This window comes from Aquidulcibacter sp. (assembly GCF_044346625.1).
Classification (GTDB): domain Bacteria; phylum Pseudomonadota; class Alphaproteobacteria; order Caulobacterales; family Aquidulcibacteraceae; genus Aquidulcibacter.
This window is the reverse complement of the sequence record NZ_JBIIYV010000020.1, coordinates 1-45,619: the sequence shown is the minus strand read 5'-3', so window position 1 is coordinate 45,619 and position 45,619 is coordinate 1. Positions and strand designations below refer to the sequence as shown.

Here is a 45,619-nt window from a genome sequence, read left to right as displayed (position 1 = left end):
TCAACGTCGACAACGGCGCCGATCACTTGGGCGATTTTGCCTTTAACATGGATGCTCATCTGATTTGCCCTTCGTAGTCTCTTGCTGCGCGATCTGTGCGTGGCTTAAACCGCCTGCGCACCCGCGATAATTTCTGTCAATTCGGTGGTAATCATAGCCTGACGCTTGCGGTTCATCTGCAAAGTCAGTTTCTTGATCAGGTCGCCTGCGTTGCGTGTCGCATTGTCCATAGCACCCATTTGGGCCCCATAGAAACCAGCAGCATTTTCCAGCAAAGCGCCCAAAATCTGGCTGTCGAGATAGCGTGGCAGCAAGGCTTCAAGAATCGCTTCTTCGCCGGGTTCATAGGTATAGACGCCACCGCCAGTATCAGACGTTGCAACGCCTTCAGGTGCCACAACGGGGATCAATTGTTGGGCTGTTGCAATTTGGCTGATGACCGACTTAAAGCGCGAGAACACCAGATGCGCGACGTCAAACTCACCGGCGTCGAACATCTCAACCAATTTGTGGCTGACTTGTGCGCTTTGAGCCGCACCCAAGGTGCGTACGCCGGCGAATTCAATATGGCCAACCGACAAAGACGAATAGACCCGCTTTAGTTGATCGCGACCCTTCTTGCCCACGGTCAAAATTTTGACCGTTTTGCCCTGCGCTTGCAGGCTGACAATCAGTTCACGCGACTTCTTGACGATATTTGTGTTGAACCCGCCACACAGGCCGCGCTCAGAGGTGGCAACCACCACCAAATGGACTTGGTCATTGCCAGAGCCACGCAGAAGCTTGGGAGCCGCATCAGAGCCCTGCACGGACGTGGCCAGATTGGCCACGGTCCCGGCGACTTTTTCACTATAGGGGCGCGCCGCTTCGGCTGCTTCTTGCGCACGCTTCAGCTTTGCCGCCGCCACCATTTGCATGGCTTTGGTGATCTTCTGCGTCGACTTCACCGAAGCGATACGCGTGCGAAAGTCCTTTAAGCTGGCCATGGATTATTTCCCTCAGCCCCGCTCTTAAGCAAACGTCTTGGCGAAATCATCAAGCGCTTCTTTGATGCGCGCTTCGATATTGTCGGCCTTGATGTCCAGCTTGGTTTTGATCGCGTCAGACAGCTCTTTGTACTTCCCGCGCAATGCAGCCTTCAATTCGGCTTCATAGCGCTTGATGTCGCTGACTGGGACGCTGTCCAAATAGCCCTTGGTACCGGCATAGATCAGGACAACCTGATCTTCAACGGCCACTGGCGCGAACTGGTCTTGCTTCAACATTTCGGTCAGGCGGGCACCGCGAGCCAGCAAGCGCTGGGTCGACGCATCGAGGTCCGAACCGAACTTCGCAAAGGCGGCCATTTCGCGATACTGGGCCAATTCACCCTTAATCGGACCGGCCACTTGCTTCATCGCCTTAACCTGAGCGGATGAACCCACGCGAGACACCGACAGACCGACGTTCACAGCTGGGCGCACGCCTTGGTAGAACAAGTCGGTTTCCAAGAAGATCTGACCATCGGTGATCGAAATCACGTTGGTTGGAATGTAAGCCGACACGTCGTTAGCTTGGGTTTCGATGATTGGCAGAGCCGTCAACGAACCAGAACCATTGTCTTCGTTCAGCTTTGCAGCGCGCTCAAGCAAGCGCGAATGCAGATAGAACACGTCACCTGGATAGGCTTCACGACCTGGTGGACGACGCAGCAACAAAGACATTTGGCGGTAAGCCACAGCTTGCTTGGACAAATCGTCATAGATCATCAAAGCGTGCATGCCGTTGTCGCGGAAATACTCACCCATGGTGCAGGCCGAGAACGGTGCCAAGAACTGCAGTGGCGCAGGCTCAGAAGCAGTTGCGGCCACGATGATCGAATATTTCATTGCGCCGGCTTCTTCGAGTGTTTTCACCAACTGCGCAACGGTCGAACGCTTTTGGCCGATAACCACGTACACGCAGTAAAGCTTTTGGCTTTCTGGCGCGTTATTGTCATGGGCTTCGCGCTGATACAGGATCGCGTCGATGGCGATGGCGGTCTTACCGGTTTGACGGTCGCCGATGATTAATTCGCGTTGGCCGCGACCGATTGGGATCAGCGCGTCAATCGACTTAATCCCGGTCTGCATGGGTTCATGCACCGACTTACGAGGGATAATGCCGGGGGCTTTGACGTCCACCTGCTTACGCTCGGCTTCGATATCGACCAGAGGGCCTTTGCCGTCGATGGGCTCACCCAACGGGTTCAGCACGCGACCGAGCAAACCTTTGCCGACGGGCACAGACACGATTTCGCCGAGACGCTTTACAGTGTCGCCTTCTTTGATCCCACGGTCTTCCCCAAAGATCACGACGCCGACATTGTCGCGCTCTAGGTTCAAGGCCATGCCTTTGATCCCGCCTGGGAACTCAACCATTTCGCCCGCTTGGACGCTGTCGAGGCCATAGACCCGGGCGATACCGTCACCAACGGACAACACGGTGCCGACGTCAGCAACAGCTGCCTCAGCGCCGAAGTTTTTGATTTGATCCTTAAGGATCGCGGAAATTTCTGCGGCGCGGATGTCCATGCCTCAGGCCCCCTTCATCGCAATTTTGAGTGCGTCGAGTTTAGATTTGACAGAATCGTCGAACAGCCTGGAACCAACCTTGACGACGAGGCCGCCAAGAAGTTCAGGCTTTAGCGTGGTTTCTACATCAACCGGTGCTTTGAAGGCCCGGCCGAGTGCTTCAGTCAGGCTCTTGAGTTGTTCTTCGCTCAAGGGCTCTGCAGTCGAGACTTCGGCCAGAACGGCGCCACGTGCCTGAGCTGCGAGAGCTAGGAATGCCGCCAGCATGCCGCCCAAGTCCGCCGATCGACGGTTTTGGGCTGCAAGGCCGAGAAAGTTTTGCGTGATGGCGTTTGCCTTCATCTTTTTGGCGATGGCACCAAGCGCTGCGGCCTTTTGTTCCACTGGGAACAGCGGGCTGGTCAAGGCACCGCGCAAGTCCGCGCTGGTCTGCCAAGCGGCCAAGAGCGCCTTGGCGTCTTGCTCCACAGCAGCGACCTTCTTGGATTCAGTCGCCAGGTCGAACAGCGCCGCGCCATAGCGCTGGGCTGCTTCACTGATGGCGCTGCGATTTGATCCACTCAAAGGGTCTACTCACGTGCATAACAGGCCCCGCGCTTTGACTGCGGCAGACGGTGCCTGTTGGATTAATGAAAGCAAAAACAGATCGTTCTCAGTTGGGAAACAAGAACCTCGTCTCGCGTGACGGGGGCTCTAGCATGGGCCTCTCGCGACCGCAACATGAGGGCCGCACACACAGTGCAGGAAGTTACAATTGCAGCGGCCTTTGCGCGGTCGCGTCAACAGGTAAGATGGCCCCCTAAATCCCCTCACCATCCTGACCCTCGCGCTCATTCTTTCGTTTGGCCACAATGTTGAGCGCCTCAACCATGACGGAAAAGGCAATTGCCGCATAGAGATAGGCGCGTTCAATATGTTGGCCGAAGCCGTCGGCAACCAAAACCATACCGACAATCAACAAGAAAGCGAGTGCGAGCATCTTTGTCGTCTCGTACTTATCGATAAAGGCAGAGACGGTTTCGCTGGCAAACATCATCACGGCAATGGCGATCACAACTGCTGTTACCATGATGGAGAGATTGTTGGACATGCCAATCGCGGTGACAATCGAATCAATCGCGAAGATGACGTCAATCACGGCAATTTGAGCGACAACGACCATGAGCTTGGACGACTTAGTCTTCGGGCCGGCGTGTTCTTCCACACTTTTAGAACGCACGATGTCATCGATTTCGATCGTGGCTTTATACAGGAGATAGCCCCCCCCAGCGATCAAGATCAGGTCGCGGGCGGAGAAATCATGCCCCAGCACAGCAAAAAGTGGCTTCGTCAGGCCAGCCAACCAAACCAGCATCGATAAAAGAATGATGCGAAGGATGAGGGCGAGGGCCAAGCCCATGCGGCGCGCCGAGGCTTGTTGCTCCTTTGGAAGTTTTGATGCGGCAATCGAGATGAAAATGACATTGTCGATCCCGAGAACGATCTCCAACAGGGTTAATGTCGCGAGTGAGGCCCAGCCATCCGCCGTCGCCATCCATGCAAACCAATCCGCCAACTCTTTGTCTCCTCGCGAGGCGGCACTGCCCCGCTCGATTGCTTTGGTTGCCTGCCTTGTCGGGGCCGGTCAAGCGGCTAGACGGCACCAGACTCACAAAAATGTTACCGACTGCAGGGCGTCAGGGCGTGAAGGCATTCGTTAACCACGTTTGTTTATCAAGATTGAGGAAATTGCGTTGTAGGTTGCGTCATACCGACGTTATCCCATCAGCGCCTTAGGCACGCAGGAGCTTGAAATGCCGCTGAAACTATCCCTGAAGCCGAATGAGAAGATCGTGCTGAATGGTGCCGTTGTTCAAAACGGAGATCGTCGAACCACACTTTTGCTGCAAAACAAGGCGTCGGTCCTGCGCGAGAAAGATATCATGCAATTGGAAGAGGCGAACACGCCTGTCCGCCGCATCTATCTGCCGATCATGCTGATGTATTTGCAGGGTCAGGAATCGCCTGACCAATACAACGAGTTTGCGCTGCGAATGACGGAGTTCATGAGCGTCGTTCGTGTTCCCGCTATCTTGGAAGAATGCGTGAACGTTTCGCGCGAAGTGATGACGGGTGAATATTACAAGGCATTGTCCAGATGCCGGAAGCTCATGGATTACGAAGCCGAACGGCTGACTGTGGAGGGGACTGAGCATGTCGCTCAAAGCGTATCAGAAGGCGCAGCAACGAGTCGAAACGCCGCGTGAAATAGAATACCGGCTTTTCGGCCAAGTCACCCGCGCGCTGTTGGATATCCAAGAACTGCCGCGTCATGAGATTGCCCGCCGGATGGACGCGCTGGATTGGAACCGGCGTGTCTGGTCGTTTATGGCGGCTGATTGCGCTAATCCCGACAATGCGCTGCCAGAGAATTTGCGCGCCTCGATCATCTCGCTCAGCCTATGGGTGGGCCGCTATTCCAGTGAAGTGATGCAGAAAGGCGAGGATGTTGAGCCTTTGATCGACATCAATCGCACCATCATGCAGGGCTTGGCCAGTCAGATTGAGCTTCAAAAAGAAGCGCTACAGGCTTCCGAGGCCGGCTGAACGCGGATAGCCGCGCCCGATCAGCGTTGATTGATGTGGAGCGCGGCCAAAGTCACTGAACGAATCAAAAGGTCGCTGGAGCGCGACATGCGGGCAAGGCTGATGCCGCCCTCTAAGCTCGCTAACGCAAGGCAAGCCTTGTCATGGGCCGCTTCTGTGCCACCCAAGGCCGTTTCGAACCGCGCAAGCCAACGCTTCTGAGCGTCACAAATGGCTTGGGTCAGCGCGCTTTCCCCAGGGCTGGCGGCCAAGAGCCCCAAGAGCGGTGTTTGTGTGTAGTCGCTCCGGCGCAACCAAATCACACATTCATGCGCCAGTTCAAGCAGGACCGCACCAGCGCGCTTATTCTTGGCAAATTCGGCAGCGAGCCGCGCATCCACCTCGTCTGCAATGAAGCCGACAGCCCCAATCGCCAGTTCTTCTTTGCCGCCGGGGAAGTGATGGTAAAGCGAGCCCTTGGGCAGGTCTGTTGCGTCGAGAATGTCAGATATGGCGACGCCGTGATAGCCCTTGGCTTGAAACAGCGAGAGCGCGGCAGCAACCAAGCGTTCTTTAGAACCCATTGGGGTGGCTGGCGGTGCTAGGGGTGTCTCAGTGTCGCGAATTGTCATGTCTAAGTTTCTGAAATGAGGACTTTAAAGGTGGCGCTTGCCCGGGCAATGAGTGTGTCGTCAGCATAAATCAACGCATCGATAAGACCTGTTCGTCGTGAAGTGGTGACCACACGGGGCAAAATAGAAATCCATTGTCCAATCTGGGCTATTTCAACATAGTCGACATGAAGGGCAGTTGTTACAATGCCTGAAACAGCTTGCGGCTTTCCTTCCTTGGCCCCGTCGTTTTTCAGACGCGCCATGCCGAGCGATAGGCCCATAGCATTATCCGCTAGCGCAGCAATAACACCCCCATGCAACAGACCGCGACCGTTACAATGGCACGTATCAAGAATAAAGCCTAATTCATAAACGCCTTGTTCGGTTCGGGCATAAAGCGGCTGCCAAGGATCCGTAACGGGGCTTTTGCGGGTGTGAGGGGTAAACCCTGAAGGAATATCTGACATAAGCACTTGATAATGAAAATAGACCGTATGGTCTAGTGAGGCGCTGGATTGAAAGGAACGCGCCTATTTGGCCTTTTTCTCTTTCTTCTTTTTCTTCTTTTTTTCTTTTTTCTTTTTGCTCGTTGCTTTGGTTTCATCAAGTTCTGCTGTCGGCATGGCCAAGCGCGTCAGAAATTCGACGAATCCCGCCCGCTTGCTAGCAGGAAGACGGGCCAGAACAGCGGCATCTACGTCGGCAAGCTTTGGCATAGCCTCTTCATACATTGCACGGCCGGTCGGAGTCAGGGTCACTGAATTGGCCCGGCTATCTGTCAACGACTTCGTCCGCTGCGTAAGCCCCTTGGCTTCCATCCGCGCGACCATTTCCGCAAGCGTGGATCGGTCAATGCCTGTGCGACCCACCAACTCGCTCTGCGAGACGCCATCATGTTCGGCCAAAACTGCTAGAACTGCAAATTGGCGCTGTGTCAGGCCATTAGCCCCTAGTGCAGCGGCATGCAGATCAGCTGCAGCCTGTTGTGCCCGATGCAGTAAATGGCTGGGTGACGCATTCAGTGCGAAAGATATGGCGGCAGTGCTTTGCGGCACCGGGGGGTCGCCTGAACCGGCGACTGGTTGCACGGGCGACGCTTCTTGATCTTGAACACTCATCTCGCTACTCGCCTGCTTGCCCCAACAATGGGTGCATTTCACTCCGTCGGCGTCCTATCATTGATTTTTGACGGCTGCGCGACACCTCTTTAGCTATACACGATCCTTTCAAGGAATAAGTCACCCGATGCCAGCCAATTTCTCGTTACAAATCCCAGCCGGAGAAGATCGTACGCGGCAAGTCTGCGATACGTGTGGCTTCATCAATTATGTGAATCCGAAGATTGTCGCCGGGGTTGTGGTCGATGATGGGCAAGGCCGCATTCTCTTGTGTCGGCGGGCGATTGAGCCGCGCTATGGCTTCTGGACGGTGCCCGCAGGCTTTATGGAAGAGCGGGAAACCACGGCCCAAGGGGCAGCACGGGAAGTTTGGGAGGAGGCCCGTGCCAAAGTCGCAATCAACGCGCTTCTGGGTATTTATGAAGTACCTCGCATTAGCCAGGTCCACTTTATGTATCGCGGCACGCTCAGTGAAGACGGTTTTGCGGCGGGACCAGAAAGCCTTGAAGTGGCGTGGTTTGCCTTTGAAGATATTCCCTGGGACCAATTGGCCTTCCCAACCGGCGTCTGGGCGCTCAAGGATTGGGCCAAAGTGCAGGATCAGGCCGCTTTTGTCCCATTTTCAAACCCGCCGGGCAGTGAGCATATGACCCATCCACGCCAGCCCGCGGGTGACTAAGCGCGCTCGCTTAGATCAGATAGAGCCCCAGATAAAGAAAAGGCCCGACCCTGGCAGGACGCTTAAAGGCAGCTCCAGACAGGTCGGGCCCTATTGGACTATTGAGTGGCAGGGTCAGGGCAATACAAACAGATCGACAGACCCCAACCTAACCCGTTTAGTTCAATGCATCTTTCAACGCTTTGGAAGCTTGGAACTTTGCAACAGTTGCCGCTTTGATTTCGACGGTCTCGCCAGTCGAAGGATTGCGGCCTTGGCGTGCATCACGCTTTGAAACTTTAAACTTGCCGAGGGGGGCCAAGGTGACTTCTTCGCCAGCCTTCAGGCTCTTAACAATCGCTGCAGTCAGCGCGTCAATCGCAGTGTTGGCTTTGTCCTTTGTGATGTCAGCAGCTTCTGCGACGGCGTCGATCAAATCTTTTTTGCTCATTGTCGTTTCCTTAGTCATTGGCTGCAGCACCAGAGGCGGATCGCGGCAGCGTTGCGCACCCGTCCGTAACCAGAGGGATGCAATGGCCGCAAGCAATGGCGCTTCGGGTCCAAAGGTCAAGGCCATCTTGAGGTGCGAAACCCCAGATTCTGCTGAGAATCATGGGGTTTCGCTGACAATTATCGGTGATCAGGCCGCGCAAGCACGGAATCCCGCCTCAATTTCTGCCCGAACAAGTGGGTCGGCGAGGTTCCGTCCGATCAAGACGAATCGGCTTTCAGGAACCGAATCAGCAGGCCACGGCCCCTGATAATCCCCCTCCAGCATCATATGGACACCATGAATGATGTAGCGTCGCGGGTCATCGCCCATCTGAAGGACGCCCTTGAGACGCAAGATGTCGAGGCCGCGACTGCCAACGAGCTCGGACAGCCACGCATCAAACAATTCCTCGGACAAGGGTGCGCTCACGCGCATCGCAATCGAGTCAATTCCCTCGTAATGGCTATGCGCGTGCTCATGTGCGTGATCTTTGTGGTCGTGCCCGTGATCATGCGCGTGATCATGCCCGTGATCTTTGTGGTCGTGATGGTGATGTTTGGGCAAAAAGTGCGGATCTAGGTCCATCGCCCTGTCCAGCGAAAAGGCTCCGAGATCGAGAATGGCGTCTAGGTCCACGAGCGAGCGCGAAGTTTTAACCACCTTAGCCCCGCGATTGAGCCGTTGGATGATCGCTTGGGCGGTCTCAAGTTGTTCAGGACTGGCAGCATCAATTTTATTCAGGACAATGACGTCGGCAAAAGCAATTTGCTCAACCGCTTCGTGACTGTGGTCGATCTGGCCTGCGATATGGACGGCGTCGACCACGCTTACCACGGCATCGAGGTAGGCGCGGTTCTTAATCTCATCATCGGCAAAGAAGGTTTGAGCAACAGGGGCCGGGTCCGCAAGACCGGTTGTCTCAATGATTACCCCGTCAAAGGTCTGCCCACGACGGAATAAGGCCCCGAGAATCCGGATGAGGTCACCGCGCACTGAACAACAGACACATCCATTGTTCAGTTCAAAGATTTCTTCGTCCACGTCGACGATCAAGTCATGGTCAATACCGATCTCACCAAACTCGTTGACGATCACGGCGTAACGCTTCCCGTGCGGCGCGGTTAGAATGTGGTTCAAGAGAGTCGTCTTACCGGCTCCTAAATATCCAGTCAGCACGGTAACAGGGACCTTGGCTGTCGAATCACTTTGCATGTCTTGGTTCGCCTTACGTATCGCTTTTGGCTCAGGATAGGGCGTTTATAGCCAGAAACGTGTGTGTAGTCTCGGGTAACGCACTTAAAAAGACTTCCGAGGTAGACAGCAAGTTTTTGATAACCTAATCAGCCGCCGAAAGATCGCTATAAAGTGACATTCCGGCGAGGGCACCATCTGTTTTAAACAAGTGAACAATACTTGTGCCTATGGAAGTCTGAATAATGCTGAACCAATACATTACTTCTATTTTAGGGCCTGCAACTTGCATTGAGTCAAATCATGCGTCTCAATTTGGGGCAAGGGTGGAATAGATGAACAATATTACCGCTGGGTTTAGTGCCGATCTTGCAGCGGGCAATTTGTACAGGCCCGTGCCTGTCAAAGACCTTTCGGATTCCGCCCATAGCGTGCCTAAGCGCCTGTTTGATGCCGCCTGTTCACTGGTCGGATTAGTCTTTCTTGCTCCCCTTTTGATTGCGATCTCTTTTGTGATCAAATTGACAAGTCCTGGCCCCGTATTGTTCGCGCAGCTTCGCACGGGCTTGGGCGGGAGGACCTTTGTGATTTACAAATTTCGCACTATGTCCACACTCGAAAATGGTGACCGTGTTGTCCAGGCCTGCCGCCACGACACCCGTATCACGTGGGTTGGCTCGTTCCTACGTCGATCCAGTTTGGATGAATTGCCGCAATTGTGGAATGTCTTGATTGGCGACATGTCGATTGTTGGTCCACGCCCACATGCGGTTGCCCATGATCATTATTACGGAGCGCTTCTGCCGGACTATCGCGACCGGTTTCGCGCAAAGCCCGGGATTACCGGCCTCGCGCAGTGCAATGGCGCGCGCGGCCCAACAGAAACCCTCGACAAAATGAGCCGGCGCATCCGTTTGGACCTCGCCTATATTGAGCGCTGGTCGCTGGCGATGGAAGCCCGAATTCTTGTTAAGACGGCCAAGGTTATCCTCGCCGGAGACGAGTGCGCCTTTTAAGGCAGTATAATCTCCAATTGCACCTGCAAAGGGTCTCGCCAGAACGTTTCGCTGCACTATGATAGAGACATGTTCATAGGAGACTTGGCTTGATTTCGCGTCGCACCCTACTTGCAGCCAGCTTGGCTTCACCCTTGGCCTTATCAGCCTGCGGCGCAGAAAAGCCCGCAGAGAAAGCTGGCCGTGTGCGCATACGTTTTGCCACAGACTGGCGGGCGCAAGCCGAACAGGGCGGCTTTTATCAAGCTGTTGCGAAAGGGTTCTATGCGGACAAAGGCCTAGACGTCTCCCTGATCCAAGGCGGTCCAAGTGTGAATGTCCCGCAATTATTGGCGGCAAATGCCATCGAAATGGGTTTGGGTTCCAACGCGCCCATTGTGCTCAGCATGGTCCAAGCTGACGCAAAGGCGAAGGCGGTCATGGCGTCGTTTCAAAAAGACCCACAAGTCCTGATCACCCACCCGCGCGCGGACATAAAGTCACTGGCGGACATGAAGGGCAAACCTATCCTGTTGGCAGATGCGTCGATTAATGCTTTCTGGCCATGGCTGAAAGCCAAATATGGCTTCACTGACGATCAAGTCCGCAAATACACCTTTAACTCGGCGCCGTTTTTGGCTGATCCTAGTTCGATCCAACAAGGCTATGTAACCAGCGAGCCTTACACCTTGAAGACCCAAGGCAAAATTGACCCCCAAGTCTATTTGCTCGCGGATTCTGGCTACCCCGGCTATGCCGCTATGACGTTGGTGTCAGACGCCTTTATCGCGGCCCATCCTGAGGCGGTAAAAGGCTTCGTTGAAGCGACCATTGCTGGCTGGAAAGACTATCTTCGTGGTGATCCTGCCCCCGGCGATGCCCTGATTACCAAGGATAATCCCGACATGTCAGCCGACCTGTTGAGCCAAGCGCGCGAAAAGCTGTTGTCTTATGGCATTGTTGAGACCCCAGACGGGGAGATTGGCACCATGAGCCTCGACCGCTGGAAAAGCTTCTTCGACATCATGACGGCTGCAGGTGTTTATCCCGCTGATCTGAAGTGGGCGTTGGGCATTGATCTCAGCTTTTTGCCACAGAAGTCCTGATGCCAGCTGAGACCCCCATCCGCTTAAGCGCGCGGCAGGCTTGCGTGCGGTTTGGTGCCTTAGAGGCGCTGGGCCCGATCGACTTGAGTGTTCGAGCCGGTGAATGTGTGGTGCTGTTAGGACCGTCAGGATGTGGGAAAAGTACGCTGCTGGCAGCGCTCGCGGGCTTGCAGGCGGTAGCAAGCGGGGCCGTACAGGCCGACGCTACCGGCGGCTCGGATATCCCAGGCGTTGTCTTTCAAGAGCCTAATTTAATGAATTGGGCGACGGCGCAGGACAATGTCGCCCTCCCGCTGGCACTGGCCGGTGTTGGGAAGGTTGAGCGGCTAGGCCGCGCACAAAAAGCCTTGAAGCAGGTTGGCTTAACTTCTTTCTCGGCAGCTTATCCGAGGACGCTCTCTGGCGGCATGCGAATGCGGGTGGCATTGGCGCGCGCTTTGGTCAACGAACCGTCGGCCTTGCTACTTGACGAACCCTTTGCGGCCATTGATGAATTGGGGCGGCGCGCGCTGGATGATTTGGTTTTAGAAGCCAAGCGGGACCAGCATTTGGCCGTCCTCTTTGTGACGCATTCCGTTGATGAGGCGGTTTATCTGGCTGATCGTATTTTGGTGTTAAGCCCAAGGCCCGGGCGCATTATGGCTGAAATCGCTGTTCCAGATGTTCCGCGCGATCCAGCCTTCTTAACCTCACCCACTTTTGCAGACGCTGCAGCAGCTGCAAGGCGCGTGTTGAGCGCGCAATTAGTGGCCGCATGAACCGGATCGACATTGCCCCCATTTTGGCAGGCTTGGTTATGCTCGCCCTATGGGAATGGCTGACCCGCTTCTTCCAAGTCCCGACGGTTATCCTACCTCCGCCCAGCGCGATTGGTGCTGCTTTGGTAGAGCGCGGACCCCTTTTGCTGCCCGCCGCCGGTGTCACCATGGGATTGGCACTTACGGCTTTAGCCATCTCCATAGGACTTGGGACCTTGATTGCCCTTGTCTTTGCCCGCGTGCCATTGCTGGAGCGCAGCTTAGGCCCTTATGCTTTGGTGCTGCAAGCAACGCCTATAGTTGCTATTGCGCCCTTGGTGATCATTTGGACCGGTATTGAAAACCCCCGCCGGGCCATTTTGATCCTCGCCGTCATCGTGGCTTTATGCCCGGTGCTAACTTCTGCTTTGGCAGGCCTAAAGGCGGTGGACCCCGGTCTGGACCGTTTGTTCCGCCTCCACAAAGCCAGCAGCACACAACGCTTCTTGCGGCTGGAATTGCCGACGGCCGCGCCTTTTTTACTGGCCGGGATCAAGACGGCGGCTGGCTTGTCGCTGGTCGGCGTCGTCGTGGCCGAATTTGTCGCCGGAACCGGCGCGACGGGTGGCCTGTCGTGGCGCTTGGTTGAAGCTGGCAATCGACTGGAGACGGCGACCATGTTTGCCGCGCTCTTCCTGTTGGCTTTGATGGGCCTTGCGCTAAACGCGGTGCTCGCCCTGATTGAGAAGCAAATCCGCGCTTAAGCTCCTTGACGCGCTTCGTGGTCCAAAAAGCAATCGGCAAGGCCTTCGACATAGGTCGGGAACGCTAGCTTCCAGCCTAGTTCCTCTTTCGCGCGCGCATTCGAAACCCGTTTGCACTCGCTATAAAAGCGCTTGCCCATGTCCGAAAGGCCAGCCGCCTCAAACGGCACCAATGGCGGCGGCTCTCGCCCGAGCAGCCTGCAAGCTTCAACAATCACCTCGCCAGAAGCACAGGGGTGGTCGTCGCAGATATTGTAAATGCGGCCGGGACTTGGGTTGGCGACGCTGGCAGTCAGCGCTGTGACAATGTCTGTGCGATGAGCACGGGAAAAGACTTGGCCGGGCTTATCGATCCGCCGCGCCGTGCCCGACAAGACCTGTTCCAATGCGCTGCGGCCAGGGCCATAAATGCCGGGCAGGCGAAAAACATGGGCTGGGCTGGGTAAGGCGCGCCACGCAGCCTCTGCTTCTGCCCGTCGTTTGGCTTCGATGGACAAGGGCGTCGGCGCTTCGTCTTCAAAGGCCCAACCACCGGCCCGGTCGCCATAAACCCCGGTGGTGGACAAATAGCCGATCCAGACAGCCGCTTTTGGTTCCCAAACTGAGGATAAAGCTAAAAGGGCAGGGTCCCCATCGGGTACAGGTGGGATAGAAGCTAGGATGTGGGTCGCAGTTTGGGCGGCCTCAATCAGTCCGGCGTTTGCGGTTCCGTCAAACAGGATGGGAACAATGCCAGACTTGCGTAATTCTTCGGCGCTGGCAGCACTTCGGCACGTGCCTTGCACCAAGGCCCCTTGTTCGGCCATGGTTAGAGCGAATGCAGTACCGACATAGCCGCAGCCCAAGACTAAAACGCGCATCTGTTCAAATCCTTTGCCTCAGTTTTGCCTTTTAGCCGCATCAAAAGAACCCGATGAGCTCTTCTGTGACCCTTCGATCCGCCCTATTTACGACCCTGATCCCGATTACGCTATCGGTCTTTCTTTTGGGGACTTCAGTCCAAGCTGGAACGGATCCGCGCGATGCCGCGCGCCTGCAAGCTTGTATGGCCAAGGCAGAGACCAAGCCGGAAGAAGCTTTAGAAGACGGATATGTCTGGCGCAGCCAAGGCGGCGCTACATTCGCGGAACAATGTATCGCCATCGCCCGCATTGAAGCAGGCGACATTGGCGGTGGGGCAGAGCGCCTCACCGCCTTAGCTTCCGCCCCGGATGCGGGGGACTTGGATCAACGCGTTTTGATCATGGCGCGTGCCGCCAATGCGTGGCTGATGATCGAGGAATTCAAGCCTGCTCAAAAGGTTCTCGATGCCGCTTTAAAACTGAAACCGGGGGAACCCGATCTATTGATCGACCGGGCCCGCGCTAAGGCTGGCCAAGGCCTTTGGGCCGAGGCACAGGCCGATTTGACCGGTTGTTTGTCGACAAGGCCCTTGGATGTGCTGGCTTTGCGTCTGCGGGCCGAAACCCTGCTGCAGCAAAAGTCCTATGAGGCGGCAGAACTGGACATCGCCCAAGCCCTTCGTCTCGCGCCGAAAGACGTCGATAATTGGCTGGTGCGTGGACGGATCCAAGAGGCGCGCCGTTTGGGTCGGGCACCAGACTGAGCTTTGTCAGATTGGGGCCCGCCTGTAACAGCTACCAGCCTGTTACTTGATCAAAGCCTGAACTACGTCCAAGGAAAGGCCGCTAAACCATGATTTAGGGGCCAATCGTGACACAATCTGCTGCTTCGTCGACCGTTGAACCACAAAAATTAAAGACCGTTGTCGCCGCGTCCGCTGCTGGCACCGTCTTTGAGTGGTACGACTTCTTCATCTTTGGCCTTCTGGCCTCGGTGATGGGACAGCACTTCTTCGCAGGTTCGCCCCCTGCCGCCCAATTTATATTCGCACTCTTGACCTTTGGCGTTGGCTTTGCAGCGCGCCCGCTGGGCGCTGTTGTGTTTGGGGCGATTGGCGATACGAAAGGTCGGAAGGGCGCATTTTTAGTCACCATCGTCATGATGGGCGCGTCAACCTTCGCTGTGGGTCTGTTGCCCGATTATGACCAGATCGGCATTTGGGCTCCTATTCTGCTGGTAGCGCTACGGATTGCGCAAGGCTTTGCCTTGGGCGGCGAATATGGCGGGGCTGTGATTTATGTCGCAGAGCACTCGCCTGCCCATAAGCGTGGGTGGAACACGTCCTGGGTGCAGACTTCGGCGGCAGGGGGATTGCTGCTCGCTTTGACCGTCGTCTTTATGACCCGCATGATTTTGGGCGAAGATGCCTTCCAGTCTTGGGGATGGCGGGTGCCATTCCTCTTGTCGGTTTTCTTGCTCGCGATTGCTTTGTGGATCCGCTTGCAATTGGAAGAAAGCCCGATGTTTAAGGCGCTGAAAGAAGAAGGCGCTGCTTCTAAAGCGCCCTTGTCCGATGCCTTTGGTCAATGGGGTAACTTGAAGCTGATCCTGCTCGCCTTGTTTGGCCTGATGATGGCGCAAGGCGTGGTTTGGTATACGGGCTTCTTCTACGTCCAAGTCTTCTTGGAGCGGCAGTTAAAAGTTGACCCCCAGATCATCAATATCTGGCTTTTGATCATCACCGCCGTTTCCGCTGTCTTGTACGTTTTTTTCGGCTGGCTGTCGGACAAAATGGGCCGCAAGCCCGTTATGCTCGCCGGCATGATTTTGGCGGTGGTGAGCTTCTTCCCAGCCTTTCATCAATTGGCCAAAGCGGCCAACCCGGCCCTCGTAGCAGCCCAAACCGCGACCCCCATTATCGTCCGCGCAGACCCTGCTACCTGTTCGGTGCAGTTCAACCCCGTTGGCAAAACGCCCGACGGCAGAGACGCCTTCTCGTCTAGCTGTGATGTGGCCAAGAGTTATCTGACCAATTCAGGCATCTCTTATGATAATGAAGTGGCACCCGCAGGCACAAATGCGCAAGTCAAAATTGGCACGGTCACCTTAGAAAGCGTCGATATCTCGGCCCTCGATGCTAAAGCGCAAAAGGCCGCTAAGGATGCGTTTGGCGCGAAGCTGAAAGCCGCTTTGAAAGCGGCAAATTATCCTGACAAAGCAGACCCAGCCAAGATCAATCATCTGGCCGTTTTGGCTTATCTGATGGTGTTCGTGGTCGCCGCGACCGCTCTTTATGGGCCATTAGCGGCGGCCTTGGTCGAGATGTTCCCAACCCGTATCCGCTATACGGCCTTGTCGGTTCCCTATCACGTCGGAACAGGTTTCTTCGGTGGCTTTATGCCGGCAACAGCGGTCGCCATCGTGGCAACGACGGGCAATATGTATTCTGGTCTTTGGTATCCGGTAATTATTACGGGCATCAGTGTCGTGGTGGCCCTGATCTTCCTACCCGAGACAAAGCACCGCTCGATACATGATCTTTAGAGCGTAACTTTTGCAAAGGTTAGGATCACAGCTGTGTGATGAATAAAGCTGACGCACCCGTCACTTTTTGATTGATCCTTTAGAAATTTGTGTCATGTTAGGTGTGGAAGCGACACGCTTAGATGCCGCTCTATGCTCAAGGACCAAAGCTGGGATTCCAAAGACCCGGTCATTAAATAAATTGGGAGAGATTGAAAGCATGACAACGTCGCACATTACCAAAGACGCGCTGTATGACGCAGTAGCACCGACCGACTTCGCTGCCTTGTTGGAGATTGACCGGCACACAAGCCGCTCGACAGCTTTCGACAAAATCATCTCTGCCACCCATGATCATTTCTGGGACCCAACAGACAAGCGCTACATCGATTTTGATGAGCCGTTTGACATGGAAAATCAGGCCTTACTGCCAGATCATATGGTTCCAGCCCTTGAGACTCCATATGTCCAAGAATTCTTCAAGGATAAGCCGAAAGAGCTGATCCGCTTTAAGAATGAGATGGCTCGCTGGCAATTGTCGGCCATTCTGCATGGCGAACAAGGCGCGCTGAACCTTTCTGCCTCACTCTGCCACGTGTTGCGTGACGCTGGCGCGCAAGAATATGCGGCCAACCAAGCCCGTGAAGAAGCCCGCCACGTTGCAGCATTCGCGGCCTATATCAAAGCCCGTTGGGGCAGCCCATTGCCATGTGGCGAAGTGTTGAAGACCTTGCTGGTCGATATCGTTCATGCGCCTGAAGTCTACAAGAAGGTCGTTGGCATGCAGATGCTGATCGAAGGCCTCGCCATGGGTGCCTTTGCGATGATCTACAAAGAGTGGAATGACCCACTGGCGCGTAAACTGACGCAATTGGTCATGACCGACGAAGCTTTCCACCACAAATTTGGTAAGATATGGGCGGATCGGACCATTCCAAAGCTTGATGCAGCCGAGCATGCGATTGTTGAAGATTGGGCCGCGCACTGTTTCCAGACCCTGTTGTTCAACTTGGTCGCGCCCCATCAAATGCGCTCCATCTATGACGAGTTCGGCCTCGACCCAGACATCATCATGGTCCAGTTCCAAGAGATGGTTACCGATGAAGATCGTCGTGAACGGATGAAGGAAGCCACCAACATCTTCCGCGTGCTGGTTAAGACCTTGTGGAATGCCAATATCATCACCGATCGCACCAAGGCTTTCTACGCTATGTACGTCGACTTTGCTGAATTTGAGGCTGAGGGTGAACATATGGTCGGCGATGACATTGCCGAAGATGGCATTCGCTTCTTACAGGCGGTGAATTTCGGTGTGAACACCGATGCCTTGAAGCAAGTGAAGATTGCTGCCGAATAGGCATTTAGCGGCCTGTTTTGCCGAAAGCCCCGCTGGTTTTGCCGGCGGGGCTTTTCGTTTCTGCCAATTGTTCGCGAAGGTAATGCTTAAATCCAGCCAGTCAGATCAGGTCAAGGACTTGCTGACCCAAAGTTACGCACCCTCGAAGCAGTCAGTGTTAACTCTCATTAACCGCGCATTTACCATAACACCCCCAAGTCGAGCAGTACGGAGAAAGTCGAAACCGCACTTTGGACTGTTCAAATTCTGCGAAGCAGTAAATGAACAACCATGGTAGCTGAATTTTTTCGGAAATTTCTTGTGGGGCCGCAGAATTTGGCGGAAGAGTGATTCGAATGAGCGGACAGTCGCCATGGAGTGTGAAAGGCGTGGAGCCTCGGACACGCGAGGCTGCGAAAGACCTTGCACGCCGAGAAGGTCTGACACTTGGCGAGTTGTTAAACCGGCTGATCGCTGAGACCGACGAGCCTACCCAAAAGCCTGTTTCAAATGGAAAATCGACCGTAAACTTTGGCCAAGAAGCCAATCGATTAACTGCGGCCCTAGAACAACTGAGCCGTCGCCTTGAATCCGGCGGTGTGGAGTTGGTGCCCCCACCGACAACTCTTGGTGTCGATGATCGCTTGTCGCAAAAATTTGAAAAGTCGATGGCCACTGGCGACACTGCAATGGGTCGCATTGAGACCCATTTGAATGATTTGCACGAGACCCAAGTTGTCCTGAGTGAGCGTTTACGCCGGATTGAGTCGCAAGATCCAACGCATGCGTCATTGGCCGCCCTCAAATCGCTGGAATCTGCGCTGGCGCGCTTGGCTACCCAAGTCTTTGAGACGGACAGCCGCGTCGGTCAGATTGAAAAAGTAACCCAAGAAGCCATTCAGACAGTTGACCAAAGCTTGGGCCTTGTGGCTGAGCGTTTGGCCACGACAGAGGCTCTGGCGCAAGAAACAAACCACCGTTTTGTCGAAGCCATGATTGATTTGTCAGCGCGCCTGACGGGTCTAGAAGAAGTTGGTGAACGGGTCGGTGGTCCAGATGTATCGGTCTTTGAAAGCCGTTTGGGGCAATTAGAAGATATCACCACCCAAACTGTTGAAGGTGCCAACCAGGGCATCAATCAGGTGACAGAGCGGTTGAGCAGCCTGGAGACCCATGCGCAGGACAATGCGTCGCGCATGGTGGAGGCCTTGGTTGATCTTTCCGCGCGTCTGACCCAACTCGAGGGTGCCGGCAAGACTGGCGACACGCTAACGGCAGTTGAGGCGCTGGAAGCCAAAACCACTGAGTTCAGTGCGCGCCTCAATGATCTGAATGCTGAAATTGAAGCAACCCGGGCCGACCTGCAAGGGCAAGTAAAGGCTGCCCTCACGGGTGGCATAGACGGCCAGATGACGGAAGTGGCTCAAGCCCTCGCCAGCCGTCTCGATGCCAGCGAACAACGGAGCCAAGATGCGTATGATCGGGTAAGTGCCAAGCTTGCAGAAGCAACCCAAGCGCTTGATTCCCGTTTGGCCCAAGTTGAGAACCGCGAGAGCGCGCCAGACCAAACAGGCTCTATGGCGATGAAATTGGAGCTTGCGCGCATCACACGCGGCATGGATGAGCGCCTGTCGTCGATTGAGCGCCATGATGCTTCAGTCATGGAGCAAGCCGGCCAGCACATCCAACGTTTGGCGCAAGATCTGGGCAACCGGATCGATGCGACAGAGCGTCAAGCCGCAGAATCGATTGCTACGATCACCAAGCAAATGCAGGAATTGGCTGATCGTCTCGCAGCCAACCACGATAAAGCCGTCCAAAGTCTTGCTTCCTCCTTTAATGGAAGCGATTCCAAGACCCGACAAATGCTTGATGAAGCTTTAGGGCAGGTACGCGCTGAAGTTCAGTCGGTTGATGGGCGCGTTCAGGCCTTGATCGCGCCCTTGCAACGCGATTTTCTTGCTTTGGGCGATCGCTTGGACAAGGCGGAGCAAGGTGCCGTGTCGGCCTATGCTGAGCCCATTTATGACCCCAATCATTCTGTCGACTTGGGCGGCCCAGCCAGCGGTGAAGCAGATTTTGTAAATCCTGTGGACCTGTCGCACGAGGATGGCTTTAGTTTTGAATCCCGTGCCGGTTCTCTGGAAAAGCCTCAGCATGACGATCCATTCTTTATGGATAGACCTGCAGCCAAAATTGCCGCCGCGCCTGCCACTGCGAACCCTGCGCGTCGTGGCAGCTTTGGTTCGCCCTTCCCGGATGCCGAGGATAGCGAGCCCTTAAGCGACTTTGCCGATTTACGCGATGACGTGCCTGACCCGCTTGCTGGCGGTGTGGATCCCTTTGGGGATGAGCCAGAGGCAATGGTGCTGGATCCCGCCAGGCCTATCGACGACGATTCTGACGATGGACTATCGGACTTAAATCCTGACTGGGACGAGCCAGGAAGTAATTCCAGCTCAGCCCCCGACTATTTGGTTGCTGCCCGCCGTGCCGCCAACCAGGCCGCAGCGGCGCGAGAAGCAGCTCAAACCAAGAAAAAGCCGGCGCTAACTTTAAAGGGCCCCGCTGGCAAAGACAAAAAGGCAGAGGCCGCCAAAGCTAAACCATCGGCGAAGCCGCAGGCCCCTCAAGCAATGAAAGAGGGCAAAGAAGGTGGTAAGCCCAAAAGCCCGTTGTCGCCTGTCGGAATTGCAGCAGCTGCTGCGTTAGTCGCAACCGCCGGGTTTGCGGTTTATAGCCAATTGAAGCCGTCTTCTAATGTAGACGAAAAGCCAGCCGCTCTTAATCAAGAAAATGTACCTTTGCCGCCGGAGTTGGCGGCGCAAGCGGCGATGCCTGCGCCAGTTGAAGGTGCTGTGCCAATGCCGGGTACAGAGGTCGCCCAAGCCCCAACAACAGCTGAAGGCCCGGCCCCAACGTCCGCCACGACTGTATCAGCGCCGCCGCCCGCCGCCGCTGCCCCTTCTGCCACAGCTGCACCTGTTGCACCCAGCATCCCTAGTCCGCCGCCGCAATTGCCAAAGGCACAATTGGTACCCCCGGCCACAAAGGCTGCCGTCCAAGTTCCAGCACCCCCCCCTGCGAAGCCCTCACCAACGCCTCAGCAGATAGAAGCAGCCCGTGTCATGGCTTCCGCCGATGCGCAGGCCCGCGCCGCGAGAGCGCGAGCCGAAGCCCAGCGCGACCGTCTGCGCTCGCCAACCTTTAAGGCTGCACGCGTCGATGCGGCACCAAGGCCAGTGCAGCGTCCAACGCCACCGCGCGTTGCCACCGTCGCTAAAGCGCCCGCTTCCAGCGCGACAACGCCCCCGCGGGTCGCTTCAGTCGCAGCTCCTGCGCTGGCAACGACCGCCGTCGCAGCAGCACCAACCCGGGTGCCAGTATCGCCGACAGATGTTACCTCCGGCGTACCTGCGCCCAGCCCGACCCGTGCGGTGCCTGCTGCCGCCTCACCCGCCACACCCGCTGCAGGTTCCTTGTTCGACCAAGCCACGGCGCGGGAGCAAGCTGGCGATGGGGCAGGGAGCGTCGCGCTGTTGCGCCGTGCAGCTGACGGTGGCGATACGCGCGCGATGAACCGCTTGGCCAGAAAATTTGAGACCGGCGATGGCGTCACCAAGGACTTGGCACAAGCACGCGCCTTGACCGAACGCGCAGCCGCGCGCGGCAGCCGTCAAGCGATGCACAATCTGGGCGTCTATTATGCCAATGGCGATGGCGTGCCTCAAAACATGGCGCGAGCCGCCGAGAGTTTCCGTCGTGCCGCACAACGTGGTGTCACCGACTCGCAGTTCAATCTGGGCGCGATGGCAGAGCAAGGACTCGGCGGGCCAAAGTCCGACGTTCAGGCCTATTACTGGTTTGCCTTGGCAGCCCGTGGCGGCGATCAGGATGCGTCGGCCAAAGTTCGCGAAATTGGTGCCCGTTTGACGCCGGAGCAAAAAGCAGATCAAGATCAATTGGTAGCAAAGTTCCGTCCTGATGGCGGATCCCCAGACTAGGTGCACCTGTGTCGACCCCTAATTTAGGTATTATCGAAGGCTATTTCGGCCAGCCCTGGACTTGGGATGATCGCCGTGCCGTAGTTGAGACTCTGGCCCCTTATGGCTATCGCTTCTTCCATTATGCGCCTAAGGGCGATCCCTTTTTGCGGCGACAGTGGGTAGAGCCCCATCCTTTGCAAGAAGCCGGGCAGATTTCGCAGTTTGTTGCTTTCTGCAAAGGTTTTGGTGTCCGAGTTGGCATTGGACTTAGCCCCTATGAAGCCTTCAATGATTTCAATGGCAACGTCGCCAACACCTTTGTCAATCGAATTGAAGATTTGGCCTCGCTGGGCATTCAAGACCTAGGCATTTTCTTTGACGACATGCACTCAACCTTGCCTGACCTTGCGCAGCGGCAAATTGAAATCATGCATCTGGCGCGCGATACTGCGCCACAGTTAAAGCTGTCCATGACCCCAACCTATTATTCCAATGATCCCGTACTCGACCGTGTCTTCGGCCAGCGGCCAGAGCATTATTTGCGTGCGTTGGGAGCTGGCCTTGACCAACGCATCGACATCTATTGGACAGGTGAAGAGGTCTGTGCGCGCGAAATCTCAGTTGGCCATGTGCGTGAGATCGGGGCGATTTTGAAGCGTAAGCCCTTATTGTGGGACAATTACCCCGTCAATGACGGACCTCGCATGAGCCAGTTTCTGCACCTACGCGGTTTCACGGGAAGGTCACATCGCTTGGCAGACTGGGTCTCTGGCCACGCGATCAACCCGGCGCTGCAGCCCTATTTGACCTGTGTGCCCGCCATTTCTTTGGCGATGAGCTATCAGCAGGGTGACGATTATTGCTATGGTGCCAGTGGCTATGCTGCGGCAGTGAAAGTTTTAGGTCCAGAATTGGCTAGCATGGTCCGCGCTGACTTGATGAGCTTTCAAGACTTGGGTCTCACCAAACTGGCGAAGCGGCGCGAATCTCTCGTCGACCGCTATCAGCCAATCGACCATCCGGCAGCGCGCGAAATTCTGGCTTGGCTGCAGGAAGAATATGCGGCCACAACGGAAATGGTTCAAACGCAATAACCCGCTAGCGGCGACTGCTGGCCCGAGCGCGGGCCAATTTCCGGCGAGACAAGAGGCTCGGGCCCTCAGTCGTCTCTGCATCTGACAGGACGCCCATCAAACGCTCTTTCAAAATCGTGATCCGCCGCGCGTCGGATAGTTTCAAGCCGCCACGATCACGGAGGTAGAAAGCATCTGTTGCCCGTTCCCCAACGCCATCAATATGGGCTGAGGTCACGTTAAGCCCTTCATCCTCAAAGACTTGCGCTAAATCTGCCAATAGCCCGGTGCGGTCTCGGCCGGAGACTTCGACGATTGTATCAAAGGCAGCACCTTCATTATCGATCATAATGACGGGCTCAATCGCAAACGCGGCAGTGCGATTGGTCGGCTTTTTGACGGTGCTTGTGTTTTCTGCGATTAGAGTATCGCGTCCTGCCTTACGTTCGCCCTCCAACACCACGTGCAGGCGGGCAAATAGGCGGTCGATTGTGTCTTGCCGGCCTTCGCCGAAGGCCGCGCCTGACTGATCTTGCAGGGCAAACACGTCAAAGGCTTGGCCACCTTTAGAGGTATGAATGCGGGCATCAATGACATTGGCACCTGCTTGCGCAAACACGGTAGAAAGGGCTGCAAATAGACCCGGTTGATCGGGCGAAAGCACCAAGATCTCTGTGGCACCGCGACTGGGCGCAGGCCTTGAGGCCAGCCAATAGGGCGCTTCTTGACGTAAGGCCTTGGCCACTTCCGCCCCATGCCACTTCTGCTGGTCGGTATCAAAGCCAAGCCAATAAGCATCTTCGAGGCTCGTAAAGAATTCGGCGAGGATGGGGTCAATCAAAGCTTGGGCACGGCGTTCATCGGCTTGGGCCTTCAATTGGCGACGCACAAAACCCTCGTCGGACCGCCCACCCCGCAATGTGGCCTCCGTCAGCTTATAGAGGTCGCGTAAGAGTTGGGCTTTCCAATCGTTCCAAACACCGGGGCCAACCGCACGAATGTCGGCTACCGTCAAAACCAACAGGAGGCGCAACCGCTCCAGCGTGCCGACCGTGGCAGCAAAGTCGGTGATGGTTTTCGGGTCGCCAATATCGCGGCGCTGGGCAACCTCGCTCATGATCAAATGATGGCCGACAAGCCAAGCAACCAACTCAACCTCTTCGGCATCCAGGCCCAAACGGCGGCACGCAATATGTGCCGCCTTTGCGCCTTCAATCTGTTGGTCGCCTTCGCCCTTGCCGACATCGTGTAGCAGCATCGCCAGATACAGCGCCCGGCGGTTTGCGATGCGGGGGAAAAGCTCCGTTGACACGGGTAATTCCTTCCGCAGCCTGCCGTGCTCAATATCGGAGATATTGGCAATGCCGCGCAGCGTATGCTCATCCACCGTGAAGTGATGATACATGTTGAACTGGGTTTGCCCAACAATCCGTCCAAACTCGGGGACGAACTTCCCCAAAAGGCCGGATTCATTCAAAAGCCCCAGCGCTTGGGCAGGGTCCTTCTTGGACGTGGCAACGTCTAAAAAGCTGGCAACGCACTTTGGATCATCGCGCATAATCCGACCCTTGGCGGCCATGCTGGTAACGCGCGCCAGCGCGGATGGATCGATATCGAGACCCAGAGTATCGGCCATCTTGAAAATATCGATCAAGGCCGAAAGATCGTCGGCGACTTGTTCAGGATGGGCAAAGCCGATGCGGCCATGATCTTCATGAAAGCGGGGATCATCCAGCTGCTTGGCCTTTTGTGGACTGGCGAAGAAGCGCGAAATACCACGCGGCAGCGCCTTTTGCCGGTCCAGTTCTAGCCGGGCGGACAGGATGCGCGTCAAGGAACCAACCTGCTTGGTGACCAAGAAATAGCGCTTCATGAAGCGCTCTACCGCCGGATTATCAGCCCGGTCGCCATAGCCCATGCGGCGGGCCATTTCGGGTTGCAAGTCAAAGGTCAAGCGTTCTTCTGCGCGCCCAGTCAAAAAATGCAAGTGACAGCGCACCGTCCACAGGAATTCAGCAGCCTGATTGAAATGCTTCATGTCTTCGAGGCTGAAAATGCCCTTTTCAACAAACTGGCTGACGTCATCGGTGGCATGAATATATTTGGCAATCCAGAATAAAGTATGCAGGTCGCGCAGACCGCCTTTGCCGTCCTTGATATTAGGTTCGACCATATAACGGCTTTCGCCGGTACGACGGTGGCGATTGTCGCGCTCGGCCAGCTTGGCTGCCACAAAGTCTGCAGCCGTGCCATCAAACAAGTCCTTGCGCAGCCGGATTTCCAACTCACGGAACAAAAGCTTATCGCCACAGACAAAGCGGGTCTCCAGCACCGAGGTGCGGATCGTCATGTCCTCGCGGGCGGCGCGCAGGCATTCAGAAATGGTGCGCGACGCGTGGCCAACTTTCAGCCCCATATCCCACAGCATATAGAGCATATATTCAATCACGCTCTCTGCCCAAGACGCGTCTTTGATTGGCCGCACAAACATCAAATCGACATCGGATGAGGGTGCCATGGAATTGCGGCCATAGCCGCCCGTGGCACAAACACTCAGCCGTTCTGCTGCCGTAGGGTTGCGCGCGCGGAACACGTGGGTGACGGTAAAGTCATAGAGGGCGGAGATCACTTGGTCTTGGACCCCAGCCAATAGATGCGAGCAATCAAGGCCGCCAGCACCGCTCTCCAAACGCTCTTGCGCGATGAGGCGGCCACGAAACAGCGCGCCCTTTAGCAGGTCCAAAGCGCGTGCGCGTGCCGCCTTTTCGTCGCCCAAATGATCGAGCGCTGCCGCAGACAATTGCACGCGCAGACGGTTGCCATCGACAACGGCTTCAATCGACCAAGGCTTTAAGGGAGTGCGTTTTGGTTTGCTCATGCAACTTCATGCACGCACAGGGGTTGATTTGTCATCAGGAAGCGTGCGGCGGAACTGCCAATCCTCTGTCGGCCTTCAAGCCAGTATAGGTTCAGGTGCCCAAAACTGCCGCAGCTTAAATCCTGAAGATGCGCTGGGATCGGCGGAAAACCAAGCGACCCCGCTAGTGGGCAGATGCTCTCGCAAGTCTGCTTGCCCTCTGTCTAGGCCAGTATCACCCTTCATCAAGCTGCAGGCCAGCTCGTGAAGGCCCGGATCATGCGCAATGATCATCACGCGGCTCGCCTTCGCAGACTTAGCGGTGTTCAGATAAATGTTAGGCGCTGCCAAATAAAGCATGCGCATCATCTGAACTTGGGTTTCGGGGAAAGCCAGTTGGCAGGCATCCCAGGTTTCGGCCGCGCGCAAAGCTGTGGAAACCAGCGCGAGCTGTAGGTCGCAACCCGCCTCCTTTAAACGGACCGCTTGTGCGGCAGCTTGAACCCGGCCGCGCGGGGTTAGGCCGCGGCTGAAATCATCGCGGGCCTCGTGCTGGCGCACTGCCTTGCCATGACGAAACAGGATGAGATCGGTCAACATAAGCGGTTTTGCGTCCTTGAGGGTAGACACTAACCTTTAGGCTGCTTTGGCGACATTATCTGACATCGCGCTGCACTTTTTTCAAAGCGCTGTCGAAATCGAAATGGGCTTGGGTGTCATCAGCGGCATTGGAGATGGTGAACTCCAAGCATGGCACGCACCAACGTCAAGGAAAACCTTGAAAGCGCTTGTGTAAACTTTCGCCAAATGACTCGGAACGGTTCAAAGCATCGCTTTGCTCACTTTGAAGCCGTTCGACAATTCATCTTGCGCGCTCAAACTCGACTTAAGCCTTTGCCTAGACACAGCCTGTGGCAAAGGCTGTTCAGATGAGAAACCCGTTTTAAGTGCCCTCGCCCCCCGAGGGGGGGGAGAGGGGAGAGCGCCTTCCTACTTTGCGTGCGTAAGTTTCGATTCCACCCGCTAATGCAGCTTAAACTTGGGCCTTATGATTTGGTTGACATGGCCGATCACGATCAGCGTCACACCGCGCCACCAGCCGTGGATCGCAATCAGATGCATCCGGTAAAGCGACTGATAAACCGTTCGGGCTATCCATCCCTCAACGCGCATGCGCCCGCCAACCAGATTGCCCATCAGGCTGCCCACCGTGGAAAAGCGGCTGAGCGACACCAGCGAGCCATGGTCGTGATAGACAAAATCCTTTTGCGCTTCGCCGGCCTGTGCGCGCACCAGATTATGAAACACTTGGGCGGCCATCTGGTGCGCCGATTGCGCGCGCGGCGGAATGGGGCGGTCGCGGCCAGGCAGGATGCAGGAAGCACAGTCGCCCAGAGCGTAAATGCGGTCGTCCTTAGTGGTCTGTAACGTTGGACGCACAATGATTTGGTTGCCGCGTGTCAGTTCGAGGTCACCCATCGTGCGGATCTCATCCGCCCCCTTCACGCCAGCAGCCCATAAAATGAGGTTGGACGCGACGATGTCACCGCTGCCGGTATGAACCTCATTCTTGGCGAGGCGCACCACTTGGGTGTTGTCGAGCACTTTGACGCCCAGCTTCTCGAGTTCATGCTTAGCACTCTCGGCCAGCTTCTCATCAAGGGCCGGCAAGATCCTTGGGCCAGCCTCGATTAGGGATACTTCCAGCTTTGATTCATCGAACACTTCCAGCCCATAATGGCGCAAGGCCTTGGCGGCATTGTAAAGCTCAGCGGCCAGCTCAACTCCGGTCGCGCCGCCGCCAACGATGCTAATGCGCACACAGGCTTCTAAATCGCCGGTTTGGTGTGCGTGGTTGGTGCGCAGGCACGCATTGAGCAGCTTTTGACGGAATCGGTCGGCTTGGGGGCGGTCTTCGAGAAACATCGCGTGCTCGCGTACGCCCGGCACACCGAAATCGTTCGAGATGCCGCCCATGGCCAGCACCAGATAATCATAGCGAATGGTATGCCGCCCGATGATCTCTTCGCCACGCTCGTCGAGCAAAGGGGCCGTGGTGACAGTACGACCGGTTCGATCAACGCTTTCGAGGCTGCCGTTGAAAAACCGATAGCCCCAGCGCACCGCGTGGCCGCCATAACCGACTTCATCGAGATTGGCATCGAGAGACCCTGCCGCAACCTCGTGCAGGAGTGGCTTCCAAATATGGGTCAGATTGCGGTCGATCAGAATGATGTCATGGGCCTTGCGGCCATAACGCGAACCAAGCAGGCGCACGAGTTCCAGACCCCCGGCACCGCCACCGACCACGACGATTTGCGTCTTTCTCTGAGCCACGTGATTCCCCCGCCAGCACGTTATGCCGACCACTATGCTTATCAGGGATTGGCGCGCGAACTCAACCCACAACTTGGGCGCTACGCCGCGTAGCGGTTGGGGTGTCTGGGCAGGGTGCAAGGATTTGACCTTAAGGCGCGATTCCGTCACAAGGCGTGGCAACAACCTCCCACTCCAAGTGAAGAATGAGACCTGAATGGCGAACCGTGCACTTTTGGCGACAGAAGCCAAAGCTTGGCCCTTTGAACAAGCCCGTTTGCTGTTGGATCGGGTCAAGAAAGTCGGAAAACAGGGCCCGGTTATCTTTGAAACGGGCTATGGTCCGTCGGGCTTGCCACACATCGGCACCTTTGGCGAAGTCGTGCGCACGACGATGGTGCGCCAAGCCTTCATCGCGCTGACCGATGGCACACTGGAGACCCAGTTGATCTGTGTCAGCGATGACATGGATGGCATGCGCAAAGTGCCAGACAATGTGCCCAATCCAGAAACGCTGGTGCCCTATCTCCAAAAGCCTCTGACCGATGTGCCCGATCCATTTGGCACCCATGCCGGCTTTGCCCAGCACAATAATGCCCGCTTGCGCGGCTTCTTGGATAGCTTTGGCTTTGACTATCAGTTCAAGTCCGCCACTGAGCTTTACCGCTCTGGCGCTTTTGACGCGACCCTTTTGCGCGCGCTCGAAAAGTTTGACGAGATTATGGGCGTAATGCTGCCAACTTTAGGCGAAGAGCGGCGCGCGACCTATAGCCCGTTCTTGCCAATCTCCCCCACCACAGGCCGCGTTCTGTATGTGCCGATGAAGGCCATCGACGCCAAGGCGGGCACGGTGACCTTTGCCGATGAAGATGGCACGGACGTTACCGTCCCGGTCACCAGTGGCCAGGTCAAAATGCAATGGAAGCCAGACTTTGGCATGCGCTGGGCCGCCCTTGGTGTCGACTTTGAAATGTACGGCAAGGACCATCAGACCAATGGCCCGATCTATTCCAAAATCTGCCGCATCTTGGGTGCCGAGCCGCCGCTGCAATATTGCTTTGAGCTGTTCTTGGATCAAAATGGCGAGAAGATCAGCAAGTCCAAAGGCAATGGCATCGCAGTCGAGCAATGGCTGACTTATGCCCCGCCTGAGAGCCTGTCGCTCTATAATTTCCAAAAGCCACGCGTCGCCAAGAAGCTCTATTTCGACGTCATCCCGCGCGCTGTGGACGAATATGTCCAGTTCTTAGATGCCTTCCGTCGGGAAGAGCCTGCCAAGCAGCTCGAAAATCCTGTGTGGCACATCCATAATGGCCATCCACCCCAATATGGCTCGCCCATCAGCTTTGCCCTGCTTTTAAACCTCGTCTCTGCTGCGAACGCGGAAACAAAGGAGGTGCTGTGGGGCTTTATCAAGCGCTATGCGCCCGAAGCCACACCAGCTGATCAGCCTTTGCTCGATCAACTCGCAGGCTTTGCCGTCGCTTATTATCGCGACTTCATCCAGCCAACGAAGAAATTCCGCGCGCCGACAGAAGCGGAACTTGCCGCGATTTTGGACCTCAAAGCCCGTCTTGAAGCCATGGGGCCAGACATGCGCGACGGCGATGAAATCCAGAATATGGTGTTTGATGTCGGCAAGACGCACCAATTTGAAAACCTGCGCGACTGGTTCAAGGCGCTTTATGAAGTCTTGCTGGGTCAAGAACAGGGCCCGCGCTTTGGCGGCTTTGTGGCCTTGTTTGGCGTGACAGAAACTATTGCTCTGATTGAGGAAAGACTGGCTGCATGGTCTTAAAGCTGCGCGTCGCAACCCCTGCCGATATGCCGGAAATGAAGGCCTTGATGGCCTTGGCCATCGGGCAATTGATGCACGACTTTCTTACACCCGAACAAGTTGAAGGCAGTCACGAGACCATGGGGATCGATACCCAGTTGATCGAAGATGGCACCTATTTTGCGGTCGTGGAAGAAGACGGAAAAATCGTCGGCTGTGGCGGCTGGAGCCGGCGGGGGACTCTCTATGGCGGCGATCACAGCGCCGGGCGCGATAATCGCCTCCTCGACCCCGCGACCGAGCCCGCGCGCATCCGCGCCATGTATACCCACCCAGAGCATGTACGCCGCGGCATTGGCCAGATGATCATTGATGCAGGCGAAGCCGCTGCCCGCGCCGAAGGCTTCAAGAGCGCGCAAATGGGGGCCACTCTAGCAGGGGAGCCACTCTATCGCCGCTGTGGTTATGAGTTGATCGAAGTGATTGAAAAGCACGCCAGAAATGGCGCGATCATCCCTCTGAAAATCATGGGCAAGACGCTTTAGAAAAACAAGAAAGGTCGCTGGTTACCCAGCGACCTTTCCATTGCCAGACCGGCGAAACGGCCCGATCTCAATTCGAAGAAAGGCTCTTAATCCTTAAGCCTTCACCTCCGAAGGGATCCCGACAGACATTTCACTAAGGCGCAGACAATGAGACATAGGATCACCTCCTTTCAGTTACTAATGGGACCACCATAGCGTCTTAGTTTGAGGCGTCTGTCTAGGGGGTGGGGGGGATTTTTTCGGTGCGGCAGTCTGGCCCCTATCCCAAGTGGAGAGGCGAGAAGACCCATCCACTTAGATCGCACTTGCCGCAGGCTATGGTGCGGCAATGGCTTAAGTCGATTGTCTGCGCGCAAGATGGGGCATCAAGAGGCGCGCTTCGCGCGTCGGCGAAGCCGATTTCACCTCTCGCCTCCTCAGCTTGCGTCGAAAGAATTGCCCTTCGGCTTCAAGGCAAGCGGAATATGGCCTTGAACCGTTCCAAAGCAACATTTCCTAACCACCCCCCAACGCGCCGCGCCACAAGACCGCCACTTGATACACAGTCGGCACCCCGATGATCAACATGAAGGGGAAAGTGATACCCAGCGATGAGGTGAGATAGATCGCCGGGTTCGCGGTTGGAAATGTAGCGCGCACAGCTGCCGGGGCGTCAATGTACGAGGCGGACGCCGCGACCGCCCCAATGACAAAGGCCGATCCCAATGGCAGGCCCGCCCAAGTTGCCAAGCCTGAGGCAATGGCGCCGTGCACCATGGGTATTACGATCCCAAAAACCGCCATGGCCGGGCCTACTTTGGCGAACTCTTTCAAGTGCCGTGCCGCTGTCATGCCCATTTCCAGCAGGAAGAGGACCAGCACGCCCCGGAACAGATCGACAAAGAAGGGCTCAATCTTGGCGAAATTCCTCTCGCCGATCAGACCGCCGATCAGAAGGCCGCCGCCCAACAAGATAAGACCGCGTCCGCGCAGGGTCTCCATCAGGATTTCAGTCAGCTTGCCCTTATCCCCACCGGACCGGCTGAGCACGAAGCGCCCGTAAAACAGCGCGACCAATATTGCCAGCTCCATCAAGGCCACAAGCCCGGTGACATAACCGTCCATTGGCGTTCCCTTGCCCTCAGCATAGGTGCGCGCGACCACAAAGGTCACCGACGAGACTGAGCCGTAAAGGGCTGCAACGCCCGCCGCATTGGGTGTGTCCAAGCGCAACACGAACTTCGCCACCAAAAAGGCCATGAGGGGGAGGAGGAAAATCAGTGCCGCAGTTACGGCCAGCCCGTTGGCGATATCGGCAAAGGCCACGCCTGCCAGTTCTTGGCCGCCTTGTAGGCCAATGGAGAACAGCAAGAAGATCGCGAAAATTTTGATGACGGGCTCAGGTATCTCCAAATCCGACTTAATCAAAGTGGCGATCATGCCCAGCAGAAATGCCATGGTTATGGGCGAGACTAGGTTTTCAAGCAGGACTTCAACCGGCATATTTGGCTCCTCATTTGGGGGTGCGGTGCCGCTGCTTAGTCGGTCGCCCCCAGAAGGAGAAACGTGAAAACCTGATGGGATTTATCGGAAAAACCGTGGCGAAGCGCGGCGTAGAAGTCGCAAGTTGCGTTGACGCCGCGCTGCCATCGCCGCATTAGGTAAGCCATGTACGACGTTGACACCGCCTTTCTGCGCACCTTTGTGACGCTGGCCGATACTCGCAGTTTCTCGCGGACCGGCATCCTTGTGGGCCGATCCCAATCCGCTGTGTCGGGCCAGATCAAGAAGCTGGAAGAAATCTTCGACCGCCAATTGATTGAGCGCGACACCCGCAATGTTAGCTTGACCCAAGATGGCGAAAAGCTCTTGGGCTACGCGCGCGACATGATCGCCTCGGCCGATGCCATGCTGGCGCGGTTCAGGTCTCAGGACATCAGCGGTAAGGTACGGTTCGGCTCGCCCGAGGATTTCACAACCGCCCATTTACCCAACATTTTGGCTGCCTTTATGAATGCACACCCGCATGTGATGCTGCATGTCTCCTGTGCTCTGACACGAACTTTGATTGATGAATTTGAAGCAGGCTTGCATGACCTTGTGCTGATCAAGCAATCGACCGAGCGCGTCCATCCAGGTGCCCGTGCCATCTGGCGAGAGGAATTGGTTTGGGTTGGGCCTGCCAATGACATTTTGCCAAAGGGCTTTGATGAAGCCCGTGCGGTCTTTGCAAAGCGGCAACGGCCTTTGCCCTTAGTGCTGTCGCCACCAGCTTGTGTCTACCGCGAACGAGCGCTCGCAGCGCTTGATCGCGCGAAGGCGCCGTGGACAAGCGCGTTTACCAGCCCCAGTCATGCGGGTTGTGCGGCGGCCGTGCGCGCAGGCCTTGGCTATGCCGTGATGCCGCGCGGCCTGATCCAAGATGGGATCGAGGTGCTAGGGGATTGGCCGCCACTGGAAGCCGCCGACATGTGCTTACTGGAACCCTCACGGCAAACCCCTGCCGCCCAAGCGCTCGCCCATTTCATCGAAACACGGATGGAAGAACGCAAGGGAGCGACAAAAGCGTGATGAGGTATTTCTTGAGGTTTTGCGCTTTCCTTCTTGATAGCATCAGCCAATCAGGCAGCTTCCATGGAAGTGCCCGCTTTCTGCTGACGCTGCGGCGGGGATGTAGCCCCCTAAGCCGCGATTTCCACCGTCCAGCTTTCGATGACCGGATTGGCCAGAAGCTTGGCTGCCATTTCTTTGGCCCGCGCAGCGCCGCGTTCTGGGTCAGTTTCGTCGATTTCGATTTCGATTACTTTGCCGACGCGGGCATCTTCGGCCTCATGAAAGCCTAGGCCGCGCAGGGCTTCAGCAATGGCGCGGCCTTGGGGGTCCAACACGCCTTTCTTCAGACGGACATTCACAATGGCTTTCATCGGTCGGTTTAGCCTTCTACAAACGCGCTGCGTGGGTCTTTGAAAATGCCCAAGCGCTGGGCGACTTCGGCATAGGCCTCAGAGACGCCGCCTAAATCTTGCCGGAAGCGGTCTTTGTCCAGTTTGTTATTGGTGCGCGCATCCCACAAGCGGCAGGAATCTGGGCTGATTTCATCCGCCAAAACAGTGCGCACCATGTCGCCTTCATAGAGGCGGCCAAATTCAAGCTTAAAGTCCACCAAGCGGATGCCAACACCCGCAAACAGGCCGGACAAATAGTCATTGATGCGCAGGGCGAGGGCCATGATGTCATCAATTTCTTGTGTGGTGGCCCAGTTAAACGCGGTAATATGCTCTTCCGCGACGATGGGATCGCCCAAACCGTCGTTCTTGTAATAGAATTCCACGATCGAACGGGGCAGCAATTCACCCTCAGGAATACCCAAACGCTTGGAGATCGAGCCTGCAGCAACATTGCGCACGACGACTTCTAACGGGATGATTTCCACTTCACGGATCAATTGCTCGCGCATATTGAGGCGGCGGATGAAGTGCGTGGGCACGCCAATCGCATTGAGATTGGTCATGATGAATTCTGAAATCCGGTTGTTCAGAACACCCTTGCCTTCAATAATCGCATGTTTTTCAGCGTTGAAGGCGGTTGCATCGTCCTTGAAATACTGGATCAGGGTACCAGGCTCTGGCCCTTCATATAGGACCTTGGCCTTGCCTTCATAAATTTTCTTGCGGCGGGACATGGTCGCGCTCTCCTCAGTGGTCAGGTGGCAAGGCACGCACTCGCAGCCATCGCGGCCCGAGTCGAAACTCCTAACGACAAGCTCACCCTAACAGGCTGCGCGACAGGCCTCAATCATGTGGCGCATCCCCTTGCGCTTACTTGCGCAGAGACCTATCGAGACCACGTAGCCGTTCCCACTTAGGAACCTGTCCGCTGACGTGTTTTTTAAGGAAGTCTGACCATGAGCCAGTTCGATGAGCGCAAGAGCGCTGAAGAAGCCAAATATGCGCACGATAGTGAGCTTTCATTCAAAATCACCGCCCGCCGCAATAAACTTTTAGGTGCTTGGGCTGCAGGTCTTTTGGGCCTCGAAGGGGACGCTGCTGAAGACTATGCCAAGTCCGTCGTCATGGCTGATTTTGAAGAAGCGGGCGATGACGATGTCTACCGCAAAGTCAAAGCCGACCTCGACGCCAAGGGTATTGAAGTCAGCGAAAACCAGGTCCGCCGCGAAATGGAACAGCTGTTAGACGTAGCCCGCCAACAGCTGACGGCCTAAGCCCATGCGCCACGCGCTGACCTTGTGTGGTTTGGCCTTTGCATTGGCGACCTTGTCTGCCTGTGCCTTGGGCCCGGTTGAAGCCGATCCTGCCCAAGCAGAAGCCCGCGCCGCGGCCATGCGTCTCGATTGCTATCGTCGCGGTGGCACGTGGAGTGAAGAGACCCGCACCTGTGTCGGTGCCGATGCCATTCGGCGCTGAGAGGACTAGACAAGCCCGACCTCGGCCCCCCACTATGCTGGCTTTGTAGGGCGGTTAAGTGGGGGTCAATTTGATGCAGCGGCGGGCCTTTGTATCCTTGTTGGGCGCAAGCTTGGGGGCAGGCGTTATTGGCCCCGCCTATGCGGCCAAACGTAAACCCGATCCTCTCGCAGGTCTCGATGCCGAACTTGACCTGGCGCGCCAGAATTGGCGCGTGCCGGGCTTAGCAATTGCGGTCATTAAGGATGGTGCGCCGATCTATGCCAAGGGCTTTGGCTGGCGCGACGGGGCTAAGACCCGAGCAGTGACGCCCGATACCTTGTTTGGCTGTGCGTCGCTCACCAAGGCTTTCACCTCTGCCACGGTGGCGCTGTTGGTGGATGAAGGCAAGCTTGCCTGGGATGAACCCGTCACCACCTATTTGCCCGAGTTTAAAATGGCTGGCGGGGTGGAATATGCCAGCTTGAGCCTGCGCGACATGCTCTCGCACCGCACCGGCCTCGGCACCCACGACCTCGTCTGGTACAACAATGAGAAGCTGAGCAAGGCAGAGCTTTTGGCGCGCTTGCCTTACTTGGACACGTCAGCCCCGCTACGCAGCCAGTATCAGTACAATAACCTCATGTATATTCTGGCGGGCCTTGTCGTGGAACGCACAACGGGCCAGTCGTGGGAGGCCTTTACAGAGGCGCGATTGCTGAAGCCCTTGGGCATGGGGCGAACGGGCTTTAGCCCAAGTCAGATGGCCCATGATTCTGACTTCGCCTTTGGTCATAAACTTCTGCCTAACAAGCAAGCTGTGCAAATCTCCTTGCGGCCCGAAGATGCGATTGGCCCAGCGGGTGAGCTTCATAGTTCGGTCAATCAGTTTCTGCCTTGGATGGAATTGCAACTTGGCCGCGGCCAATATCGTGGCAAGCGGCTGATATCGGTGGCACAAAGTGAGGCCATGTGGGCCCCGCTTGTTTCGACTGGCGGCCAGCCCGAGGCAACGGAGTTGAGCCGTGGCCTTTATGGCCTAGGTTGGCGGACGGATTTTTATCGTGGCATGCGGCGGGTCGCCCATGGTGGCAATCTCAATGGCTTTTCTTCCCGCGTGACCCTGTTCCCCGAGCAGAATGTCGGCATCATCGCTTTCGCAAATATGCGCGGCACGCCTTTGCCCGGCCATGTGAGCCTTGATCTGTTCGATCGCTTAATGGGGTTAGCGCCTGCCAATTGGTCAGCTCGGGGGCTTGCCCGGCGCGATTCCAATGAGGCCAAGGCCGCCACCCAAACCCCGCCTATGCCGATCCCCAATACCACCCCTTCGCGAGAGCTTGCCGCCTTTGTCGGCACTTATGGACATAAGGGCTATGGTACTTGGACGGTCACCCTCGATGAGGCGGGATTGCAGGGGACTTATAATGAGATGCCAGTCCAACTAAAACATTGGCATTATGATGTTTTCAATTGCCAGCCAATGCGGGAAGATGATGACGATCTTCTGGATGTAAAGTTCGCCTTTCAAGCCGACATGGCTGGTAAAATCCGGTCCGTGGAAGTGCAGATGGATAGTGATTTCCCGCCTGTCATCTTTGTCCGGACATCTGGCTAAGATAGATCACGCGACCTCCCACCAAATTGCAGTTCTTCAGTCATGGATTTGTCATAACGATTGATCCAAGCGGCCCTCTCACGCGTAATGCTCATAACCAAATCAGGTGCGGACAAGGATCGGAGAGATCAAATGGCCACGTATGAGACAGCCGAAGCCCAAAGCGCAACGCGACGGTTTGTTAAACAGGCTATGAAGGCACCCTTGCTGGAGCATGATCACGAACGTGAACTAGCCGTTGCTTGGCGTGACCAGCAAGATGAGCGCGCACTGCACGAATTGACGACCGCCTATATGCGGTTGGTGATCTCCATGGCGGCCCGCTTCCGTAATTATGGTCTGCCGATGAGCGACCTCGTCCAAGAGGGTAACATTGGATTGATGCAAGCGGCCGCTCGCTTTGAGCCCGATCGCGAAGTGCGCTTCTCGACTTATGCAGCGTGGTGGATACGCTCAGCTATCCAGGACTATGTGCTACGCAATTGGTCAATCGTTCGCACCGGCACAACCGCGGCGCAAAAGTCCCTATTCTTTAATCTGCGCCGGCTGCGTGCGCTTATCAGCGACACGGGCGAAGCCATGATGACGCGTGAGAACCGCGAGATCATCGCCACGAAGCTCGGTGTGAGCGAGCGTGAAGTCGAACAAATGGCTTCCCGCCTATCGGCCAATGACCGCTCCCTGAATGCCCCAATGTCCGATGGTGTCGATGGCGGCGGTGAATGGCAGGATCTGTTACCCGATGAGGGGATTCTGCCTGATCAAGACGTGATGGAACGCACCGATACAGAGCGTCGCACCAATTGGATTCAAGAGGCGCTCAAATCCCTAAATCCGCGCGAGTTGGCAATCATTCAGCAGCGCCGCTTGACCGAAGAGGGTGCGACCCTAGAATCCTTGGGCGTGCGGATGGGCATCTCGAAGGAGCGGGTTCGCCAGATTGAGCATCAGGCGATGAAGAAACTCAAAGCCGCCTTGATCAAAAGGGTTGGGGACCCTGAGGATAGCGGCCTTTTGCCAGATGTCTGATCGGTTCGTTAGCGCACCACCGCCCGGTCGGCATAGAGAACCGCCGTGTAAATGCCCTTGGAACCGGTCATACGCACGGGGACAGAGACGCCCATTTTGCCGACATCCGCGAGCCAGATTTCAAGGCGGATCGGATCGCGCGACTCGTTTGGCTTCTTCTGATTAAAGCCCGCCACTTCGGTATAGGTGCCCCGGCAATAGGTTGCTGGGCCTTTATAGGCTGGTGTAGAAACGTTTTCGATCCCAACATATTGGGTGCGGATGTCATAGCGTCGCTTGCCATCGAAAATCTTGACCGCGCCACCACAGGCCCGACCCGCATCTCGGCCGGTCACCAGCGAGAGCTCCATCAAGCCTGTAACTGGGTCGACTGCTTCAAGCTTTTGGGCCAAAGTCGCCGGTGGAAAGCCCATGCTACTCCACATCGGTGCAGCTGTTACATCAACCGAGCGGCCCCCAATAGCCATGGTGATGCGGCGCTTTTTACCATTGGTTTCTTGATTGACGAACGACCGTGGCTTTAATTGGCCATCGTCAATCGCACCTCTAACGGTTGCAACGCCAGCATCATTATTGAACGAAGCGGCGATGCCGGAGGTGCGATACGTCGCCTCACCGCTATAGCTATCTTGCGTCAGACTGACTTTGAACGAGCCTCGTGCTAGTTCCAACGGCCCAATTCTCGCCCGCAAGGAAATGTCGACCGATCGGCTCTGACCCGGGGCCAAAGTAGTCAGGAGGCTCTGGGAGGGGCCGTTCTGGGCGATGCTGGGGGTTGCAAGCACACAAAGGGCCGCAATCGAACGCACCAGAGAGAGGTTTGACATCAGAATTTCTTTCGTTTCGGCTTTTAGAAGAAGGCTAAGCTAGACTTTTCTTCCTGAACGCAGGGTGATTGCTTATGGTCGCAAATGTGGCGCTGTCTAGCCACTGGCTGCACCTAGAAACAGCCCGTTGGTGTCGATCTCGAAGATCTTATTTAGTAATTCTGACAAGCAATTTGAAGCTGGCCCCGCCAATCCGCAACAAGGGACGGGAGTAGGTCAGGCGCATTATTGGCATCGTTCAAATGGACGTCCACAGCGCGTGCAGCTTCGCCAAGGGCGCTAAAGCCGAACGTAGCGGCATTGCCGGCGTGGACATGGGCAAGACGGCGCAACTCTTTATAGGTCCGGGGTTCCGCAAAGCCGAAATCGACCTCACTTTGTAGCCCTTCTAGCGTGCCGAGTTCGTCCTTTAGGCTGACCATGTAGCTTGCTTTAATAGCTGATAAATCTGGCGAACTGCCGAACGGACGCATGCCTTTTCTCCCGAAGTTTCCTAAGGATACAGGGAAATGCTTATCGCTTTCATAAGCATCTACGGACCTTTTCAGACGGTTTCATGACAATTCTGTAACGGTTTACAGGGGTTATCTATATGTTCTGTAAGGATAATTTGTGATACTTTGCAATTATGTCGCTTAAAAGTCATATAAATGTCATAAAACTGTTGTCACATAGTCATTTTAGTGTCACATTCGACGCACGGGACAGTTTGGGTCGCGCAATTTTGTGGGTCATTGAGGAGATAACCATGACACACCGTTTTGTTGGACTAATTGCTTTTGCGGTTTTAGCTGCTGGTTCTGCACAGGCAGAGATCGCCGATCAAAAGGTGGCAGCCAATGCTGCGCCGGAGGTGGTTTTCAAGCAGATTGAGCGGGCCGCGACCAAAATGTGTGCCGAGGCCGCACGTCGGGACCGGGTGGTGAATGAGGCAGAGTGCGTCAACACCTTAATTGCCTATGCCGTTGCAGAAGCTGATCGTCCCAGCTTAACCGCTGTCGCTCTGGCCGAACGTCCTGCGATCGCAACTGTGCGCGTGCAAATGCCTGAGGCAAATCCAGCCCTGCAAACAACGTCGCTGGCCCAGTAATCTAGGCCGCACACGGCGGGAAAAAACTTTGGAATGGCTTGCTCTACGGCCTCATCCGTCGGTCAAGCGGGCGCGGGCGAGCTTTGCTTGAATTTGGCGCAGTTCTCTATCGGCTAGTTTCACCTGCGCCGCCACATCAGAACGGATGCGGGCGACATCGGTCGGTCTCAACAAGGTGCACTCCCGGTCAATCTGCGCTGTGCCGCAGAATTTCCTGCCATCGGCTCGCACGACGAAGAATGACGGGTCCTGTTCATTGATTCGCGCGGCGAGCGCTTGACTGACCTCTAACCGAGCCAATGCCTGATCGAGCGCGCGCTCAAGACCCTCATACTGGCTTTGAGTGATGACCATGGGGCCATCAAGGCTGATTTGAACTGCAGCAATATTGGCCTTTTCAGCGGCTTTAGCTGCATCAACAGCTTGCTCTGCCCATTTGGCCGATCGACTTGCCTCAGCCTCTGCAAGCGCTTTTAAGCCCTTCAAACTGGCGGGTGCAAATGCTGCTGCCGGAGCCATTGGTGGCGCGGGAGGCTCAGGTGGGGCCGGAACTGTAACTGGGGTATGAGCGTCAAACTGGGGTGCCGCATCGGCCATCACCAACCGAGGTGTGGCATGTGCCAATGGCCCCTGAAAAACCTCGGCGACTAAGCTTTTGTGCGGGGCCGCATGCGCGCGTTGAGGTTTTGTGGCAGCAGGGCTTGTGCCAGCCAGCTCGGGCGATGCGCGCATCTCCACCTTGCGGGGGGGCGTCGTGTTGCCATAGGGCAGGCCCATAGCCAATTTCAGGCCGTCTAGGCTAGAGGCGCGGGCGTCTGGCGTTGCCCACAAACCATTAATAGAGCCTGCAGCCCCAAAGCTAGCCAGCAGGACCGCCGCAGCACACACTGTAAGTCGAAGTCGCAAGGCAAATCACCTCATGAGCGGCATTAGGGGAGGGCCACTAAATCCCTTCCACCCCATCCCGGCAGGCTCGTCAACGCGCATGAGCGAAATTCCGTACAATCTAACATAAGTTTAACAATGCCGTCATGGAAAACGCGTCTTGGGGGGCAGTTATCCACGAGTGGCAAGGGGAGAGTGTGCCTGTTCACTAAGAGGGCCTTTGCTGCAGGCTGTACCTCCGCAAAGGCCATGTTCGAGTGTTTGCGCAGAAAAACTGTCAGGCGGCTTCAAGGAAAGTGGAGCGTACACTTGAACCGATCTAAGTCGAAACCCGCCTTGTTAGGCGCGAGCTAACACGCTTATGCGCCGTCATCCCGGACTGCGTCAGCCGATCCGGAACTCCGAACGCAAAGTCCACCAAGATCCCCGCTCTCCGCTTCACTTCTTTGGGGATGACAAGTGCAAGGTCTAAACACCTACCCGCTCACCTTCTGCTCAATCGCGCCGAAGATCGAATGGCCTTTGGAATCGTCGGCCCAGATGCGCACGACTTGGCCGTGTTTGAGGAAGGGCGTTTTGGCGGCACCGTGGAGGATGGTTTCCACAACGCGGACTTCTGCCAAGCAGGAATAGCCAAGGCCGCCTTCAGCGATTGGCTTACCTGGGCCGCCTGCCGCATCGCGGTTGGAGACGGTGCCAGAGCCGATGATGGTGCCAGCGCATAGATTGCGGGTGCGTGCGGCATGGGCGATTAAGTCACCGAAATCGAAGGTCATATCCAAGCCCGTTTCAGCCCGACCCAGCGGTGTGCCATTGAGGTCGACGCTCAAAGTGACATGCAGCTTCCCGCCATCCCACAGGGGCCCGAGGCTTTCTGGTGTGACTGCGACAGGGGAAAAGGCGCTGGCAGGCTTGGCTTGGAAGAAGCCGAAGCCTTTGGCCAATTCGTTGGGGATCAGATTGCGCAGGCTGACATCATTGACCAAGCAGACAAGCGCAATGTGGTCGCATGCGGCCTCTGCGCTGATGCCTTGCGGCACATCGGTGGTGATGACAGCCACTTCGGCTTCAAGGTCACAGCCCCATGTCTCATCGGCGAGCATGATGGGCGAACGTGGCGGCAGGAAGTCGTCAGAGCCGCCTTGATACATCAACGGGTCGGTCCAGAAGCTGTCTGGCATCTCCGCACCACGGGCTTGTCGCACCAACTGGACATGGTTCACATAGGCCGAGCCATCGGCCCATTGATAGGCGCGGGGCAGTGGCGAATGGGCTTCGCGCTCATGAAAGCGCTCGGTCGGCACCGCGCCACGTTCTAGTGCTTCGCTCAACGTCTGCAGAGCCGGGCCACAATGGGCCCAATCGTCTAATGCGGCTTGCAAAGTGGGGGCAATCAAGGCCGCGTCGGTGCAATAATTGAGGTCGGACGAGACGACGACGAGGCGTCCATCGCGGCCAGATTTTAGAGAAGCAAGTTTCATGGGCGTTTCCTAATGGCTGGGTGGTCCCAGAGCGCTTTTATCGAGCACGTTTTAGATAGGGTCTGAATTTTTATGGCTGGCACGGGCCTTGGCGTGCAGCCAATCGGCATGGCGCGGGGCTTTCTTGGTCTTGGACCATTCGTCCAGCATGTCTGGGGCCACGCGGCGCAATTCGGTCAACTCCGCCGCGGTGCCGGTGTCATGGGCCAGTTCCAGCCTGTGACCATTGGGGTCAAAGAAATAGATAGAGCGGAAAATGCCATGGTCAGTCGGGCCGATCACAGAACAACCGCGCGCCTCGGCACGGACCTTGCCAGCTAGAAGTGCCTCTTCATTGGCGACCTTAAAGGCGATGTGCTGTACCCATTCTGGCGTATTGGGATCGCGGCCCATGTCGGGCTGCTCTGGCAACTCAAAGAAGGCCAACACATTGCCGCCGCCTGCATCGAGAAAGACGTGCATATAGGGGTCATAGGCCCCGGTTGAGGGAACATGATCTTCGGCAAAGGCGACTTGGAAGTCCATGCCCAGAACGTCGTGGTAGAATTCCACTGTCTCCTTGGCATCGCGGCAGCGATAGGCGACGTGGTGAATGCCCAAAAGCTGGCTCATATTTGCTCCTGCTCCCTAGTTTTCGTCCGCATAGATGGCGACACGAGCGGGACTAATTGCGCTCATCTGTGCACGATACATCCCAGGTGTGTTCATGCTGGAAACGGTTTGACCCCGGGCATTGACGACGATCACGCCGCCATCGCCACCCAAAGCCGTGAGGTCCTTTTTCATAACAGCGTCCGCCGCGATTTGCAGGTCCATCCCGGGTTCAGCCGCCTTGTCACAAATGGCGCGGGCAACACCCAAGCGGATGAAATATTCACCCGTCCCGGTGCCAGAGACCGCGCATGCAGGCGTGGCATAGGTACCCGCCCCGATCACCGGCACATCACCAACGCGCCCCCATTTCTTGCCCGTCAGGCCGCCCGTCGAAGTGCCTGCGACCAACACGCCCTTGGTGTCGCGCACGACAATGCCGATCGTGCCAAAACGCGCTTCGCCTGACTTGGCGGCATTGGGGCCAGAGCGGACGGGGCCGTCATTATTGAGACCAGCGGGCTTCTGCGGGATCGGCATTCTCTGTTCGGTCAGAACTTCTTCCAGAATTTGCCAGCGCCGGGCCGTCAGGAAGAAAGTGTTTGGCACTTGCTCGAGACCTTGATCGCGCGCGAACTGATCTGCGCCATCGCCAATCAGAAAGACGTGCTGGGTCTTTTCCATTACCGCACGCGCGGCACTAATCGGGTGCCTCGTTGTCAGCATACCAGCAACGGCACCAGCCTTCAGGCCCGGCCCCACCATGATGGCTGCATCCAACGTCGCCTTGCCAGATGCATCAATGGCGGCACCGCGGCCGGCATTGAACAGGGGATTATCTTCCAGATAGCGTGCGGTCGCCTCCACAGCGTCAATGCCGTCACCGCCCTTGCGCAAGATGTCGGCACCAATCTCAATCGCTTCAGCCAAAGCAGTGCGGTAGGCTCTGTCTTGTTCAGGCGTCAGATTTTTCCGCTCAATTACGCCAGCGCCGCCATGAATCGCTATCGACCAAGCCGGAATGGGGGCAGGTGGGGATGCAAGGAAAGTGCGGGTCTTCTCGGGCCCGTCCCCCATTTGGGTTGTCACGGTGCAGGCACCCAGTGCCAAACTCAATGCCGTAATCCCGCAGAGCGCCCCTAATTTGCCCATTATAAACCGCTCCCCTATGGCCTTAACCTTGCAAAACGCCGCGCCGAATTTGGTCCAATTCGATGCTTTCAAACAGAGCTTTGAAATTGCCTTCGCCAAAGCCCTCGTTTCCTTTTCGCTGGATAAATTCAAAAAAGATAGGCCCAACGGCATCCTTGCCGAAGATTTGCAACAACAGACCTTGGCCTTCACTGGGCGCACCGTCGATCAGAATCCGGCGTTGGCGCAGGGCCTCTACGTCGTGGCCATGGCCGGGTAGGCGGGTGTCGATCAAGTCGAAATAGGTGTCGATAGTGTCTTGCAACTCCACACCCCGGGCACGCAATTGATCGACGGTGATCATAAGATTGGTCGACCCCATGGCTATGTGCTGAATGCCTTCGCCCTTATAGCGCTGGAGAAATTCTTCGATCTGGTCGGTCTTGCCTGCTTCACCCTTGCTCTCGTTCAAGGGGATACGGATCTTGCCGCAAGGACTGGTCATAGCCTTGGAGAAAAGGCCGGAGACTTTGCCTTCAATGTCGAAATAGCGGATCTCGCGGAAGTTGAAGATGCGCTCATAATAGTCCGCCCACACATCCATTTTGCCCCGGAACACGTTGTGGGTCAGGTGGTCGAGATAGGTAAGGCCGGTCGAATTGATTGCTTCTTCTTCGGCAGCACCGGGAATAGGTTTAAAGTCCACATCATAAATGCTCTGCGCCCCATAGCGATCAACCAGATAGATGAAAGCCCCACCAATGCCTTTAATTGCTGGGATGTCCAATTCCATCGGCCCGATGGGGCTGTCCACGGCTTCTGCGCCGCGCGCGATGGCCTCGCGAAAGGCTTGGGCGGCGTCTTTGACCCGAAACGCCATCGCATTGGCAGATGGCCCGCGCTGTTCGCGGAATTCTGCCGCTTGGCCCACAGGTTCCATATTGAGGATGAAGTTGATGTCGCCTTGCTTAAAGCGGATCACATTTTTGGAGCGGTGCTGCGATACCGCCGTAAAGCCCAATTGGCGGAAGTAGGTGGCTAAGGCATCCGGGTCAGGGCTGGTGAATTCAACAAACTCAAAGCCGTCAGTGCCAAGTGGGTTTTCAAACAAGTCCGCCATAGGGTGCTCCAACCAAGAAAGCCCGATTATAGTTTCATTTGTTACTAATTGCCAAGATGGGCGCACGTTTATTTTGCTAGTTTTTCCGCCTGTTCTTCCAACTTGCGCAGCATCATATCGAGGCGTTCGGCTGCCGGACCGCCAATGGCCTCAATCAAGGATTTCTCAAAGGCGAGCGCGACAGGGGCCACGTCTTGGACGATGGAGACGCCGGCGGCGGTTAGGCTCAATTCCACGGCCCGGCGGTCTTTGTCGCTGGGCTTGGACTGGACAAGACCACGCGTTATCAATGCTTGCGCGGCACGGCTGACCGTTACTTTGTCCATCGCCGTGCGGCTGACCAAGGTTTGCTGCGACAGGGGTTGGCCTTCAGAAAGAATGGCCAGCAAGCGCCATTGCGGGATCGTCAACCCAAACCGCGCTTCATAGGCTTTAGAGATCAGCGCGCTGACCTTGTTGGACGCCACACTGAGCCGATAAGGGAGGTAGGTTTCAAGATTGAGTGGTTTCATGATCTTGGCGTCCGTCCCGTCTGGAAACAAATTATCCAGCCTGTGTCTCAGGCGCGGTAATAACAAAGGCTGGGTGGGCGCGTGCTTTTGCGTCTGCCGCAACTAACAGCGGGAAGGGCGCTAGGTCCACGCCATAACGGCGGGCATTATTCATCTGCGGTACCAAGCAAATATCAGCCAAAGTGGGGGTTGGGCCAAACAAATAGTCTTGTCCCTCATGCCAGCCGCGCTTGGCTGTCTCCGCTTCTAAAGCGATAAAGCCCTTAGCGATCCACTCTGCACACCATTGGATTGTGCGGGCTTCATCGGCTCCAAAATCCGCAATCAGTTTGCGTCGAACCCCGAGATTTTGGACCGGGAAGATATCGCTCGCAATGGCATGGGCAAAGGCACGGCATAAAGCGCGTTGCCAAGGGTCCGCCGGATAGAGGCTCGGCTGTGGGATGGTGTCTTCCAGCCAATCCATAATGGCGAAGGATTGGGTCAAAACGCCTTGCTCGGTCACAATCGCGGGAACCCGGCCTTCGGGGTTGAGGGCTTGGTAGGCTTCAGACAAGTGGTCATTGGCGATTAAGGAGACGGCGTGGCTTTCACTTGCCACCCCCTTTAATGCCAGAGCGATACGGGCCCGGTACGAGGCTGAGGAATGAGAAAACGTGTGTAATTGAAGCATGGACGCTTCCTAGCATAATGTAGGCCTAGTCACCATATAAGCGGAGAAACAAGGTCTAAAAGTGCTGTGATCTCGACTTCTAGGTTAAAGCCTAGCAGCCGATAGGATCGTGTCCCATGGCGTGGTGTAACAGCGGCGTCATGATGTAGCCGGTTTAGGGCTGAGTTGATCATGTTCAGGGGACTGCGCTGAGCATGACGATGGGATCATTGCTTAAAGGTGCGAGAGTTT

45 protein-coding genes are annotated in these 45,619 nt (G+C 56.2%); 20 read left to right on the top strand and 25 right to left on the bottom strand.

Features of this window, described 5'->3' with window-relative positions; all coding sequences use genetic code 11:
• Positions 1 to 104 precede the first annotated feature (104 nt).
• From ACIQ20_RS07285 to ACIQ20_RS07270, 4 genes are all read right to left on the bottom strand, one after another.
• Complete coding sequence (locus ACIQ20_RS07285; RefSeq protein WP_395778869.1) at positions 105 to 986, bottom strand: F0F1 ATP synthase subunit gamma; 882 nt, start codon at positions 984 to 986, stop codon at positions 105 to 107.
• A gap of 24 nt (positions 987 to 1,010) precedes the next feature.
• Complete coding sequence (gene atpA / locus ACIQ20_RS07280) at positions 1,011 to 2,552, bottom strand: F0F1 ATP synthase subunit alpha (protein ID WP_395778867.1); 1,542 nt, start codon at positions 2,550 to 2,552, stop codon at positions 1,011 to 1,013.
• Positions 2,553 to 2,555: 3 nt separating this feature from the next.
• Positions 2,556 to 3,116: a F0F1 ATP synthase subunit delta gene (locus ACIQ20_RS07275; RefSeq protein ID WP_395778865.1), complete on the bottom strand. Its 561-nt coding sequence runs from the start codon at positions 3,114 to 3,116 to the stop codon at positions 2,556 to 2,558.
• A 235-nt stretch (positions 3,117 to 3,351) separates the two neighbouring features.
• On the bottom strand, positions 3,352 to 4,107 hold the full coding sequence (locus ACIQ20_RS07270) for a TerC family protein (protein ID WP_395778863.1): 756 nt from the start codon (positions 4,105 to 4,107) through the stop codon (positions 3,352 to 3,354).
• 238 nt (positions 4,108 to 4,345) lie between these two features.
• Here ACIQ20_RS07270 and flbT point away from each other — a divergent pair, with 238 nt between their 5' ends.
• Positions 4,346 to 4,798 (top strand): flagellar biosynthesis repressor FlbT, encoded by a 453-nt coding sequence (gene flbT / locus ACIQ20_RS07265; RefSeq protein ID WP_395778861.1) that lies wholly within the window; start codon positions 4,346 to 4,348, stop codon positions 4,796 to 4,798.
• Positions 4,746 to 5,138, top strand: a complete 393-nt coding sequence (gene flaF, locus ACIQ20_RS07260) for a flagellar biosynthesis regulator FlaF (RefSeq protein WP_395778859.1) — start codon at positions 4,746 to 4,748, stop codon at positions 5,136 to 5,138. The genes flbT and flaF overlap by 53 nt, the downstream gene beginning before the upstream one ends.
• Positions 5,139 to 5,158: 20 nt before the next feature.
• Here flaF and ACIQ20_RS07255 read toward each other — a convergent pair whose 3' ends face one another.
• From ACIQ20_RS07255 to ACIQ20_RS07245, 3 genes are all read right to left on the bottom strand, one after another.
• On the bottom strand, positions 5,159 to 5,749 hold the full coding sequence (locus ACIQ20_RS07255; protein WP_395778857.1) for a TetR/AcrR family transcriptional regulator: 591 nt from the start codon (positions 5,747 to 5,749) through the stop codon (positions 5,159 to 5,161).
• A 2-nt stretch (positions 5,750 to 5,751) separates the two neighbouring features.
• A complete protein-coding gene (locus tag ACIQ20_RS07250) occupies positions 5,752 to 6,198 on the bottom strand; it encodes a PaaI family thioesterase (protein WP_395778855.1) in 447 nt (148 codons plus the stop codon).
• Between the two features lie 63 nt (positions 6,199 to 6,261).
• Positions 6,262 to 6,849: a MarR family winged helix-turn-helix transcriptional regulator gene (locus ACIQ20_RS07245; protein WP_395778853.1), complete on the bottom strand. Its 588-nt coding sequence runs from the start codon at positions 6,847 to 6,849 to the stop codon at positions 6,262 to 6,264.
• A 127-nt stretch (positions 6,850 to 6,976) separates the two neighbouring features.
• Here ACIQ20_RS07245 and ACIQ20_RS07240 point away from each other — a divergent pair, with 127 nt between their 5' ends.
• On the top strand, positions 6,977 to 7,528 hold the full coding sequence (locus ACIQ20_RS07240; RefSeq protein ID WP_395778851.1) for an NUDIX domain-containing protein: 552 nt from the start codon (positions 6,977 to 6,979) through the stop codon (positions 7,526 to 7,528).
• A gap of 157 nt (positions 7,529 to 7,685) precedes the next feature.
• Here the strand turns inward: ACIQ20_RS07240 and ACIQ20_RS07235 are convergent, their stop codons facing one another.
• Complete coding sequence (locus ACIQ20_RS07235; protein WP_313586829.1) at positions 7,686 to 7,976, bottom strand: HU family DNA-binding protein; 291 nt, start codon at positions 7,974 to 7,976, stop codon at positions 7,686 to 7,688.
• Between the two features lie 171 nt (positions 7,977 to 8,147).
• Entirely contained in the window at positions 8,148 to 9,212 is a 1,065-nt protein-coding gene (locus tag ACIQ20_RS07230) for a CobW family GTP-binding protein (protein WP_395778849.1), read from the bottom strand.
• 314 nt (positions 9,213 to 9,526) lie between these two features.
• Here ACIQ20_RS07230 and ACIQ20_RS07225 point away from each other — a divergent pair, with 314 nt between their 5' ends.
• The 4 genes from ACIQ20_RS07225 to ACIQ20_RS07210 all read left to right on the top strand — a co-directional run bounded on the left by ACIQ20_RS07225 (position 9,527) and on the right by ACIQ20_RS07210 (position 12,793).
• Positions 9,527 to 10,207 (top strand): sugar transferase, encoded by a 681-nt coding sequence (locus ACIQ20_RS07225; RefSeq protein WP_395778847.1) that lies wholly within the window; start codon positions 9,527 to 9,529, stop codon positions 10,205 to 10,207.
• 89 nt (positions 10,208 to 10,296) lie between these two features.
• Positions 10,297 to 11,292 (top strand): ABC transporter substrate-binding protein, encoded by a 996-nt coding sequence (locus ACIQ20_RS07220; protein WP_395778845.1) that lies wholly within the window; start codon positions 10,297 to 10,299, stop codon positions 11,290 to 11,292.
• Positions 11,292 to 12,050, top strand: coding sequence for an ABC transporter ATP-binding protein (locus ACIQ20_RS07215; RefSeq protein WP_395778843.1), 759 nt, complete (start codon positions 11,292 to 11,294; stop codon positions 12,048 to 12,050). The genes ACIQ20_RS07220 and ACIQ20_RS07215 overlap by 1 nt, the downstream gene beginning before the upstream one ends.
• Positions 12,047 to 12,793 carry an ABC transporter permease gene (locus tag ACIQ20_RS07210; protein ID WP_395778841.1) on the top strand — a complete coding sequence of 249 codons (747 nt, stop codon included), beginning with the start codon at positions 12,047 to 12,049 and terminating at the stop codon, positions 12,791 to 12,793. The genes ACIQ20_RS07215 and ACIQ20_RS07210 overlap by 4 nt, the downstream gene beginning before the upstream one ends.
• Here ACIQ20_RS07210 and ACIQ20_RS07205 read toward each other — a convergent pair.
• Positions 12,790 to 13,653 carry an SDR family oxidoreductase gene (locus tag ACIQ20_RS07205; RefSeq protein ID WP_395778839.1) on the bottom strand — a complete coding sequence of 288 codons (864 nt, stop codon included), beginning with the start codon at positions 13,651 to 13,653 and terminating at the stop codon, positions 12,790 to 12,792. The two genes, ACIQ20_RS07210 and ACIQ20_RS07205, sit on opposite strands and share 4 nt — an antisense overlap.
• A gap of 65 nt (positions 13,654 to 13,718) precedes the next feature.
• Here ACIQ20_RS07205 and ACIQ20_RS07200 point away from each other — a divergent pair, with 65 nt between their 5' ends.
• The 5 genes from ACIQ20_RS07200 to ACIQ20_RS07180 all read left to right on the top strand — a co-directional run bounded on the left by ACIQ20_RS07200 (position 13,719) and on the right by ACIQ20_RS07180 (position 22,575).
• The gene (locus tag ACIQ20_RS07200; protein WP_395778837.1) at positions 13,719 to 14,399 is read left to right on the top strand and encodes a hypothetical protein; all 681 of its coding nucleotides are present in this window, start codon (positions 13,719 to 13,721) and stop codon (positions 14,397 to 14,399) included.
• 107 nt (positions 14,400 to 14,506) lie between these two features.
• Entirely contained in the window at positions 14,507 to 16,180 is a 1,674-nt protein-coding gene (locus ACIQ20_RS07195; RefSeq protein WP_395778835.1) for an MFS transporter, read from the top strand.
• Positions 16,181 to 16,379: 199 nt separating this feature from the next.
• Entirely contained in the window at positions 16,380 to 17,516 is a 1,137-nt protein-coding gene (locus ACIQ20_RS07190) for a ferritin-like domain-containing protein (protein WP_395778833.1), read from the top strand.
• A 335-nt stretch (positions 17,517 to 17,851) separates the two neighbouring features.
• The gene (locus ACIQ20_RS07185) at positions 17,852 to 21,499 is read left to right on the top strand and encodes a hypothetical protein (RefSeq protein ID WP_395778831.1); all 3,648 of its coding nucleotides are present in this window, start codon (positions 17,852 to 17,854) and stop codon (positions 21,497 to 21,499) included.
• 8 nt (positions 21,500 to 21,507) lie between these two features.
• Positions 21,508 to 22,575: a beta-N-acetylglucosaminidase domain-containing protein gene (locus ACIQ20_RS07180; RefSeq protein WP_395778829.1), complete on the top strand. Its 1,068-nt coding sequence runs from the start codon at positions 21,508 to 21,510 to the stop codon at positions 22,573 to 22,575.
• A gap of 4 nt (positions 22,576 to 22,579) precedes the next feature.
• Here ACIQ20_RS07180 and ACIQ20_RS07175 read toward each other — a convergent pair whose 3' ends face one another.
• The 3 genes from ACIQ20_RS07175 to ACIQ20_RS07165 form a co-directional block, all read right to left on the bottom strand.
• Positions 22,580 to 25,432 carry a [protein-PII] uridylyltransferase gene (locus ACIQ20_RS07175; protein WP_395778827.1) on the bottom strand — a complete coding sequence of 951 codons (2,853 nt, stop codon included), beginning with the start codon at positions 25,430 to 25,432 and terminating at the stop codon, positions 22,580 to 22,582.
• A gap of 75 nt (positions 25,433 to 25,507) precedes the next feature.
• Positions 25,508 to 26,011, bottom strand: coding sequence for a SixA phosphatase family protein (locus ACIQ20_RS07170; RefSeq protein WP_395778825.1), 504 nt, complete (start codon positions 26,009 to 26,011; stop codon positions 25,508 to 25,510).
• Positions 26,012 to 26,434: 423 nt separating this feature from the next.
• On the bottom strand, positions 26,435 to 27,748 hold the full coding sequence (locus ACIQ20_RS07165) for an NAD(P)/FAD-dependent oxidoreductase (protein ID WP_395778823.1): 1,314 nt from the start codon (positions 27,746 to 27,748) through the stop codon (positions 26,435 to 26,437).
• 196 nt (positions 27,749 to 27,944) lie between these two features.
• Between ACIQ20_RS07165 and ACIQ20_RS07160 the strand changes: the two genes are divergently transcribed.
• Together ACIQ20_RS07160 and ACIQ20_RS07155 are read left to right on the top strand one after the other, a co-directional pair.
• Positions 27,945 to 29,525 (top strand): lysine--tRNA ligase, encoded by a 1,581-nt coding sequence (locus tag ACIQ20_RS07160; protein WP_395778821.1) that lies wholly within the window; start codon positions 27,945 to 27,947, stop codon positions 29,523 to 29,525.
• A complete protein-coding gene (locus tag ACIQ20_RS07155) occupies positions 29,516 to 30,049 on the top strand; it encodes a GNAT family N-acetyltransferase (RefSeq protein ID WP_395778819.1) in 534 nt (177 codons plus the stop codon). Before ACIQ20_RS07160 ends, ACIQ20_RS07155 begins: the two co-directional genes overlap by 10 nt.
• 495 nt (positions 30,050 to 30,544) lie before the next feature.
• Here ACIQ20_RS07155 and ACIQ20_RS07150 read toward each other — a convergent pair whose 3' ends face one another.
• The gene (locus ACIQ20_RS07150) at positions 30,545 to 31,531 is read right to left on the bottom strand and encodes a sodium-dependent bicarbonate transport family permease (RefSeq protein WP_395778817.1); all 987 of its coding nucleotides are present in this window, start codon (positions 31,529 to 31,531) and stop codon (positions 30,545 to 30,547) included.
• Positions 31,532 to 31,696: 165 nt separating this feature from the next.
• On the opposite strand from ACIQ20_RS07150, the gene ACIQ20_RS07145 reads away from it, so the two are divergent.
• A complete protein-coding gene (locus ACIQ20_RS07145) occupies positions 31,697 to 32,599 on the top strand; it encodes a LysR family transcriptional regulator (RefSeq protein ID WP_395778815.1) in 903 nt (300 codons plus the stop codon).
• A 110-nt stretch (positions 32,600 to 32,709) separates the two neighbouring features.
• Here ACIQ20_RS07145 and purS read toward each other — a convergent pair whose 3' ends face one another.
• Together purS and purC are read right to left on the bottom strand one after the other, a co-directional pair.
• Complete coding sequence (gene purS / locus ACIQ20_RS07140) at positions 32,710 to 32,952, bottom strand: phosphoribosylformylglycinamidine synthase subunit PurS (protein ID WP_395778813.1); 243 nt, start codon at positions 32,950 to 32,952, stop codon at positions 32,710 to 32,712.
• 8 nt (positions 32,953 to 32,960) lie between these two features.
• Entirely contained in the window at positions 32,961 to 33,710 is a 750-nt protein-coding gene (purC, locus tag ACIQ20_RS07135) for a phosphoribosylaminoimidazolesuccinocarboxamide synthase (RefSeq protein WP_085340218.1), read from the bottom strand.
• Positions 33,711 to 33,932: 222 nt separating this feature from the next.
• Here purC and ACIQ20_RS07130 point away from each other — a divergent pair, with 222 nt between their 5' ends.
• From ACIQ20_RS07130 to ACIQ20_RS07115, 4 genes are all read left to right on the top strand, one after another.
• On the top strand, positions 33,933 to 34,250 hold the full coding sequence (locus tag ACIQ20_RS07130) for a DUF1476 domain-containing protein (RefSeq protein ID WP_395778811.1): 318 nt from the start codon (positions 33,933 to 33,935) through the stop codon (positions 34,248 to 34,250).
• A gap of 4 nt (positions 34,251 to 34,254) precedes the next feature.
• Complete coding sequence (locus tag ACIQ20_RS07125) at positions 34,255 to 34,452, top strand: hypothetical protein (protein ID WP_395778809.1); 198 nt, start codon at positions 34,255 to 34,257, stop codon at positions 34,450 to 34,452.
• Positions 34,453 to 34,525: 73 nt separating this feature from the next.
• Positions 34,526 to 36,049: a serine hydrolase gene (locus tag ACIQ20_RS07120; protein WP_395778807.1), complete on the top strand. Its 1,524-nt coding sequence runs from the start codon at positions 34,526 to 34,528 to the stop codon at positions 36,047 to 36,049.
• 132 nt (positions 36,050 to 36,181) lie between these two features.
• On the top strand, positions 36,182 to 37,078 hold the full coding sequence (locus ACIQ20_RS07115) for an RNA polymerase factor sigma-32 (RefSeq protein WP_395778805.1): 897 nt from the start codon (positions 36,182 to 36,184) through the stop codon (positions 37,076 to 37,078).
• Between the two features lie 8 nt (positions 37,079 to 37,086).
• On the opposite strand, the gene ACIQ20_RS07110 is transcribed toward ACIQ20_RS07115, so the two are convergent.
• Both ACIQ20_RS07110 and ACIQ20_RS07105 read right to left on the bottom strand, forming a co-directional pair.
• Positions 37,087 to 37,905, bottom strand: coding sequence for a DUF3108 domain-containing protein (locus tag ACIQ20_RS07110; RefSeq protein ID WP_395778803.1), 819 nt, complete (start codon positions 37,903 to 37,905; stop codon positions 37,087 to 37,089).
• Positions 37,906 to 38,057: 152 nt separating this feature from the next.
• Positions 38,058 to 38,378: a hypothetical protein gene (locus ACIQ20_RS07105; protein ID WP_395778801.1), complete on the bottom strand. Its 321-nt coding sequence runs from the start codon at positions 38,376 to 38,378 to the stop codon at positions 38,058 to 38,060.
• A 275-nt stretch (positions 38,379 to 38,653) separates the two neighbouring features.
• Here ACIQ20_RS07105 and ACIQ20_RS07100 point away from each other — a divergent pair, with 275 nt between their 5' ends.
• Positions 38,654 to 38,995, top strand: a complete 342-nt coding sequence (locus tag ACIQ20_RS07100; protein WP_395778799.1) for a hypothetical protein — start codon at positions 38,654 to 38,656, stop codon at positions 38,993 to 38,995.
• A gap of 51 nt (positions 38,996 to 39,046) precedes the next feature.
• Here the strand turns inward: ACIQ20_RS07100 and ACIQ20_RS07095 are convergent, their stop codons facing one another.
• The 7 genes from ACIQ20_RS07095 to maiA form a co-directional block, all read right to left on the bottom strand.
• Complete coding sequence (locus ACIQ20_RS07095) at positions 39,047 to 39,901, bottom strand: hypothetical protein (protein WP_395778797.1); 855 nt, start codon at positions 39,899 to 39,901, stop codon at positions 39,047 to 39,049.
• Positions 39,902 to 40,356: 455 nt separating this feature from the next.
• Positions 40,357 to 41,361, bottom strand: coding sequence for a fumarylacetoacetate hydrolase family protein (locus tag ACIQ20_RS07090; protein WP_395778795.1), 1,005 nt, complete (start codon positions 41,359 to 41,361; stop codon positions 40,357 to 40,359).
• A gap of 51 nt (positions 41,362 to 41,412) precedes the next feature.
• Entirely contained in the window at positions 41,413 to 41,973 is a 561-nt protein-coding gene (locus ACIQ20_RS07085; protein ID WP_395778793.1) for a VOC family protein, read from the bottom strand.
• A 15-nt stretch (positions 41,974 to 41,988) separates the two neighbouring features.
• Entirely contained in the window at positions 41,989 to 43,104 is a 1,116-nt protein-coding gene (locus ACIQ20_RS07080; RefSeq protein WP_395778791.1) for an isoaspartyl peptidase/L-asparaginase family protein, read from the bottom strand.
• Between the two features lie 22 nt (positions 43,105 to 43,126).
• Complete coding sequence (gene hppD / locus ACIQ20_RS07075; protein ID WP_395778789.1) at positions 43,127 to 44,203, bottom strand: 4-hydroxyphenylpyruvate dioxygenase; 1,077 nt, start codon at positions 44,201 to 44,203, stop codon at positions 43,127 to 43,129.
• Positions 44,204 to 44,271: 68 nt separating this feature from the next.
• Complete coding sequence (locus tag ACIQ20_RS07070) at positions 44,272 to 44,715, bottom strand: MarR family winged helix-turn-helix transcriptional regulator (protein ID WP_395778787.1); 444 nt, start codon at positions 44,713 to 44,715, stop codon at positions 44,272 to 44,274.
• Positions 44,716 to 44,746: 31 nt separating this feature from the next.
• Positions 44,747 to 45,388 carry a maleylacetoacetate isomerase gene (gene maiA, locus ACIQ20_RS07065; RefSeq protein ID WP_395778785.1) on the bottom strand — a complete coding sequence of 214 codons (642 nt, stop codon included), beginning with the start codon at positions 45,386 to 45,388 and terminating at the stop codon, positions 44,747 to 44,749.
• Between the last annotated feature and the right edge of the window lie 231 nt (positions 45,389 to 45,619).

Bases quoted from the DNA above. Each gene is read 5' to 3' on its own strand.
- ACIQ20_RS07115 (WP_395778805.1), top strand. From the start codon at position 36,182: ATGGCCACGTATGAGACAGCCGAAGCCCAAAGCGCAACGCGACGGTTT.
- hppD (WP_395778789.1), bottom strand. From the start codon at position 44,203: ATGGCGGACTTGTTTGAAAACCCACTTGGCACTGACGGCTTTGAGTTT.
- ACIQ20_RS07130 (WP_395778811.1), top strand. From the start codon at position 33,933: ATGAGCCAGTTCGATGAGCGCAAGAGCGCTGAAGAAGCCAAATATGCG.
- ACIQ20_RS07285 (WP_395778869.1), bottom strand. From the start codon at position 986: ATGGCCAGCTTAAAGGACTTTCGCACGCGTATCGCTTCGGTGAAGTCG.
- ACIQ20_RS07230 (WP_395778849.1), bottom strand. From the start codon at position 9,212: ATGCAAAGTGATTCGACAGCCAAGGTCCCTGTTACCGTGCTGACTGGA.
- flaF (WP_395778859.1), top strand. From the start codon at position 4,746: ATGTCGCTCAAAGCGTATCAGAAGGCGCAGCAACGAGTCGAAACGCCG.
- ACIQ20_RS07250 (WP_395778855.1), bottom strand. From the start codon at position 6,198: ATGTCAGATATTCCTTCAGGGTTTACCCCTCACACCCGCAAAAGCCCC.
- ACIQ20_RS07190 (WP_395778833.1), top strand. From the start codon at position 16,380: ATGACAACGTCGCACATTACCAAAGACGCGCTGTATGACGCAGTAGCA.
- ACIQ20_RS07100 (WP_395778799.1), top strand. From the start codon at position 38,654: ATGACACACCGTTTTGTTGGACTAATTGCTTTTGCGGTTTTAGCTGCT.
- ACIQ20_RS07090 (WP_395778795.1), bottom strand. From the start codon at position 41,361: ATGAAACTTGCTTCTCTAAAATCTGGCCGCGATGGACGCCTCGTCGTC.
- ACIQ20_RS07215 (WP_395778843.1), top strand. From the start codon at position 11,292: ATGCCAGCTGAGACCCCCATCCGCTTAAGCGCGCGGCAGGCTTGCGTG.
- ACIQ20_RS07170 (WP_395778825.1), bottom strand. From the start codon at position 26,011: ATGTTGACCGATCTCATCCTGTTTCGTCATGGCAAGGCAGTGCGCCAG.
- ACIQ20_RS07225 (WP_395778847.1), top strand. From the start codon at position 9,527: ATGAACAATATTACCGCTGGGTTTAGTGCCGATCTTGCAGCGGGCAAT.
- ACIQ20_RS07185 (WP_395778831.1), top strand. From the start codon at position 17,852: ATGAGCGGACAGTCGCCATGGAGTGTGAAAGGCGTGGAGCCTCGGACA.
- ACIQ20_RS07105 (WP_395778801.1), bottom strand. From the start codon at position 38,378: ATGCGTCCGTTCGGCAGTTCGCCAGATTTATCAGCTATTAAAGCAAGC.
- ACIQ20_RS07145 (WP_395778815.1), top strand. From the start codon at position 31,697: ATGTACGACGTTGACACCGCCTTTCTGCGCACCTTTGTGACGCTGGCC.
- ACIQ20_RS07175 (WP_395778827.1), bottom strand. From the start codon at position 25,432: ATGAGCAAACCAAAACGCACTCCCTTAAAGCCTTGGTCGATTGAAGCC.
- ACIQ20_RS07205 (WP_395778839.1), bottom strand. From the start codon at position 13,653: ATGCGCGTTTTAGTCTTGGGCTGCGGCTATGTCGGTACTGCATTCGCT.
- ACIQ20_RS07155 (WP_395778819.1), top strand. From the start codon at position 29,516: ATGGTCTTAAAGCTGCGCGTCGCAACCCCTGCCGATATGCCGGAAATG.
- ACIQ20_RS07235 (WP_313586829.1), bottom strand. From the start codon at position 7,976: ATGACTAAGGAAACGACAATGAGCAAAAAAGATTTGATCGACGCCGTC.
- ACIQ20_RS07070 (WP_395778787.1), bottom strand. From the start codon at position 44,715: ATGAAACCACTCAATCTTGAAACCTACCTCCCTTATCGGCTCAGTGTG.
- ACIQ20_RS07210 (WP_395778841.1), top strand. From the start codon at position 12,047: ATGAACCGGATCGACATTGCCCCCATTTTGGCAGGCTTGGTTATGCTC.
- ACIQ20_RS07085 (WP_395778793.1), bottom strand. From the start codon at position 41,973: ATGAGCCAGCTTTTGGGCATTCACCACGTCGCCTATCGCTGCCGCGAT.
- ACIQ20_RS07245 (WP_395778853.1), bottom strand. From the start codon at position 6,849: ATGAGTGTTCAAGATCAAGAAGCGTCGCCCGTGCAACCAGTCGCCGGT.
- purC (WP_085340218.1), bottom strand. From the start codon at position 33,710: ATGTCCCGCCGCAAGAAAATTTATGAAGGCAAGGCCAAGGTCCTATAT.
- purS (WP_395778813.1), bottom strand. From the start codon at position 32,952: ATGAAAGCCATTGTGAATGTCCGTCTGAAGAAAGGCGTGTTGGACCCC.
- ACIQ20_RS07080 (WP_395778791.1), bottom strand. From the start codon at position 43,104: ATGGGCAAATTAGGGGCGCTCTGCGGGATTACGGCATTGAGTTTGGCA.
- ACIQ20_RS07125 (WP_395778809.1), top strand. From the start codon at position 34,255: ATGCGCCACGCGCTGACCTTGTGTGGTTTGGCCTTTGCATTGGCGACC.
- flbT (WP_395778861.1), top strand. From the start codon at position 4,346: ATGCCGCTGAAACTATCCCTGAAGCCGAATGAGAAGATCGTGCTGAAT.
- ACIQ20_RS07110 (WP_395778803.1), bottom strand. From the start codon at position 37,905: ATGTCAAACCTCTCTCTGGTGCGTTCGATTGCGGCCCTTTGTGTGCTT.
- ACIQ20_RS07120 (WP_395778807.1), top strand. From the start codon at position 34,526: ATGCAGCGGCGGGCCTTTGTATCCTTGTTGGGCGCAAGCTTGGGGGCA.
- ACIQ20_RS07150 (WP_395778817.1), bottom strand. From the start codon at position 31,531: ATGCCGGTTGAAGTCCTGCTTGAAAACCTAGTCTCGCCCATAACCATG.
- ACIQ20_RS07255 (WP_395778857.1), bottom strand. From the start codon at position 5,749: ATGACAATTCGCGACACTGAGACACCCCTAGCACCGCCAGCCACCCCA.
- ACIQ20_RS07160 (WP_395778821.1), top strand. From the start codon at position 27,945: ATGGCGAACCGTGCACTTTTGGCGACAGAAGCCAAAGCTTGGCCCTTT.
- atpA (WP_395778867.1), bottom strand. From the start codon at position 2,552: ATGGACATCCGCGCCGCAGAAATTTCCGCGATCCTTAAGGATCAAATC.
- ACIQ20_RS07240 (WP_395778851.1), top strand. From the start codon at position 6,977: ATGCCAGCCAATTTCTCGTTACAAATCCCAGCCGGAGAAGATCGTACG.
- maiA (WP_395778785.1), bottom strand. From the start codon at position 45,388: ATGCTTCAATTACACACGTTTTCTCATTCCTCAGCCTCGTACCGGGCC.